Source organism: Prosthecobacter debontii, from assembly GCF_900167535.1.
GTDB lineage: Bacteria > Verrucomicrobiota > Verrucomicrobiia > Verrucomicrobiales > Verrucomicrobiaceae > Prosthecobacter > Prosthecobacter debontii.
In genome coordinates this window covers 345828-393701 of record NZ_FUYE01000005.1, presented here as the reverse complement: position 1 = coordinate 393701, position 47874 = coordinate 345828, and the positions used below count along the sequence as shown (strand labels likewise).

At 55.7% G+C, this 47874-nt stretch carries 41 protein-coding genes, 1 tRNA gene and 1 other RNA gene (1 of these 43 cut by a window edge); 17 read left to right on the top strand and 26 right to left on the bottom strand.

Translation table 11 applies throughout. The annotated features are described in order from the left end of the window. The 6 genes from B5D61_RS10340 to B5D61_RS25665 all read left to right on the top strand — a co-directional run. Nucleotides 1–300 (top strand): transposase (locus tag B5D61_RS10340; RefSeq protein WP_139373179.1); only part of this gene is annotated, 300 nt, incomplete at its 5' end. Between the two features lie 264 nt (nt 301–564). Next, nucleotides 565–1374, top strand: coding sequence for an RHS repeat-associated core domain-containing protein (locus tag B5D61_RS10330; RefSeq protein ID WP_245846521.1), 810 nt, complete (start codon nt 565–567; stop codon nt 1372–1374). Between the two features lies 1 nt (nt 1375). Further along, a complete protein-coding gene (locus B5D61_RS10325; protein WP_078813296.1) occupies nt 1376–1714 on the top strand; it encodes an ankyrin repeat domain-containing protein in 339 nt (112 codons plus the stop codon). A 193-nt stretch (nt 1715–1907) separates the two neighbouring features. Beyond that, nucleotides 1908–2066, top strand: a complete 159-nt coding sequence (locus tag B5D61_RS26230; protein ID WP_176159337.1) for a hypothetical protein — start codon at nt 1908–1910, stop codon at nt 2064–2066. Nucleotides 2067–2111: 45 nt separating this feature from the next. Then, on the top strand, nt 2112–2819 hold the full coding sequence (locus B5D61_RS10320; RefSeq protein WP_217698958.1) for an RHS repeat-associated core domain-containing protein: 708 nt from the start codon (nt 2112–2114) through the stop codon (nt 2817–2819). A gap of 260 nt (nt 2820–3079) precedes the next feature. Beyond that, on the top strand, nt 3080–3520 hold the full coding sequence (locus tag B5D61_RS25665; RefSeq protein WP_139373178.1) for an SEL1-like repeat protein: 441 nt from the start codon (nt 3080–3082) through the stop codon (nt 3518–3520). 43 nt (nt 3521–3563) lie between these two features. On the opposite strand, the gene B5D61_RS10310 is transcribed toward B5D61_RS25665, so the two are convergent. Next, a complete protein-coding gene (locus tag B5D61_RS10310; RefSeq protein ID WP_078813293.1) occupies nt 3564–3941 on the bottom strand; it encodes an IS66 family transposase in 378 nt (125 codons plus the stop codon). Between the two features lie 41 nt (nt 3942–3982). Between B5D61_RS10310 and B5D61_RS10305 the strand changes: the two genes are divergently transcribed. After that, a complete protein-coding gene (locus tag B5D61_RS10305) occupies nt 3983–4357 on the top strand; it encodes a hypothetical protein (RefSeq protein WP_078813292.1) in 375 nt (124 codons plus the stop codon). Between the two features lie 222 nt (nt 4358–4579). Here B5D61_RS10305 and B5D61_RS10300 read toward each other — a convergent pair. The 12 genes from B5D61_RS10300 to dusB form a co-directional block, all read right to left on the bottom strand. Then, nucleotides 4580–4649: transfer RNA gene (locus tag B5D61_RS10300), tRNA-Ala, on the bottom strand. Between the two features lie 656 nt (nt 4650–5305). After that, entirely contained in the window at nt 5306–5578 is a 273-nt protein-coding gene (locus B5D61_RS10290; protein WP_078813290.1) for an HPr family phosphocarrier protein, read from the bottom strand. A gap of 23 nt (nt 5579–5601) precedes the next feature. After that, nucleotides 5602–6552, bottom strand: coding sequence for an HPr(Ser) kinase/phosphatase (hprK, locus tag B5D61_RS10285; protein ID WP_245846520.1), 951 nt, complete (start codon nt 6550–6552; stop codon nt 5602–5604). A gap of 72 nt (nt 6553–6624) precedes the next feature. Beyond that, the gene (locus tag B5D61_RS10280) at nt 6625–8460 is read right to left on the bottom strand and encodes a sulfatase family protein (protein WP_078813288.1); all 1836 of its coding nucleotides are present in this window, start codon (nt 8458–8460) and stop codon (nt 6625–6627) included. Then, nucleotides 8457–10352, bottom strand: a complete 1896-nt coding sequence (locus tag B5D61_RS10275; protein WP_078813287.1) for a sulfatase — start codon at nt 10350–10352, stop codon at nt 8457–8459. Before B5D61_RS10275 ends, B5D61_RS10280 begins: the two co-directional genes overlap by 4 nt. 11 nt (nt 10353–10363) lie before the next feature. Then, on the bottom strand, nt 10364–11929 hold the full coding sequence (locus B5D61_RS10270) for a sulfatase (protein WP_078813286.1): 1566 nt from the start codon (nt 11927–11929) through the stop codon (nt 10364–10366). A gap of 20 nt (nt 11930–11949) precedes the next feature. Then, on the bottom strand, nt 11950–13419 hold the full coding sequence (locus B5D61_RS10265) for a sulfatase family protein (protein WP_139373177.1): 1470 nt from the start codon (nt 13417–13419) through the stop codon (nt 11950–11952). A gap of 5 nt (nt 13420–13424) precedes the next feature. Beyond that, nucleotides 13425–14822, bottom strand: a complete 1398-nt coding sequence (locus B5D61_RS10260; RefSeq protein ID WP_078813284.1) for a sulfatase family protein — start codon at nt 14820–14822, stop codon at nt 13425–13427. 25 nt (nt 14823–14847) lie between these two features. Further along, nucleotides 14848–16809 (bottom strand): sulfatase, encoded by a 1962-nt coding sequence (locus tag B5D61_RS10255; RefSeq protein ID WP_078813283.1) that lies wholly within the window; start codon nt 16807–16809, stop codon nt 14848–14850. A gap of 13 nt (nt 16810–16822) precedes the next feature. Continuing rightward, the gene (locus B5D61_RS10250) at nt 16823–18271 is read right to left on the bottom strand and encodes a DUF1501 domain-containing protein (protein WP_078813282.1); all 1449 of its coding nucleotides are present in this window, start codon (nt 18269–18271) and stop codon (nt 16823–16825) included. Nucleotides 18272–18288: 17 nt separating this feature from the next. Continuing rightward, entirely contained in the window at nt 18289–20706 is a 2418-nt protein-coding gene (locus tag B5D61_RS10245; protein ID WP_217698957.1) for a DUF1549 domain-containing protein, read from the bottom strand. A 258-nt stretch (nt 20707–20964) separates the two neighbouring features. After that, nucleotides 20965–21996 carry a tRNA dihydrouridine synthase DusB gene (dusB, locus tag B5D61_RS10240; RefSeq protein WP_078813280.1) on the bottom strand — a complete coding sequence of 344 codons (1032 nt, stop codon included), beginning with the start codon at nt 21994–21996 and terminating at the stop codon, nt 20965–20967. Nucleotides 21997–22081: 85 nt separating this feature from the next. On the opposite strand from dusB, the gene B5D61_RS10235 reads away from it, so the two are divergent. Further along, the gene (locus B5D61_RS10235; RefSeq protein ID WP_078813279.1) at nt 22082–23539 is read left to right on the top strand and encodes a hypothetical protein; all 1458 of its coding nucleotides are present in this window, start codon (nt 22082–22084) and stop codon (nt 23537–23539) included. Between the two features lie 86 nt (nt 23540–23625). Here B5D61_RS10235 and cobA read toward each other — a convergent pair whose 3' ends face one another. Both cobA and ffs read right to left on the bottom strand, forming a co-directional pair. Beyond that, the gene (cobA, locus tag B5D61_RS10230; RefSeq protein ID WP_078813278.1) at nt 23626–25155 is read right to left on the bottom strand and encodes a uroporphyrinogen-III C-methyltransferase; all 1530 of its coding nucleotides are present in this window, start codon (nt 25153–25155) and stop codon (nt 23626–23628) included. A 78-nt stretch (nt 25156–25233) separates the two neighbouring features. After that, an RNA gene (gene ffs, locus B5D61_RS10225) (signal recognition particle sRNA small type) lies at nt 25234–25328 on the bottom strand. Nucleotides 25329–25488: 160 nt separating this feature from the next. On the opposite strand from ffs, the gene B5D61_RS10220 reads away from it, so the two are divergent. The 8 genes from B5D61_RS10220 (at nt 25489) to B5D61_RS10185 (ending at nt 35248) form a co-directional block, all read left to right on the top strand. Then, complete coding sequence (locus tag B5D61_RS10220) at nt 25489–26586, top strand: coiled-coil domain-containing protein (protein WP_078813277.1); 1098 nt, start codon at nt 25489–25491, stop codon at nt 26584–26586. 53 nt (nt 26587–26639) lie between these two features. Further along, nucleotides 26640–27425 carry a hypothetical protein gene (locus B5D61_RS10215; protein WP_078813276.1) on the top strand — a complete coding sequence of 262 codons (786 nt, stop codon included), beginning with the start codon at nt 26640–26642 and terminating at the stop codon, nt 27423–27425. A gap of 27 nt (nt 27426–27452) precedes the next feature. Then, nucleotides 27453–27656, top strand: coding sequence for a hypothetical protein (locus B5D61_RS10210; protein WP_078813275.1), 204 nt, complete (start codon nt 27453–27455; stop codon nt 27654–27656). Nucleotides 27657–27828: 172 nt separating this feature from the next. After that, entirely contained in the window at nt 27829–29055 is a 1227-nt protein-coding gene (locus tag B5D61_RS10205; protein WP_078813274.1) for a radical SAM/SPASM domain-containing protein, read from the top strand. 56 nt (nt 29056–29111) lie between these two features. Beyond that, complete coding sequence (locus tag B5D61_RS10200) at nt 29112–29756, top strand: NAD(P)H-dependent oxidoreductase (protein WP_078813273.1); 645 nt, start codon at nt 29112–29114, stop codon at nt 29754–29756. A 373-nt stretch (nt 29757–30129) separates the two neighbouring features. Continuing rightward, the gene (locus B5D61_RS10195) at nt 30130–33492 is read left to right on the top strand and encodes a 3-keto-alpha-glucoside-1,2-lyase-like domain-containing protein (protein ID WP_078813272.1); all 3363 of its coding nucleotides are present in this window, start codon (nt 30130–30132) and stop codon (nt 33490–33492) included. Nucleotides 33493–33744: 252 nt separating this feature from the next. Then, entirely contained in the window at nt 33745–34569 is an 825-nt protein-coding gene (locus B5D61_RS10190; protein ID WP_078813271.1) for a GNAT family acetyltransferase, read from the top strand. Between the two features lie 97 nt (nt 34570–34666). Next, nucleotides 34667–35248: a hypothetical protein gene (locus B5D61_RS10185; RefSeq protein WP_078813270.1), complete on the top strand. Its 582-nt coding sequence runs from the start codon at nt 34667–34669 to the stop codon at nt 35246–35248. A 68-nt stretch (nt 35249–35316) separates the two neighbouring features. On the opposite strand, the gene fabV is transcribed toward B5D61_RS10185, so the two are convergent. Beyond that, complete coding sequence (fabV, locus tag B5D61_RS10180) at nt 35317–36507, bottom strand: enoyl-ACP reductase FabV (protein WP_078813269.1); 1191 nt, start codon at nt 36505–36507, stop codon at nt 35317–35319. A gap of 115 nt (nt 36508–36622) precedes the next feature. On the opposite strand from fabV, the gene B5D61_RS10175 reads away from it, so the two are divergent. Further along, nucleotides 36623–37390, top strand: coding sequence for a class I SAM-dependent methyltransferase (locus tag B5D61_RS10175; RefSeq protein ID WP_078813268.1), 768 nt, complete (start codon nt 36623–36625; stop codon nt 37388–37390). 26 nt (nt 37391–37416) lie between these two features. On the opposite strand, the gene B5D61_RS10170 is transcribed toward B5D61_RS10175, so the two are convergent. The 10 genes from B5D61_RS10170 to B5D61_RS10125 form a co-directional block, all read right to left on the bottom strand. Continuing rightward, complete coding sequence (locus B5D61_RS10170) at nt 37417–38421, bottom strand: ABC transporter substrate-binding protein (RefSeq protein WP_139373175.1); 1005 nt, start codon at nt 38419–38421, stop codon at nt 37417–37419. A gap of 65 nt (nt 38422–38486) precedes the next feature. Then, nucleotides 38487–38966 carry a glycine cleavage system H family protein gene (locus tag B5D61_RS10165; protein ID WP_078813266.1) on the bottom strand — a complete coding sequence of 160 codons (480 nt, stop codon included), beginning with the start codon at nt 38964–38966 and terminating at the stop codon, nt 38487–38489. Nucleotides 38967–38998: 32 nt separating this feature from the next. Then, on the bottom strand, nt 38999–40204 hold the full coding sequence (locus B5D61_RS10160; RefSeq protein ID WP_078813265.1) for a PQQ-binding-like beta-propeller repeat protein: 1206 nt from the start codon (nt 40202–40204) through the stop codon (nt 38999–39001). 68 nt (nt 40205–40272) lie between these two features. Further along, nucleotides 40273–41004: an FkbM family methyltransferase gene (locus B5D61_RS10155; protein WP_078813264.1), complete on the bottom strand. Its 732-nt coding sequence runs from the start codon at nt 41002–41004 to the stop codon at nt 40273–40275. Then, a complete protein-coding gene (locus tag B5D61_RS10150; protein WP_078813263.1) occupies nt 40967–42169 on the bottom strand; it encodes an alkaline phosphatase family protein in 1203 nt (400 codons plus the stop codon). Before B5D61_RS10150 ends, B5D61_RS10155 begins: the two co-directional genes overlap by 38 nt. After that, a complete protein-coding gene (locus B5D61_RS10145; protein ID WP_078813262.1) occupies nt 42169–42870 on the bottom strand; it encodes a response regulator in 702 nt (233 codons plus the stop codon). The genes B5D61_RS10150 and B5D61_RS10145 overlap by 1 nt, the downstream gene beginning before the upstream one ends. A gap of 2 nt (nt 42871–42872) precedes the next feature. Then, entirely contained in the window at nt 42873–44165 is a 1293-nt protein-coding gene (locus B5D61_RS10140) for a sugar transferase (protein ID WP_078813261.1), read from the bottom strand. Between the two features lie 24 nt (nt 44166–44189). Next, the gene (locus tag B5D61_RS10135; RefSeq protein ID WP_139373174.1) at nt 44190–44939 is read right to left on the bottom strand and encodes a sugar transferase; all 750 of its coding nucleotides are present in this window, start codon (nt 44937–44939) and stop codon (nt 44190–44192) included. Between the two features lie 78 nt (nt 44940–45017). Beyond that, nucleotides 45018–46211: a glycosyltransferase family 4 protein gene (locus tag B5D61_RS10130; protein ID WP_078813260.1), complete on the bottom strand. Its 1194-nt coding sequence runs from the start codon at nt 46209–46211 to the stop codon at nt 45018–45020. Then, on the bottom strand, nt 46208–47874 hold the 3' end of the coding sequence (locus B5D61_RS10125; RefSeq protein ID WP_078813259.1) for a PAS domain S-box protein. Its footprint extends 2125 nt past the window's final position; the window shows 1667 of its 3792 coding nt (coding positions 2126–3792); the start codon falls outside the window, past its right edge — the gene reads right to left on this strand; the stop codon is at nt 46208–46210. The genes B5D61_RS10130 and B5D61_RS10125 overlap by 4 nt, the downstream gene beginning before the upstream one ends.

Genomic DNA, 47874 nt, shown 5'->3' with positions numbered 1-47874 from the left:
ACCGGAGAGAAGGTGGAGTTGGCCTATGTGGATCAAGGTTACACAGGAGAGCAGCCCGCCGAAGCTGCCCAAACAGAGGGCATCAGGCTGGAAGTGGTGAAACTTCAAGAAGCCAAGAAGGGCTTTGTGCTACTGCCCAGGCGCTGGGTGGTAGAGCGCTCATTTGCTTGGTCAGCGCGGTTCCGGCGTCTGGCAAGAGACTATGAACGCTTGACGACCTCCCTGGCGGGCATCCACTGGCTGGCCTTTGCCGTGCTGATGCTTAGCTCCCTCTTCTCAAGAGTTCATAACACGCTCTAGGGAGGACATGGATGATGCGATTCAGCAGTTTGAATTGGGGAGGAGCGCTATATTCGTCGAGGTTTTAAACTTGCCTCACATTAGAAGTTTAATATTTAGCGCAAATCAGAAATTGCCAACTTTGAAGTCAACCGTGCGACGTTTAGAGGCGGACTTCAATCGCTATAAAAAGAAGATGAAAAAAAGTGACCCCCATTAAGCAGGAAACGCATCGCACGCGTCCTCCGCTCGGAGAGCTGTGACAGGGAAAGGCGAGACTCAGAATTGACCCTTTATAACCGTAACAGCAGCGGCAGAAGCCAAAGCGCCACGGTGACTCGCTCCACGGAAGTATGGAATGCCCCCAAATATGTCCTGGGCCGTTTGCTGGTGGAGGCCGGAGTGGGCGAAGGTTTCTTCAATGGCGACATCGCCGAGGTGGTGGTATGCATCGGTGCGGTCAGCAGTGACAAATGTCTGGCCGTAGAAAACTACCTGGCAGCCACTTATCTGGGACTGCTTTATCTTTACCCGCACAGTTCGGACTTCCGTTACACGGGTCACTATTACCATGAGAAAAGTGATCTCCACCTAGCTCCCTACCGTGCTTATGACTCGGTGACTGGCCGCTGGATCAGTGAGGATCCCATTCAGGAGGCTGGCGGAATTGATTTGTATGGGTATGTGCAAAACAAGCCTTTGGTTGCAATAGACGAGCTTGGACTACAAACAAGTGTACAGACGCCCGCTGGTACAGCTACGCTCACTACTCTGGCTCAGTACGGTATGCTTGATGAGGCGGCGGGCTTAGCAGCGGCCGCGACTATGGCTGCCGATATTGAACGTAAAAAAGCTCAAGCACAAGAAAGAGCAGCTTACAAAAAGAGGTGTACTGAGCCAAACCCGAAAAACCTTGATCCATGTGCAACAGCTAGATGGAAATTACAAAGAAATAAGGACTGCTTGCGAATGAGGCAAGAATACTCAAATAAATGGTATGATGCACCAGACCCGTCTCACCAAAAGGAAATTGATAACTTGAAGATAGCTATTCAGGCTCTAGAAGAATTCATCAAAATTAACTGCCCCAATTAAAATGAATGTGACTCAAGTTCTTTCTGACATGGATGATCTACCGGAGTTTTGTTACGCAAATAAACCCATAAACGTCAATAGCGTGGGCATCTTTGGCAATACTCCCTTGAATATTGCCGCAACGCAGGGAAATGTTGAATCCGTTCAAATGCTAATAGCCGCTGGTGCTAATATTAACTTTCAAGGGGAAGGCGGTTCCACTCCTCTCCATGATGCAATTGAGCAAAATAATCAAGCTGTAATAGATGTGTTAATAAAATATGGGGCTAACAAAAATATTAAAAATAATGATGGATTAACTGCAGAGTCATTAGCCTCTCTTTTGAATTTAAAACTTTAATTTAGACGACGTTGGGATAGGACCGATTTAACAGTGACAACCTATAGCAGGAACTTCCTCCCATGCCAGCTTCAACAAAAGTAAACGCCATTAACATGCACCCACCTCTATTGAGGACAAATACACCTGTGACAAGCTGCGGTTATCATCTTCTTGAGGTGCACCCCCCTGGAATTATTCCGCCTCGCTGACCTTGCACAGCCGTAACAGCAGCGGCAGAAGCCAAAGCGCCACGGTGACTCGCTCCACGGAAGTATGGAATGCCCCCAAATATGTCCTGGGCTGTTTGCTGGTGGAGGCTGGAGTGGGAGAAGGCTTCTTTCATGGAGACATTGCGGAGGTAGTGGTATGAATCGGTGCTCTGAGCACGGCCAACCGTCTGGCCGTAGAAAACTACTTGGCAGCCACCTATCTGGGACTGCCTTATCTTTACCCGCACAGTTCGGACTTCCGTTACACGGGTCACTATTACCATGAGAAAAGTGATCTCCACCTAGCTCCCTACCGTGCTTATGACTCGGTGACTGGCCGCTGGATCAGTGAGGATCCCATTCAGGAGGTTGGCGGAATTAATTTGTATGGGTATGCGGGGAACGGGCCGCTGGATGCAATTGATCCGCTAGGATTATATATAAATGTATATGGTCCAACAGCTGCTGATCGAGCAGAAATACTTGCGGCCATCCAAAGCTGGACAAAAGGAAAATTGTCATTGAAAGACGGATCCAAAGATTTAAAATGGAACTTACAACGAGAGCCATACCCAGATGATGGAGAGATAGAACGGACTCTTGATGCCCTAATTAAATCTGATAAACCGTATATTATTACTCGGACAGGTGAAATGGCTTTTAGTCAGGGCGGAACATTTCAGCCAGCAAACGGAGGTGGGGGGACAATCATGATTGAACCTTCGGATTTCTGGGGAACATACGAATCAGCGGTAGGGCCTCAAGCTCCCAATTTGGGAATGATTTTGGCGCATGAATTATTGGGTCGGGCTAAGGTCGACTTGGATGGTGGAAAACATAGTAATGAATTTGCATTCAAAAAAGCTAACGCCGCGTGCGAGAGGATGGGTATTCCATTAAGAATTAGATACTAATGAATAAATTACTAGCAGTCTTCTCGGTGGTTGTAATTATCTTGATTTTATCGATAGCTACGGCATACTATAAATCAAAACGAGCGTTAGGCGATTTTCAATCCTATTATAAGTTATATAGTGTCAATGTATCAAAGGTATCTTCAACGTACTGCTGGCGTTTCTCATATGTTGCAGAAGAGAACTCGACATTTTCAACACCTGTATATGTCTCTTTTTTTGGATCCGTAATGAATCCTAGGCCTATAGTTCCTTGAACTATGAAATGCGTCATTACATTATGCCTAGTGGGTCTGTCTTTAAGCTGCTCAGCTCCTAGTCGGGCGAGTCGAGCACGGAGCTATGATTACGCCATCAGTGATCAAACGGGGCAAATTGCTCCCGAGATTGTAAAAACAGTCGAACAGGCGGCTCTGTCAGGGGATCGTGAAGGCTCGATGCGGCTCTACCATCACTATGTCCATGAGAAGCGAGAGAAAGAGGCGCTCAAATGGATCAGGCTAGGTGCTGTGCAGGGGAATACGGCTGCGATGATTGGACTCGCTGGGCATCTCGAGGATGGGCATGCTGCCGAAAGAGCCGAAGCGCAATGCTGGCAACGGATCGCGTATTATCGCGGCGATCCCACGGCCAAAGAGTTATACAAACACCTTTTTGCCAAAGAACATCAGTCTAAGCACTCGATTCTGACCCAGGATTGAGAAGGTCTCCATGATCCGCAGTCGTTTTTTACTATCCTGGCTCTTATGAGCTCCCGTTGGTCTCGGTGGGCAGCCGTGTGAAGAGGTCGGTCAGATAGGCCTCCGCGGTGATGTCTTCGCGGTGACACTTGCCAATCAGCGTGTAGAATACGGCGGCGCGATCACCGCTTTTGGGATCTCCCATGAACAACCAGTTCTTTTTGCCGATGGCACTGGGGAGGATCGCATTTTCGATCCGGTTGTTGTCGATGCAAACACGACCGTCCCGCAGGTAAACACTGAGTTTATCCCACAGGTTCAGCACGTAGCTGATGGCCTTTGCCTGTGAGACTGCGAGGTAGATGTCTGCGTCTCTGCTGCAAGCTTTGCAACTTGTGGGAGAAGAAGCTACGATTTTTAAAGTGGATGCTCTGGGGCGCATCGCGGTGACTCGTTCTAAACTCCGATGTTGGATACTCTTTGATGAAAATTATTCTTTCAGTTTTTGCGGCTGTGATCTTGGTTGCTGTAGTGGTTCTCTTTGTCAGAGAGTCGCTTATTGATCCTAGTAACAACGCGACGGATATCCTCGTCGTCGATTCCTTGGCAAAATATGCCCAACTAAACCAAAAACTGCCTGCTGATTGGGAGGCGTTTCTTCGTTTCAATCATTCTCAGGGAGACCACTTAACTGTCACAACCGCCCAATTAAATGGTCGTTTAAAAATATCATGGGGCCTTGCGAGCAAAGATGCTGCGAAGGAACCCATACTCATTTGGACAATAGCGAATAGCGAATGGATTCCAGATCCAGACTTAACGGAGCGTCTCAAAGGCTTGCTCAAACCCTCTCCATGATTGATAGATGTGCCCCGGGGATCGAGGCGCGGTGTTTTCTCGTGAGAGATTGCGTGGCCTGCGATCATCTACACATCTTCCCACTCCAAATTCAGACCTTTGACTACCCCTACTTCGACCTCCGGGCTTCACCTCGCCGAATGATCCATTGCAGATGGTGGTCACCGCAGGGCGCTAACACCCACTACACGTGGATTTTCCTTGGAATGGCAGCCCCAGCAGTGGAGACACGGGGATTCGCCCCGGACCTTTTCATTGCGAACGATACGCTCTACCAACTGAGCTATGCCCCTGGGTGTTTCTTCGGCTTAACCCATACTACCAAAGTGAAATTTAAAGTGGTAAAACCTTTCATCTCGCTCCTCACCCCACGAATGTGAAGCGTTATTTCGTCAGGCGGGTATCAGAGGGCCTTGCGGTCCAAAGGATCGCCGGATTCAGCCCAGTGCGATGCGAAGCAAGCCCTGGGTGGGTGGGAAGAGACCCACCTCTCAAAGGTCGCGGCCTGAAGGGTCGCGGGAGAGGGAATGGGATGTGGAAACGTGCCTGCCGTTCCCGCGCTCCTTCAGAGCGCGACGTGGGTTGATCATCCCTGACCGCCGGGTTCACAGGCCTTGCGGCCTGGGCTGAATCCAGCGGCCCTCCAGGCCGCGCTGATGTCTGAGGCCCTCATGAAATGAGAGGATAGAAACAGGCCCCTCACGCCCCCCACCTCACCTTTCGCGCAGCGAAAGAGCTGGGGTGAGGAGCGGGCTCGATCTTGCCCATGAATTTGATTCATTATTTCATCAGGTGGGTCTAACGTCTCAGTAGAAAAAGAAAAGTTTCCCCCGACACTTCAGTACCCAAAAACTCGTCGTGCTTCGATTCTCACGAGACGATGAATGTCGCAAACAAGGACGAAAGCTCCACCCCATGACAAAAGGAGCGATCTAAAAAGAATTTTTCTTACTCCGTATCGCCAAAGCCCGTCGCGATCAGCTCCTCCAGATCGGCCATCGCGGCTTCGGCGTCCACGCCTTCGGTAGTGAGCTTGATGGTTTCTCCACGCCCTGCGGCCAGCATCATGAGGCCCATGATGCTCTTGCCGTTCACGGGTTCATCGTCTTTTTCCACCCAGATGTCGCATTTGTATTTGCTGGCCCGCTTGACGAACTGCGCCGCCGGACGGGCATGCATGCCCATCTTGTTTCGGATCGTGAGGTCTTTGGAGAGTGTCATGCGGGTGGGGTTGGCTGGCCGGGTTAACCTATCTGGTCGTCTGCCATTTTTTTCAACAACCTTTGATCAAACTCGACCGCACTATTGTAACCAAAAGTGCGCAACTTGTAGTTGAGGGCGGCCAATTCGATGAGGCCGGCCACATCTCGCCCAGGGGCGACAGGGATATCCACTTTAGCAATGGTTAGCCCCATGATCTCGGTGCTCTGACTGGCCATGCCCACGCGTTCCAGGTCATGGGACTCTGCTAAATGCACGAGATTTACCGCCAGATCCAGGCGCTTGCTCATGCGCACAGAGCCCACGCCGAACAAAGCGGCGACATTCAGGATACCCAAGCCGCGGATTTCGATCATGTTCCGGGTCATCTCGGGGGCGGAACCGACGATCTCCCGCTCCTCGACGAGGCGCAAACGCACCGCATCATCCGCCACGAGGCTACCGCCGCGCTGGAGCAGGCCGATGACGCTCTCGCTCTTACCGCAGCCGCTCTTCCCCTGAATGAGCACGCCGATGCCCTGCACGTCCACGAGGCAGCCATGCACCAGCATCGTGGGCGCGAAGGCCCACTCCAGCTTGATGGTGGCTGCATTCAGGAACTTCATGGTGATCATGCTGGTCTGAAAGACGGAAATGCCCGCTTCATTGGCAATCGCCACCAGATCCTCACTCAGCCGATGTCCGCGTGCCACAACGAGGCAGGGGATGTCCCAGGTGCAAAGTTGACTGAACCGAGCCGCACGCAGCTTGGGGTCTAGCCCTTCCAGAAAGGAAAACTCCGAGTTACCAATGATCTGCACCCGCTTGTAAGCGAAGTAGGTGAAAAAGCCCGACAAAGCCAGTCCAGGGCGATTGACGGAAGGCTCGGAGATTTTCCGCTTAAAACCCACATCGCTACCGATCAGACGCAGCTTGAGGGCCTTTTCGTTGGTCTTGAAAAACTCTTCCACCGTGATGGAGGAGGGGCGTTTCATCTTCGAAGAGGGGCTCATGCGCGCGCACTCTAGCAAAGGAAAACAGCAGCCCAAGAACAAAATACCCCAGATTCACGGCCCAAAATCCCAACGGGCTTTCATGGTGTCACGCGCCCGGATTTCCACCTGCTGAAGAGCCATCTCTTTCCCTTCTGCGGGTGGGGTGAGACGCAGATGGATGAGCCTATCCTGCGCCGTTACGGGCAGCGCCAGGGTGATTTCTGCCCACTCTTCCGAGGAAGGCCAAACAAAGGACTTGACCTGTTCTCGCGTAAAATCAGGGTCTTTCTGCGTGCGCCAACTTACTTGGCCGGAGCCGCCCTTTCCCGCTTTGACCTTCAACCTCAGTTCTACAGGTCCAGGCACGGCCAGCTTACTGTGAGTGAGAAAAGGCTTGGCCTGGGTGGAAGCCGGAGTCCAGGTCAGGCCCTCCTCTCCCAGCTTCAGGGTGCCGTTACGACAGAGCCAGCCTTGGATGGAGCCAGGAAGGTCGTCTGCTGATTTCACGGCTGCATTCGGTTCCTGCACATGCTTTACGAGAGCCCCGATATGGTCCTGATAAAACAGCAAGTCCTGGGCATTGAACGCCTCCGCCGCACCCGCAGGTTTGAGGCCCAGGCTCCAGGTCTGTAGACGCTGCTGCAGGCGGGCCACCATCTCTGGATGCAGTGCTGCGAGATCCCGGGTTTCACCGTCCGGCTGTGTTACGTCAAAAAGGAACGGTTTTTCCGCACCGAGCTGGATGAGCTTCCAAGGAAACTCCAGCACGGCGGCCTGACTGCGCCAGCGCCAGAACAGAGCCTCATGGGGAGCGCCGGACTTCTCCTGGGTGAGGTAAGGCATCAGATCCACGCCATCCAGGGCGGCATCATGGGGCAGCCCAGCGAGGGCCACCGCCGTCGCCGCTACATCCAGATTGACCACCGGCTGCGCATAGACCTTTCCACCCGGCAGTGTCTGCGGCCAGCAAACCAGGAAGGGGACCCGCACGCCGCCATCGGTAAGCATGCCTTTTTCTCCAATCAGCGGCCGATTCAGCGAGCCATTCCACGCCCCTTTTTTGGTGGGAGCGCCGTTGTCACCGATGAAGAAGATCAGCGTGTCCTTCTCCACCCCCATCGCCTTCAGCTTCGCCCGCAGTTGCCCCAGGCCGTCATCCATGGCGGCGATCATGGCCAGAGCCTGCCGACGTTCCTTGGGCAGGTATGTCGGAGTTTGAGAAAACCAGGGCTCGGGGGACTCCAATGGCACGTGTGGGGCATACCACGCGAGGTAGAGAAACCACGGTTGCTCAGGCTTTTGTGCCCGTCGATTGAGAAAGGAAAGTGCCGCTTCCGTCTGCACCACGACACGAAAACGGGGGTCTTGCACCAGCACCGGAGCCTTCGGCAAAGGATTCCCCGCCAGATCATGCGAGGCATAATACTGCCGCATCTCCCCACGCCAGTATTCATCGAAGCCGTGCGCCTGCGGCATGTGGGTGATCAGCGGCTCAGACTTTTGCCCACGCTTTTTCTCTCCGGCCAGATCCAGGTGCCACTTGCCACACATCCCGGTGATGTAGCCTGCGCCTTTGAGTCGCTCAGGCAGCGTCAGCACATCCAGCGGCAACGGGCCGAGGCGGTTATCCTCCACCCCGAATCGGTTCTGATGCGTGCCTGTAATCACTCCCGCACGGGAAGGCACACACTGGGGGGCACTGACGTAACCTCGACTGAACCGCACGCCATCCCGGGCTAGTTGGTCCAGGTTCGGAGTGCGTATATCCGGGTCCACCCCCTGAATGGCCAGATCTGCCCAGCCATGATCATCGCTGTAGATCAAAAGAATGTTAGGCGCTTTCGCCCATGCTGGTGTGAGGCTCAAAATCAAACCCACACCTAACTGGATCAATAACAATCGTTTCATGGAGCTTGCGGATTCTGGAGCAGGTCTCGGATCAAATGGCCCTGACCATCATGCAGGGTCAAGGACTGGATCTGCACGTTTCCCTTGCCATTGGCAGGGTCCAGCCGCAGGGCATGCAGTTCCTGCACGGGGATCTTCACCTCGTGCTTCTGCCAGTCTGAGCTGAGCGCAGCATACACGGGCAGGCTGCGCTCCTTCAGAAAAGGCTCTTGCGCCGTGCGGCGGTAATACAGCACGCCATTGCCCTTGGCATCGCCACGAAGAGTCAGGCGCAGGATGAAGGGGCCTTTCGTACCGGTAGGGAGCGCCGTCGTGGCCATCCATGGATCGCCCCCAAGGCTCTCCAGCGACAGCATTGCCGCCTCAGTCGCGGGTGGAAAACGGGTGTCCTGGCTATGGCTCCAGATGCCGACCTGCCGCTGGCCCACCGTGGCCTTGGGCCGATAACCCGGATTGGCCACCGGCACCACGGCTTCCGTCTTCTGGAGATAATCGGTGATCTGGCCATTGAGTTCCTGCACGAGTTCAAGATGGCTGCGACTCACGTCGTGCTGCTCACCCACATCGCTTTTGAGATCATACAGTTCCAAGCGATCTTTACCCAGCTCATCCGCCGCATAAAAGCGAATGAGTTTCCAATCTCCGCGCCGGACAGACGTGCTGGGGGCAAAGCCCTCGATATCACTGCGTCCACCATGCGGAAAATGGCAGAAAACCGGCTCACGTGGGCTGACGGCGCCCTTCAACGCTGAGGCGAAACTCACACCATCGAAACGCAGTTCGTTAGGCCAAGGCAGCGTTAAAAGTTCCAGCAGGGTCGGAAAGAAATCCGTGCTCTGCACCACCTGCTCCGTCGTAGCGCCTGCCGAGATGTGGCCTGGCCAGCGCATGATCAGCGGCACCCGCGTGCCACCTTCATAGATGCTGGCTTTGCCACTGCGAAAGGGAGCATTGCTGGTCACAGGTATCTTGCTGTAGCGGCCACTCTTGGTCGCTTCCTTGGGCACATTGTGCCAAGCCCCATTGTCACTGGTGAAGATGACCAGGGTGCGATCGGCAATGCCCAGCTCCTCCAAGCCATCGGTCAGCCTCCCCACGGCATCATCCAGGCTGCGAATCATGGCCGCATAGAGAGGATTGTGCTGGCCAGCCTCGGCATCGGCACGTGAGGCTGCTTCATCGATATACTCCTCCTTAGCCATCCAGGGTGAATGCACGCTGAAGGCCCAGTAATTAAGAAAGAATGGTTCATCCCGATGCGCTCGCATAAACTTCACGGCCTCCTCCGCCATACGATCCTCAATGTGATCTCCCGGCTGACCTTGTCCTTTCCAATAGGTCCAGGGGGCGAAGTAACCGTTGCCTCCGCCCGGCCCTGGCCCCGGTGTGTGAGGAAGATCCACCTCGAAGCCCTGCTGCAGCGGCGAGTAAGGCTCCGGCCCCAGGTGCCATTTGCCAAAATGTCCGGTGCGATAGCCTGCTGCCCGGAGCACCTCTGCCAAGGTCGGATACTCAGTCTTCAGCCGGGTGACAGAGTCCGCCACCCGTATCTTCGCGGTTGGATTGGCTTTCACCAACCGTTTCTCCAGGATCACCTCGGGCACATGGCAAACCGGTGCCGTGATGCCAAGCCGTGCCGGAGCCTGCCCCGTCAGAATACTGGCCCGCGTGGGTGAGCACAATGGACTGGCCGAATACGCCTGCGTGAACAGCAGACCTTTTTTCGCCAGAGCATCGATATGCGGTGTGGGATGAAAGGTGCTACCGTAACAACCCACATCATGCCCGCCCAGGTCATCGGCCAAAATGAATACAATGTTAGGCCGATCCCGTCCTTGTACGGTTAGGCCCCCGAAGAGGCTGAGAAGCCCGGTGAAAAGCAAACTGCGCATGACTCCGATGTTTACTCAATGATGGGATCGCTGCGTTTCACCGTCTTGCCTTCCCAGACGGCTTCATCGGTGGCCTTGTCATAAGTCAGCACCCGGCTGGCACTGTTGGGTGCGGGCGGCACATCGATCTTGGGTAGCCATTTTTTATGCTCTTCAATCACCTTCGCATACTCAGGCTTACCGGCTAGGTTTTCCCACTCATTCGGGTCCTTCTGCATGTCATAGAGCTCCTCGCTGCCATCGGCATAGTGGATGTAGCGCCAGTTTTCACTGCGCACGCCGTGGTTCCCCTGGTTGTGGCTGGTGACCGCAGGACGCTCACGTTTAGCTAGGGCATCTTTGAGCTGAGGGATGAGGCTGATGCCTTCCAGATCCGTTCGTGCAGGCAGGCCAGCCAACTCGATCAAGGTGGGATAGATATCCAGCAACTCCGCAGGCTGCTGGGTGCGTCCCCCCGCCGTCACGCCAGGACCGGCAAAGATGAGAGGTACCTTGGTGCCCCGATCCCACAAGGTGTTTTTACCGGTGATCTCTTTTTCACCCAGATGCCAGCCGTGATCTCCCCAGAGAACCACAATGGTGTTATCAAGCTGACCGCTTTCCTCCAATGCCTGGATCAGGCGCCCGACCTGAGCATCCATAAAACTGGTGCAGGCCAGATAGCTGCGCACCAGATTGCGCCACTGGTTGTTTTCCTTCACCCACTTCAAACGCGGCTCGGGCAATTCCCAATGCAGATACCAGGAAAAACGCGGTGTGTCTTTGCGATCTCCCTCCAGCACCGGAGGCAAAACACTGTCGTCATCAGGATAAAGATCGAACCACTTCTGCGTGGCATAGCAGGGCACATGCGGCAGAAAGAACCCCGCCGCAATGAAGAAGGGTTTGTCTTTGGGGGCCTTCTTGATCTGCTCCGCCGTCCAGGAAGCCACCTGATAGTCCCCTTTGGAGCTGTCATCGTTGTCCAGAGGCCACACGCCCCAATCCATCGCGGGATGATCCCCCATCGGAGTGGGGGGGATCAGCTTCTTGGGAGGCTTTGTGCCGACGCCGCCATAGGGTGCCGTGACCTGAAACTCGGGCGGCATTCCAGCATCTGCAGCAGCTTTCCCCTGCCCTTGTTTCTTCGCGGCTGCCTTGGCACCTTTTCCCCCACCGCCTCCACCGGTGCCGCCGTGATAAATCTTGCCTGTAGCAGCCGTCAGGTAGCCGTTATTGGCAAAGTGCTGGGGCAATGCCACACGATTTTTCCACTCAGGCAACGTGCGAAACCACGGAGCCAATCCATACACGCCGGTCGTCGTGGGACGCAGGCCTAACAACAAACTTGTTCTCGAAGGATTGCACAAAGGCGCATTGCAGTGCGCATTGAGAAAAACCGTACCGCGAGCTGCGAGCTTATCGATGTTCGGCGTTTTCGCCATCGGATGCCCGCCGAGCGTGCCGATCCAATCGTTCATGTCGTCAATGGCGATGAACAGCACGTTCGGTTTCTTGGCGGAGGCCTCAGCCGCGTGTGCTTGCCCGAGCCCAGCCCAGAGGCCACTGCTTAACAGGAGAAAAATGGAGAGTTTCATGGTTGGTAAAACAAAACGAGTCAGTTCAGCTTCTTCTTTTTCGGTGCATTCTTGCTGATCGCCGCAGGGTTCTTAGCATGCCGCCGCTCGATCGGCAGGAGCGCCCCTCCTCGCGCATTCATTTCACGATCACAGAGCGCTCGCATTTCTTTGAGCACTTCCCCCTGAGCAGGATCATTCGCCAGATTCTTCAATTCATCACGATCCGTCTTCAGATCGTGAAGGAACTCGAAGGGCGGTTGTTGATCAAAGTATCTCGCATACACATACCGATCCCCCCGGACACCTTCCCAGGTCAGCGTGGGTGCGAGGTCCAGATGCTCACAAAAGAAGTGTGTGCGCCAATCTGGAACCTCCTTGCCTTCGACAATCGGCACCAGACTGCTGCCTTCATAAGCCGTGGGTTTCTTCACCCCAGCCCAATCCACCAGGGTCGCCGGAAGATCCACATTCAAAGCCATCGGGGAAACCACTCTTCCGCGCTTTTCCCGAGGCAAGCGCGGATCATAGATCACCAACGGCACTCGCAGAGATTCCTCATAGTGGGACCACTTGCCCTGAAAGCCCCGGTCCCCCAAGTAGTAACCATTGTCCGCGCTATAAACGATGATGGTATTGTCAGCGAGCCCTGCTTCTTCCAATGCCTTCAACACTCGGGCTACCGCCTTATCGATGCCGCTAATCATGCGGTAATAGGCCCGCACATTGATCTCATATTTCTCCGGGGTGTCATACCCCCAAAAGAATCGCTCACGATTAAGGCTGTCTTTAAGGAACTGCGGATGCCGTTCAAAGATCTCGGGAGTTCCCAAGGGCGGCGGCGGAATGGAGCGATCGTCATAGAGTCCATCCGTGGACTGAGGCCAAGGATACAGACCAATGCCCGGACGGTGATCGCTATCCTCGGCATGGGCCGCATTGAACCACAAGTTAAGGGCAAAGGGTTTGTCCTTCGGCTGTGACTTGAGAAACTCGATGCCTTTATCCGCAACGATGTCGGTCTCATGGCGCTTGCTGCCATCCGGCATCGTTTTGAAATACGGGTTTCGCCCGATCATCTCGTATTCATCATACTGAGCGGCGGGATCGAAGCCTGCGGGTCCCTTGAAGTGCCATTTGCCGAAATGACCTGTGCGGTAACCCGCCGATCGGAGGACTAAAGGCAAGAGAGTGGGTAACGAACTCGGTTTCACCGTGGGCACCGCATCGGGTTGCGAATGCGTGCGTGCCCATTGGCCCGTTAAGACGATGGCTCGACTCACCCAGCAGATCGGTGTGGTGACAAAGGCGTTTTCAAAGCGCACCCCTTGAGACGCCAGACGGTCAATCGTCGGTGTCTGCACAATCGGGTGCCCTGAACAACTCAAGGTGTCATAGCGCTGATCATCTGCAAAGAAGAACAAGATGTTAGGCTGCTTAACCGCTGCTAGGGAGGGCAGTGCCTGCAAGGCCAGCGTCCCAACGAGAAGAGCGAGATGAAATCGTGACATGGGTTTCATTCTGCGGCTGACCACTCCTTCGGTTCGTCGCTCCATTCGGTGAATACCTTCCTCTCCGTCACCGGCCACCACGCAGCGATCTTGTCTGCCAAGCGCTTGACGATCTCGGGATGTTCTTTGGCGACATTGTGATTTTCTTCAGGATCGGCCTTCAAGTCATAGAGCTGTGGGCGTTTCTCTTCCCGAGGATGGCTCTTGGCATAACGGCGGCTCAACTCGCCATCATAGGTGAGCAGGAGCTTCCACTGTCCTTCGATGGCCCAGCGATACAGAAGACTCTGTTCGGGTTTATCCACGTTCGCGACGTCGTGATCGAAGCCTTCACCATACAAGGTGTCCCTCTCCAGCTTCTTCCCTTCCGTCATCAGAGGCATAAGATCCAGACCGGGAAGATTCTCCGGCACACGAGCACCGGCCACCTTGAGCAGAGTCGGCACCAAATCGATGCTGCTCACGAGATCGTCATACTTACCGGGTTTGATCTTCCCCGGCCAACTGATCAAGATTGGCTGGCGGATGCCACCTTCATTGGGAGATTGCTTTGACCGTGGTGCATAGTTCTTGCTATGGGGGTCCTGTATCCAGCCGTTGTCACAGATGTAATAAACCAAGGTGTTTTCGGTCAGGCCTTTCTTATCCAGGTAGTCCAGAAGCTGTCCGCAGGTTTCATCAAACCACTCACACATGGCGTAGTATTTGGCCACTTCGAGCGAGTCCACCTTGTCGCGATACTTGGCCAGAAAACGCTCCGGCGGATTGTGCGGTGTGTGTGGCATGAAGGGGGAATACCACAGGTAAAAAGGTTTCTGTTCCTTCTGAGCGAGGTCCACAAAGTCAAATACGGGCTGCAGCCCTTCCCGGCCGATCTTCAGACCATCATCACCATGACGGCCGCCTTTTTCAGGAAAGCCACGCGTCATGCCATGGGTGAAACCACCCCGCTTGTAGGACCCCTCCCACCACTTGCCTGACTGATGCGCCAGATAGCCGCGCTCGACCAAGAGCTTGGGCAGATTAGGCAGCGCATCCATGTGCTGAATCAGGCGATTCCGAAGATCGTTATACTCGGGCGAATCAGGCTTCGCCAGTGAGGGTGCCGGATCATTGCCCGAAATCTTATGCTGATGAGCATACAACCCCGTAGCCAACGTGGCTAGGGAGGGGCGGCACAATGCCGTGGGCACATACCCCCGAGTGAATAGAGCACCGCTGGCGGCCAGCTTGTCCAAATTCGGTGTCTTGATCAGCGAATGCCCCATGAAACCGTAATCGGTATAGGCTTGATCATCCGAAAGGATGAATACAATGTTAGGCGGAGCCTCAGCAGCACGAGCGAGGCCAGCCCACAGAGAGAGGCTCACGAGAGCGAATTGAAAAAGGGATTTGAGCATCATGGTTGGAAAACTGGGGGGGAGAAAATTAAGGTTGAATGGCGAAGTTCCAAGACGCGGTGGCTTGTCCGCTGGCTTGGGATTCGAGAGCGAGTGATTCAATCTCCACAGGCTCCTTTTCAGCAGGCAGGTAGAGCCGAAACGCGACCAATTTACCTTTCACAGGGATGTTCACTTTGATGTCTTGCCAGGCTTCACCCGCAGGTAATTCATAGTCCACAGACTGGATGCCTTCTTCATAGGTCGCCTGTCCGGCGGTGCGCCAGTGGAGACGCCCCTGGCCGCCTACCGCACTGCGCGCCCGCAAATGCAGCACCGAGGGACCCGACACCTTGGATTGCACCGAGGCGTGCCCCAAGAAAGGCTTTTTCCCCTGCCCTTCGATAAGCACATAGCCCTTCTTTAGCGTAGCTTTACTCGCCTTCGGCACGAGACCTCGCATGGGATCAGCCGCTATCTTCGCATTGACTCGCGGTGTGTAAGCCGGGTTGGGTTTCGGGATCAGTGCTCCAGTATCAGCGAGATAACCCTCCAGCAGAGCCTCCAGTTCAGCCACTTTGCCCGGCATCTGAGCCGCGAGGTTGTTGGTTTCTCCGAGATCTTCCTTCAGGTTATACAGTTCCCGAGGTACTCCTTCGCCGAACCACCGAATCAGCTTAAAATCGCCATGGCAGACGGTGGCCCCTCCCTCATTCGGGCGATAGGGGAAATAATTGAAAAAGGCGGTTCGCTCAAGCATACCCTGCCCCGTCAACACAGGAGCTAAGCTCACGCCGTCCAGCTTCTGCTCTGGAGGTCGAGCCACGCCCGTTAATTCCAGGATGGTGGGATAGATATCAATGTGTCCGACAAGGCTGTCTTCATTCACCGTGGGAGCGAACCGCTTGCCCCATGACCAGATCATGGGCACGCGAGTCCCCCCCTCATACAGAGAGCTTTTCCCTTCACGCAGCGGCGTGTTATCCGTCGGAGGACGGTCCCCGGCCCATTTGCGCCAATCGGCCAAGAACTCGCTTTTGAACTTCTCGGCTTTCTCCGTCTTCGCCGTGGAAGGAACATTGCTGTGTGTATTACCGCCGTTATCGGAATAGAAAATGACAATCGTGTTTTCTGTTAAACCCAACTGATCCAGCTCATCCATGATCTTGCCAAAACACTCGTCCACGCTTCTCAGCATGGAAGCCATGATGGGATTCCCCTGAACCCCCCGAGGATCGGTCTTTTTGGCAAACTCCTCTGTATATTCTTTTTTATGTCCCCATGGACCATGCACGCCATAGCACCAGAGATTTAGGAAAAAGGGTTGATCCTTACTTTCACGAATGAACTTCACCGCTTCTGCGGCCTGACGATCCACGATGTATTCGCCCTCGGGTCCATCCGTAATAGTGCCCACCTTGATCTTGGCATTGGGGTTCCCCTCAGGAATCACCCCATACGGTGAAAAGTATTCCCCCGGGGGCCCGGGATCCGGCGCACAATGAAAAGCCACATCGAACCCCTGCTTCTCAGGCCGATGTTCAGCCATCAGACCCAGATGCCATTTACCAATGTGCGCGGTGCGATAGCCTGCGCCGTGAAGAGCCTCTGCGAGAGTCACCTCGGAGAGGTCCAGGTAGTTCTTACTCTCAGGAACCAGCATCGGCTGATTCGGCGCTGCCGTCTCTGGCATGAATTGATGTCCAGGCGGTTGAGGTGGCCGATGCCCACTGGCGGTCAAAATCCCATGTCGAGGGGTATGTTTGCCCGAGAGAATCGAGGCCCGTGTCGGTGAACAGAGAGGCTGTGCATAGGCTCGAGTGAAACGCACCCCACGTGTGGCAAAACGGTCGATGTTCGGCGTTTCATAATACTTGGAGCCATAGACGCCACTATCCATCCAGCCCATGTCATCTGCGAGGAACAGAACGACATTCGGTTTCTCTGCGGTAGCCGCCGACACTAGGCTCAGGCCAAAGAACCAAGAAAGACAAAAGAGAATCTGTTTCATAAGCGATTGATCGTTAGGCGAAGAGTTCAGCAACGGCCTTTCCTTGACCGTCTTCGGTGACGTAAAAGGGGCGACCTTCAATGGTGTATTCCGTCTTGGGACTGATCCCCATGGCCGTCATGATCGTGGCGTGGAGGTCCATGACGGTGACCGGATTCTTTACAGCGATGAGAGGTCGCTCATCGGCGGTTTCTCCATACACAAAACCTTTCTTCGTGCCGCCACCAAACATCACGACGCTGGTGCCTCCGGTGAAGTGACGATGTAAACCATAGTGCTTCATCTCCTCCAACCGATCGACCTTGAACGTGGCCTGATCACCCGCATTCGAACCAGGCTTCCCTTCCATAATGGCATCCCGACTAAACTCACTGGCCACGATGACCAGGGTGCGCTCCAGAAGCCCCCGATCCTCCAGATCACGCACTAACGTAGCAATGGGCAGATCGATCTCTTTATGCAAAGCATCCACGGTGGTGTGACCATCCTTATGCGTATCCCACTGAAAGAAGGGCACGTATTCCGTGGTCACTTCGACAAAACGCACCCCAGCCTCCACCAAACGGCGCGCTAGCAGGCATCCACGCCCAAAACGACCGGTATCATAGTTAGCATAGCTCTCCTTCGGCTCTAAGCTGATATCGAAAGCCTCGCGCTCCTTCGAACTCAAAAGGCGATAAGCGTTATCCATGCTACGAATCATGGACTGCTGCTGATAATCACTCATGAAGTCTCGCTCAGGAGCTTGATCCAAAAGCTTGCGAAACAACTTATCCCGATTGCTAAAGCGACCTCCGTCCATGCCCTTGGGAGGTTTCACCGAAGCCGCTGCTTCCTCTGGATAGGGAAGGTTCATCGGCCCATATTCACTGCCAAAGAAACCCGCCGTGGTGAAGGCCTTCAACTCCTCACTCTCTCCGACTCCCTCCAGCCTTTGGCCAACGTTCACGAACGCGGGCATCACCGAGTTGCGCGGGCCGAGGACCTTGGCCATCCACGATCCGATATGCGGACAGGCCACCGTTTGCGGCGGCACATAACCCGTATGCCAATGATACTGATGGCGGCTGTGCAAGATGCTGCCGAGATCCGGCTGCACAGCACTGCGAATTAACGTGGCTCGGTCCATCACCTGCGCGATGTTTTCCAAGCCCTGACAGATTTTTAGACCATCGACTGGGGTATCAATCGCCGGAAAAGTGCTAAGCATCTTCGACACCTCCAGCCCTTTTTCAAAAGGCACGTAGCGTTTGGGATCGAAAGTCTCCGGCGCAGCCATACCGCCCGCCATCCAAAGCAGGATACAAGCATCGGCCTTGGCTTGAGGATGCTGCAGGGGCGAGGCCCGCAGCATGCGTGGCTCACCAGTCATCCAGGCAGCTGTCGCTGCCGCAGCAAGCTGCTTGATAAAATCTCGCCTCACGATGAATTCGGGAGCCTTGATATCGAATATCGTTTTCATAAACCAGACGATGAGGGTTAACGCACAAACATGAATTCAGGCTGCATGACGACAGCCCACAACAAGTCCTGGACCGCAGCGGGCTCCAACGAGGTTCCGATGACTTCCAACGCCACCTGCTGTTCCTCAGGAGAAGGATCACGGGACAAGGCTTGGCGGTAGATCCAACGGACCAGGTCCTCAGGCACATTCCAGTCTCGCTCAGTCAAAGTTTGTGCCCCCGAGGCCAGAGCCGCAGTTAAAGAGTCCCCATTCGAAAGATCGAGAGCCTCTAAGGTCGTGATGCCATTGGGCCGCATGGAGACGATTTGGTCTCGATTGGGTCGCCCGAGTGAACGCATCAAAAAGTCACTCTTCAGCAAACTGGCGCGCACCATCAAATGCCCGCTACGAGCTCCTTGTGAGAGCAAGCCGGGGCCCTGGGCTTGCAGAGCTTTTTGCCAACTTCCTACCGCTTTCACCGGCACTGCGGGCTTCCAGCCCTTTGGCGCTACCGCACCTAGACGCCCCTCCTTGCCTTCGGGCACTTTGGGATTCCACTCCCAGGTTTCATCACTCTGGATGATTTGCTCTTGTCCATCGGCCAGCTTCAGCCTTGCCTCAAAATATAGCCCGGCCGGATTGGGTCCCTTTCCAGCATTCGACGCCACCACTACGATGTTGTTTTGCCCAACCACGAGTTTGTCATGGAGAGGAATCGCCACGATCTGCTCCCAATTTTCACTGGCCGTGACCTTACGACCATTCACATAGAGGGTGAAGCCGTTGTCGCAGGTCATGATGGTGGGAGCGGCAGCCACGGTCTGATCCAATGTCACGATCTTACGCAGGAGAATCCTTTCTCCTGCCGGAGGAGCTTGCCCATTGAGGGCGGAATCTCCCCAAATCCACATCCCTTGGAGTCTCACCTTCCGCGCCAATTCAGGGTCCGGCTTCCCACGAAAAACAGCCGCGTCCATCTTGTTGGGAGCGGCACCAGTCAGCCGCCACACTCCATCCATGAACTGCTCCGCCGTGAGCCTCTTCGGTCTCACACCTCTGAAGATGTAAGGGGCATCTTCAGCCGCCGCCGTCACTGCTTCGGCCTGAGATTGATAAAGCTCCGAGCTGGCGATCAATTCCAGAGTCTTCTTCACATCATAGCCATTCTCTTGAAAATGGTGGGCTAGATAATCCAGCAGATCGGCATTCCAGGGAGCAGTCTCCATCGCATCCAAAGGATGCACGATGCCGCGCCCCATCAATCGATGCCACAAACGATTCACCAACGTGCGAGTGAAGCGACCATTCTCTGGATGAGTCATGAGTCTAGCCAGTTGTTTGAGACGCTCAGGGCGGTCAGCAGCCGCGTCCACCTGCCCCAGTTCAGGGAAGAGCCAAGCCGCCTTGGCCTGCCGTCCCACTGGTTTGTCGCAGCGGTGGATCTCCAGCGGCTTCTCCGCATAGATGGCGGCAAGCCCATAGGCCTCATCCAGCTTCCATCGGTCAATGAAGCTGTCATGACAGGAAGCGCACTTCAGATTGATGCCCAGAAAGGATTGCCCCAGGCTTTGCGCAAACTGAATCTCCACCGTCTGCCCGGCACTGACTTCCCCGCGCCATTTGATGCCATCAATGAATCCGCGGCTCTCATCGGTAGGCGGCGCAATCAGCTCTTGCACAAACTGGTCATACTTCTTGTTACTCACCAGAGCCTCATAGAGCCACTTGCTGATCTGTTTACGTCCGCCCGTGATGAAACCCGTGCCGCCGTAGTCATTACGCAACAGATCATTCCAAAAGGTCAGCCAATGCTCGGCATAATCCACATCTCTGTCGAGGAGACGCTGGATCAACTTTTCTCGTTTATCCGGTGCCGTATCAGCTAGAAAATCGCCTACCTCGTCCGGAGTCGGCAGCAGACCAATCAGATCCAAACTGGCCCGACGAAGAAAAGCTCCATCATCCAATAAAGCGGGGCGTGGAACCTCGTGTTGGTGCCAGTAAGCCTGCACCAGTCGGTCCACCGGGTTTTCCGTACCTTCCTGAGCTGGAGGCAGCATGACCTTGCGTGGCTTCAGAGGAGGTTCATAAGCCGGTTTTTTGAAGGCAAAGCCCGCTTCCCATGGAAGTCCTTCCGCAACCCACTGTTTTAAAATGGCCACTTCTTCACGGTCAAGCCCCGGCCCTTTGGGTGGCATGCGAAGATCTTCATCCTGGGTCTCGACCGCCCGCAAAAGCGCGCTGGCCTGAGGCTTTTCCAGATCCACCACCGCTCCGTTTTCGCCCCCGGCTAGAAGAGCTTCTCGATCATTCATGGAGAAGCCTCCCTTTTTCTTCTCCCCTGCATGGCACTCGGCACAATGCTTGCGCAACAACGGCACCACCTGATGGGCAAAGTCTACCCCTGCCAGTGCGGGACTAGCCAATAAAACATAAATGCACAGAGATCTCATCAGGAGAACACAGGTTGCGGTATTGGACGGTCTGATGGGCAATACGGATGGAGACAGGCCAATCACTCCTGCGAAACGAAGCCTCATCAAAAATGCATCAGCAAAAACTGTGTCGGATTTGGCAATCCATGGCCTACACAGAATTTTAAGAGACGAGAAGGCTTACGCCCGGCAAACGCCTGTCCCAAGTTTCTGCTCAAGGCATGAAACTAAAGCTTCGCCTTTTACGCCTCGCCCGGCATTAGGAATGCCTTCGCCTCAGTTGGCCTCAGTGACCACATCATCCGCATCGGATTCCTGGGAAACCAAGCCTCGCTGCTGATGCGTCTGGTAGTCCGCCAGGATATCATCCATCTCCATGAGGCTGGCGATTTGGCCGAAGCGGCCGCGCAGGTATTTCCCGCCCGGGATGCTGCGGGTGTAACTCATGAGGCGAGAGCGCATGGAGCGGATCACCTCAAACTCCCCCCCACGCTTGCTGCGGGAGATCGCCAGCTCACAATGACGGCGCATGAGGGCGAAGCGCTGCTCCACCGTGGCTGGGGTGGCATGCTGCCCTGTGGTGAGGTAGTGGCGAGCTTCTTGAAAGACCCAGGGATTGGCCATGGCGGCCCGACCAATCATGATGCCGCGAACATTGGTCTGTGCCCGACGCACCTCGACATCCAGACCGCTGGCTACATCGCCGTTCCCGATCACGGGTATCTTGACTGCATCCGCCACCTGACCAATGACTTCCCAGTCCGCCAGACCGGTATAACCCTGCGCACGAGTGCGGCCATGCACGGTGATGGCCTGAATGCCGCAGTCCTCCAGAATACGGGCCACCTCCACGGCGTTGATGTTCTGAGCATCCCAGCCGATGCGCATCTTCGCCGTTACCGGGATGGGCACTGCCTTAGCCACTTCACGGGCCACACTGGCTAGGAGAGGGCAGTTTTTTAGCAAGGAGGAGCCGCCGTTTTTCGACACCACTTTATTCACGGGGCAGCCAAAGTTGATGTCGATGAAGTCGGGCTGCTTCCAATCGATGATCTTACGCGCCGCCTCGCCCATGCGCACGCCATCGGCGCCAAAGAGCTGCACACCGAGCGGGCGCTGGCCATCGTCAAAGTCGGTGTAATGCCGGGTGCGGTCATCCCTTTGGAGGATACCTTCGGCACTGACAAACTCAGTCACGAGCACATCCGCGCCCAACTCCTTGCAGATACCCCGGAAAGTCACGTCGGTGACACCGGCCATGGGGGCGAGATAGAGAGGAAAGTGTTCGCTGTGCAGCCAGGAGAGCATCAGGCAAAATACGCCCTCTTGGGCATGTGGGCAAGGTTCGTGCTTGCTCTTCTGATATTTATGGTTTGAAATGATATCTAAGAAAATGGATTGTAGCCTGCCACTTTACATTGATACTTCCGATCCCCCTCCCATTCAGGTGGGTCGGCCGGAGAAGGTCGTTTGGAGCAACAAGATTCCCGATGCTGAGATGGAGAAAGTGGCTGCCGATGAAGAAATTAGGCGATTCTGCGAGCAGGCCTTCGTCTCGCCTGAGTCCGCGCGGTCAGGCGCAAAAGCCTTGCTCGAAGTTTTTAATGATACAGATCTATGGCTGGCGAATCTGGTGCAGCCTTCCTACCTCGTCGCCGAGCTTCGCCAGCAGTGTGACATCCTAACCCAGGCCCTGATCACGCAGTGGACCCGTGAGGGGGATCTGACGAAGCTCACTCATCTGGCCAATGCCCTCATGGCGGCTGATCCGCCGGTTCTGTCCCATGTGGCGGGCCAGACGATGGCCGCCCTCGCAGGCTTGCTTGGCATCAAATGCCCCGCCCAGGCCCCGACGTGGTTGAAAGCCTCCCTTCCTCTGCTCAGTGATTCGACTGATCAGGCCTTATTACGAGAATCGACGCTGTGGGTGCGTGTGGGTCAGCTTTTAGCCGATGCCTTGCCTGAAGATCAGCGGCTATGGAACCGCAGGCTGCGTGAGCCAAATGAAGCCTGGGACTGGACCACCCCCGAGTCCTTGGATGCGCTGGAGCGTCTCATGCCAGTGTTGGAGAAAGCGGGAGATCTTTTACCCGTGTTCAAAGCCGTCATCCCCGTCTGCTGGTGGGAGATGTGGCTGATGCAGCGGCAGAGCCATGACATCAAACCTGCGTCGACAAAGCGGAGCCCAAGAGAATGGCTGAAATTCGGTAGCGGCATCGTCTTCACCATCCTCGCGATTGGGTGGTTGGGCAGGGAGCCTGCGGAGTTGATCATCGCCGAGGATAAAGCGGAACCTCCCCTCTCTTTTTATCAAGTCAATCGAGAGGAAGTGCCTGTTACCGAAGCAAGGTCCTCTGCCAGTTCAGTTCTTACAGCCTCGCCCTCAACCTCATCCGATCCGGCCTCACGGTCCGTCAGCCCCCTGCCAGTGCCGGATGTAAGGGAGTCCCGGACGAAGGCGGCGGAAAAAATCGCTGCTCAAATGCCCGAAATCACACGGCTGCACAAGCTGGTGAAAATGGCCACCCTGCGTGAGTCCGTCCCTCTGGTGCAGGGGCAGAACACCATGGCCGCAGCGGGCACTCGGCAGTATCGGGCCTTGCTACGCTGGCTGATGCTGGACCCACCGACTGACCCCGCCGTGCAGGACGCCGTGTCCAGAGCCAGCGCCCGCGTGCTGAGCACTCAGGAGCTCTATGAGACCCTGCGGCTCTGCCTGGCACCCGATTCGCCCAATTTAGCGCCGGCTCGCAAATGTGCCTCTCTGCTGCTGGAGTTGGGAGCCGAGAATCTCAACGCCCGGCAGAGGTCTGAAATCACGGCCATGATGGATGCCAGTGCGGCTCGATAGGTCGCAGGTCGCAACCCGCCGGAGCGGGCACACAGGCCTAACGGAATGAGTGACAGCCTAGGCACATCCCCTCCCGAGGTTACGGCTTACGCCAGCGCCTTCTGCACTGCTTCCACGAGCCCCGGAATGGTGCTGGTTTCGGCTTCGAGATCCACTTTCAGGCCGTGCTTACGGACGGCATCGGAAGTGATAGGACCGATGCTGGCAATCTGGATGCCTTCGGGTAGAGCCACTTTCAGATCCATGAAACAATCCACCGTGCTGGCGCTGGTGAAGGTGATGAGGTCCGCCCCTTCATTCACCAGTCGGGCGATGGCTTCCAGGTTATCATCCTTTTCAGGCACCGTGCGGTAAGCGATGGCTTCATCCACAATCGCGCCCAGGCCGGTCAATTCATTGGCGATCACCTCACGGGTCTCTTCACCGCGCACCCACAGAACACTGACGTTTTCCAGGCTTTGATAATCCTTCAGGGCTGCCACCAGTCCTTCGGCGACGAAGTTTTTCTCCGGCATCATATCCACAGCTAGATGCTGCTCCTTCACCTTTTCCGCAGTGCCGGGTCCGATGACGGCGATGCGTGCGCCACCGATGCTGCGGATGTCTTTGTAAAGCTTGTAAAACATCTTGAAGAATGCATCGACGCCGTTGGGACTGGTGAAGACGATCCATTCGTAATTGTGGCAATCCTGCACCAGTTCCCCGAAGGCCATGAGGTTCTGGGGTTCCTCAATGCGGATGGTGGGCAACTCAATCACGTCGGCTCCGAGTTGACGCAGTTGTTTGCTCAGTCCGCCTACCTGTTGGCGAGTGCGGGTGACGACGATGCGTTTGCCAAACAAGGGGCGACTTTCAAACCAGTTGATGTTTTTGCGTTCAGTCACCACATCTCCGACCACGGCCACAGCGGGAGCTTTAAAGCCAGTCTCTTTGACCCGCTCGGCCATGGTGCCCAGCGTGGCGATGAGTGTCTGCTGACGGCCATGCGTAGCCCAGCGCACGAGAGCCATCGGGGTGTCAGGACTGGCACCATTTTCGATGAATTTCCCGGTGATTTCCCCCATGCGCTCCACGCCCATGAGAAACACCTTAGTGCCATCGGCCTTGGCTAGCTTGGCGTAATCGAGGCTGGTTTCCTCTTTCGTGGGGTCTTCGTGGCCGGTGAAAATGGTAAGCTGGCTGCAGTGATCCCGATGTGTGACCGGAATGCCCGCATAGGCGGGGCCGGCAATGGCACTGGTGATGCCTGGAACGATCTCAAAGGCGACACCTGCCTCAGCGAGCTCTGTGGCTTCCTCGGCACCCCGGCCAAACAGAACGGGATCACCACCTTTCAGTCGAGTGACCACCTTGCCCTCGCGGGTGAGTTTCACGATCAGTTCATTGATCTTGTCCTGAGTCAGGGTGTGGTCCTTGGCCTTTTTACCCACATAGATTTTTTCCGTGCCAGGCTTGGCATGGCGAAGCAACTCGGGATTGCACAGATAATCATACACCAGCACGTCTGCGGCTTCAATGCACTCCTTACCCTTCAGAGTCAGCAAACCAGGATCGCCGGGACCGGCACCAACAAGGTAACAGATGCCTGGGGAGGAAGGAGCAGAGGACTTGGACATGAGCGTGTGAGCCGCTTATTGTGGCGAGTCCGCCGCGTCTCGCAACCTTCCGCTCAAATCGTGGAGCAGAGAAAGTGTAAGTGTCAGGGAGCCGCAGCATGGACAGGCATGCTGCCGTTGCTTCCGTCAGGACCTGGCGGGGTTCACAAGCTGGACATCCACGGCCCCTGACATGGTCTGCTTAAATCACAGATGCCAAGACCTCAAGCGGCAAAACCATTCTATCGAAGATAAAAATCATGCGAAATGAGGGCTTATGAAAAATGGTGTTGTCGAAAAAGCGCGGATTCGGTAGAAGACGGTGCTTAATTCATATTTCCCACCTTCAAAATCATGCTCTGGAAGATCCTCTCAGCCATCTCAGCAGCCTGCCTCGCAGGAGCCGCCTACTTCGCGTGGTCGAATCAGGCTGCGCTTGAACATGAGCGCACCCGTTTCGCTGCGGCCAATGCAAACATGAAGGCTGCTCAAGAGCGCAAAGTCGATGGCGAAGCTGCTCTTAAAGACAAGCAGGAGCTCCTGGCAACGACCCAAAAGGAACTGGATGCCTCCAAGGAAGAAGTGGTGAAATTTGCTGCTGAAGCCCAGGAAAAAGAAGCCTCTCTGGCAGTGATCAAAGGCAATCTGGATCAGGTGACCGCCCAGGTGACCTCGGTGGAAAAGCAGATCGAAGATGCTGGCGATATCGAGAACCTCGTGGCTCAGATCGAAAAACTGAAAAAAGATCAGCTCGATGCTCAAGGTTCTGTGGCCAATCAAAACCAGCGCGTGGCCGCTGCTAAGGAGCAGCTCGAATACGTGAACACTCAAATCACCAAGCTACGCGAAGCTGAAGCTCTGGGCCGTCGCGGTATCGTGGCTCCAGACTTCACCGCCCGTGTGGCCCAGTATTTCCCCGAGTGGGACTTCGCCATTCTGAACAAGGGTAACTCCCAAGGCGTGTTTGCCAATGCCGACCTGGAAGTGAAGCGTGGCCAGCAGGTGATCGCCAAGCTGAAGGTGCGTAATGTGGAGCAATTCGGCTCCATCGCTGATCTCGTTCCAGGCTCCCTGGAAGAAGGCAATGCCATCCGCTCCGGCGACCTTGTCGTCGCTGCCGCCAAACAGAGCGTGGAAGATGAGAAGAAAACTTCCTCCACCTCCTCCGCTCCAGCGACGACTCCTGATGCAACTGCCCCCGGTGCCCCTGCAGGTGGCATGAGCGATCCTTTCGGTGGAACTCCTGCTCCAGCCCCCATGACTTCCGATCCCTTCGGTGCTCCCGCAGCGCCAGCCGCTCCTGCGGGTGGCATGAGTGATCCGTTTGGCGCTCCAGCCGCCCCTGCGGGTGGTGCCCCGATGACTGAAGATCCTTTCGGCTCGGCTCCCGCGCCAGCTCCAGCGCCTGCCGGTGGTGCCTCGATGACTTCCGATCCCTTCGGTTCCAACTGAGATCTGTTGAGCTTTCAGATCTACCCGACTCTTAATTTCTTTCCTGTTTCCCAATGACCAAAGTTCTTTTCATCCTCAGCGCCGTGGTGATGCTCGTGGCTACGTTCTTCGCTTATCAGAACGGGCGTTCCTTCGCGCAGATTCGTGATTCCGTCACGGCGACCAACGTCAAGGTGCAAAGCGAGTTGAACGCGGCGAATGCCATCGTCGCTCAAGTGACCAAAACCGCCAACGATGCCGACGCTGTCAAACAAGAAGTCGATATCGAAAACGAGAAGATCAAATCCCAGAAGCTGAAAATCGCTCAGGCTGACAACGACGCCAAACGCGCTCAGGAAGAGCTGGATGATCGCAACAAGAAGCTGGCCGAGCTGAAGGTCAAACTCGACAAGCTGCCCAAAGGTGTGAAGCCTGAGACGCTGGTCGAAGACATCAACAACATCAAGAAGACCATCGCGGAATCTCAGGCTGAAACGGAAGCCAAGAAAAAAGAGGTGGAATCCGAAGAGGGTAAAGTGGCTGATGCCCGCAAGGGTTTGGATGATCTGGTGCGTAAGATCGAAGACCGCAAGAAGTCCTTCGACCGCAACAGTCTGATGGCCCAAGTCGTGGCGGTAAATCCAGATTGGGGTTTTGTCATCGTGAATGCTGGTCAGAGCAAAGGCATCACCGAGGCCACCAAGCTCCTCGTTGTCCGTGGCACGCAGACGGTGGGTAAGCTGAGCATCGTCTCCGTGCAGGGTGAGCGCACTATCGCTAATATCCTCCCTGACACCCTGGGTTCGGGCATGCAGATCGCTCCTGGTGATCGCGTGATCCTGGAAAATCTGTATCAGTAAGCCTAAAACGAGCGTAGAATGAGCGTTATGTCCCCCCGTCTCCTTCTCCAGACCCTCCTTGCCCTTTTGACCGCTCAGGTCCTCATCTCCTGTGCTTCTGACGATGGTCACCGTAAACGTCGCGAGCGCGTGCCGCCTCCCACCGTGGGTGACAGCAGCCTGCCATGGAACCGTCCGCCGAAGTGGGAAGGTAACGCCAAGTATGGCTCCATGATGCCCGGCAGCCGCTGAGGTCGAGTGGACTCGACTGGTTCGATGAATCTTTAGAAAACAAAAGGCAGTCTGAAAAAGGCTGCCTTTTGTTTTGCACAGATGCGTGAGATTCTGGAGGCTCCCGCCACGTTCCTTTCGTTCTTCTTTCTGGCTCTGCCCTTTCTTGGTCCGCTCGTAAGTAAGCTATCTCATGATTTTTTCTCTGACCTCTCGCATGCTGCGCACGGTGGATCCTGGCTGTCTGGCCAAGATCGCCTGGAATTTTGGCTATAAGGGGGCTCGCTCCGTGTTGCTCTTCAAAAAACGCATGGAGCAAGGCGTGTATTTCCCGCCCTTCCTCTACATTTCCATCCTCAATTCCTGCAACCTCCGCTGCCAAGGCTGCTGGGTGGATGTGGATAAACCGAGAGAGGCCATCAATCTCGATGAGTTGAATAAGATCGTGAACGATGCCAAGCGGCATGGGAATGCCTTCTTTGGATTGTTGGGTGGAGAGCCCTTCATGCATCCCGAGCTGCTGGACCTGCTGGCCATGCACCCGGATTGTTATTTCCAGGTCTTCACCAATGGGCAGCTCATCACCGCCAAGACCGCCGAGGCCCTGCGTAAAATCGGCAATGCCACCCCGCTCGTCAGCGTGGAAGGGAACAGTACGGTCAGCGACCAACGCCGAGGGAATAAAGATGTGCTGAATCGCACCCTGCGCGGCCTGCAAAACTGCCTGGATGCCAAGCTCATGACGGGCGTGGCTACCAGCCTCTGCCAGACGAATATCAACGATCTGCTGACCCGTGAGTGGCTCCAGAAGCTCATTGATATGGGCGTGCACTACACGTGGTATCATACCTACCGTCCCGTGGGGCCGAAGATCAACGAACAGCTCGCTCTGACACCGGAGCAGATCACGGAGGTGCGCCGCTTCGTCACAAGCATGCGTGCCGAGATGCCGATCGCGATTGTGGATGCCTATTACGATCATCAAGGCAAGGCCCTGTGCCCGATGGCCACAGGCATCAGCCACCACATCGGGCCGACAGGTGGGCTGGAGCCTTGTCCGATCATCCAATTCGCTACGGAAAACGTGCGCACAGATCGTGACATCTACGACGTCTTCACAGGCTCCGGTTTCCTCAAAGACTTCCGCGAAACAGCCGCCAAACATACCCGTGGCTGCATCGTTCTGGAGCGGCCAGATCTGGTGAAGGAGTTGGCCCTCAAACATGGTGCCAAAGACACCACCATTCGCCAGACCGCCCTCGCTGAAGTCGAAGCCATGAAACCGCGCACCAGCCAATGGCGTGAAGAGGAGGAGATCCCTGAAAAGCACTGGATGTATAAGCTGGCGAAACGCTTCTTTTACCATGACTTCGGCGTCTATCAGCAGCTTGATCCCCAAGCGCATTCGCCGAAGGCTTGAACGGCTCAATGGATTGCTCCATTGACCTCTGACATAGGATTGACCTGATATTATCCATGACCACTCCCTCTGATCTGATCTCGGCTTTGAATTGGCGCTATGCGTGCAAGGTTTTTGACCCCTCCAAAAAGATCCCTGCGGAGACTTGGGCTGCCTTGGAGGAATCTCTGGTGCTCACGCCTTCCAGTTTCGGCATGCAGCCTTGGAAGTTCCTCGTCATTCAGGACCCTGAATTGCGGGAGCAACTTGTGCCTCACGCTTGGCGGCAGAGGCAGGTCGCAGATGCCTCGCACTTGGTTGTGATGGCCGTGCCTACCGCGATGTCGGAAGCTCACATTGATGCTAACATCCTGCGCATGACGGAAGTGCGTGGAGGGACAGCTGACGCGCTGATGGGATTCCGTAAAATGGTCGCTGGATTTCGTGAGGGCCTGGAGGCTAAGGGCGAGTTGCAACAGTGGGCGAAGTTACAGGCCTACATCGCCCTCGGTCAGTTCATGCTCGCCGCCGCCATGCTCGGCATCGATACCTGTCCGATGGAGGGATTTGTGCCCGAGAAGTTCGATGAAGTGTTGGGGCTTTCCGCCCAGGGTTTGACGGCTGCGGTGTTGTGCCCGGCAGGGTACCGCCACGAAGATGATCGCTACGCGGTGCTGCCGAAGGTGCGCTTCACGGCAGCAGATGTCATCGTGCATCGTTGAAGATACGTTGTTGGTTAGGTTGAGATGTCGCTTGGCGGTGATGTTAGAGGGGTCAAATCCCCTGCGTGCCTGCCGAAAAGTGATGCGGGCACTCCTGCCCGCATGGGCGTTGAAGTCCGAGCGAGGTGTCGGTTGAGGAAACGTCTCTAAGGAAAGAGTCTTGGAGGCCTTCGGCGTGGAGCGCGTGAAGGGGGTCTCTTGGCCTTCGATTGCGGCCAGGAGTGGCCGCATCACTTGGGCTTCTGGGGCCTTCGAATGATCGATTGCGAGATCCGACACATCTTTTGCTGTCTTATTTCGTGAAAGAAACGCGTTTTCATGTGCTCGCAGTTTCGGCTGCGTGCCCCCCCCGACTCGACCACCCGGATTCGCCATGAAATTCACTTTGTTATTCGCCACCCTCCTTTCGACTGCCTGGCTCACCGCCGCGCAGGCTGAGGAGGGTTTTCGTTCTCTCTTCAATGGAAAAGACCTCTCAGGATGGGATGGAAATCCCGAACTCTGGAGGGTGGAAGAGGGATGCATCACCGGTGAGACGACCGGTCCTGAGCAGCTTAGCTACAATCAGTTCCTGGTCTGGCGTGGAGGCGAAGTGAAAAACTTTGAGTTGCGGATCAAGGCCAAGGTCACCGGCAATAACACAGGCATTCAATACCGGAGCAAAGCGCTGCCAGAAGTCGGCAAATGGTCCATTGGGGGGTATCAGTGCGATATCCACCCAGCCGCGCCTAACAATGCCATGGTGTATGAGGAGCGCGGGCGTGGCATCATCTGCCAAAACGGTCAGAGCGTGGTCATCGATGAACAAGGCGGCAAGTGGCTGGTGGCGGAGCGTGATCCGGTGGCGGCGGATGTGGCGGAGTGGAATGAATACACCGTCATCGCTCAAGGAAATCATCTGATCCACAAACTGAATGGCAAGGTGACGATTGATCTGGTGGATCATGAGCCTAAGGCCATGGCGCTTTCGGGTTTGCTGGCGTTCCAGATCCACCGGGGCCCAGCAATGAGGGTGCAGATCAAGGAGGTGATGTTCAAAGAGCTGCCCGAGGGAGGCTTAATCCCGTTTGCGAAAACCGACATTCCTAACGATGCGCAGAAGATCGAGAAACCTGCCCCTGCTAAGAAGGCACCTGCAGGACCCAAAGCAGCGAAGGGGAAACCCGCTCCTGCGAAGGGAACTCCAGCCAAGGCCAAAGCCGCCGCGAAAGCGAAGCGACCCGATTCAGTGGGACCCGCCATTGGAGAGAATAAGGCGACACCCGTGGACCGTATTAAAGCGCCCAAAGACTTTAAGGTGGAATTGCTCTACTCGGTTCCAGGGGGTGAGCAGGGCTCCTGGGTGGCCCTGTGTGCGGATGATAAAGGCCGCATCTACGCCAGCGATCAGTATGGCGATCTTTACCGGTTTTCCCCTCCGGCTGCAGGTCAGCCCTTGAAGGAGCAGGACATTGTTAAAGTGCCGGTCAACGTGCGGGCGATCAACGGCATGGTCTTTGCCTTCGGAGCCCTGTATGCCGGTGTGAATGACTACGAGCAAAAGATGCAGAGCGGTCTCTACCGCATCAGCGACACGAATGCGGACGATCTGCTCGACAAGGTGGAGTTGTTACGCGCGTTTGATTCCAAGAGCGATCACGGCGTACACGCCGTGGTGCCATCTCCCGATGGCAAGTCACTCTTCTTAATCACTGGGAACAACGCGGTGCTGGCCGAAGGTCCTGAAGCGGGCACCCCGGATACATCTCCGGTGCGCAAAGTCTGGGGTGATGATCATTTGCTTCCACGCATGCCAGATGGCCGTGGGCACAATCGCCACGTCTTAGCTCCCGGTGGCATCGTCTATCGTGTCACACCCGATGGTCAAACCTTCGAAATCTTCGCCTCAGGCTTCCGCAACATCTATGACGGGGCCTTCAATCAGGATGGTGAACTCTTCACCTACGATGCGGACATGGAGTATGATTTTAATACCCCGTGGTATCGCCCGACTCGCGTGAATCATGTCGTCAGCGGCGGTGAGTATGGTTGGCGTAACGGTGCGGGTAAGTATCCCGAGTTTTATGCGGATAGCCTTCCTGCCACTTTGAATATCGGCCCCGGTTCTCCTACGGGCGTGGCCTTTGGATACGGGGCGAAGTTTCCCGCCAAATACCAAGAGGCTTTTTACATCATGGACTGGAGCTGGGGGAAACTCTATGCCGTGCATCTCCAGCCGGATGGCGCCAGCTATAAAGCCACGAAGGAGGACTTCATCACAGGGGCTCCACTGCCTCTGACGGATATGGTGGTGAATCCACAAGATGGAGCCCTGTATTTCGCGATTGGGGGGCGACGCGTGCAATCGGGTCTTTATCGAGTCACCTATGTGGGGACTGAAGACACCAGCCCTGTCGTTAGAGCTGCGATGGTTTCCAATGAACGTGAACTGCGTCATGAACTAGAGGCTTTCCATGGCAAATCGGATCCTAAAGCCGTTGATTTTGCTTGGCCGCATTTGAACCACGCCGATCGCTTCATCCGCAGCGCAGCCCGAGTGGCGATCGAGCATCAACCTGTGGCTAAGTGGAAGGACAAAGCGTTGGAAGAAACGGATGCAGGGCGTCAGCTCGAAGCTCTGTTAGCCCTGGCTCGTCTGACGGGCCTCTGCCCAAGTCACCGTGCCGAAAATGCCTCCGTGGATGCCACGATGCGTGATGCTCTGCTGGCTGCCCTGCTGAAGCTCGACTGGGCCAAGCTGACTCCTGATCAGCGTCTCACCTACGTTCGGGTGACTCAGATCGTGCTTCACCGATTTGGCAATCCAGACGACGCGACCGTCCAGGCTCTAATCGCTAAACTCGATCCCGCTTTCCCTGCACCTAACTTTGAGTTGAACTGGCTGCTGTGTGAGACTCTTTGCTATCTTCAGGCACCTCATGCAGCGGCTAAAGGCATGGCTCTCATTGCTCAGGCTGAAAGCCAAGAGCCGCAGATGGAATATGCTCGCAGCCTGCGCATGCTGAAGGCCGGCTGGACACCAGAACTGCGGAAGGTTCAGTTGGAGTGGTTCTTGAAAGCTGCCAATTACAAAGGAGGAGCGAGCTTTGACAAATTCATCGAGTTCATCCGCAATGATAGCCTTGCCACCTTCACGGAGGCGGAGAAAACCGAGCATGCGGAGCTGATCGCGAAGAAACCCGAGCGTAAGTCGGCGATTGAAAACGTCGGTGCCATGTTCCTGGGGCGCACACCGACGATGTGGACGCTGGACGAATTGAGCAAAGCGGCTGAAACCGGCATGACCGGACGCAGCTTCGACAATGGTCGTAAGATGTTCGGTGCGGCAGGTTGCTTCGCCTGCCACCGTTTTGGCAATGCCGGAGGGATGACGGGCCCGGATTTGACGGGTTCTGGAGGTCGCTACAGCCCGCATGATCTGCTGGATCAGATCATCAATCCGAGCAAGGAAATCAATGAGCAGTTCGCTCCGATCTTGGTGACCAAAAATAATGGAGAGATCCTCACCGGCGTGGTGGTGAATCTCAGCGGCGATGGCGTTACTCTCAACACCGATGCCAGCGATCCGAATCAGCGCGTGAATGTGGATCGTAAAGAGGTGAAAAGCATTGAACTCAGCAAGGTGTCTCCTATGCCGCCGATGCTGCTGGCCATGCTGAAGAAGGAGGAAATCCTCGATCTCCTCGCCTATGTGCTCAGTGGCGGCGACTCTGGCAACGCGATGTTTAAAAAATAAAGATGCTGAGTCATCGATAATCTGACCTGAAGCGTCCGACACTCCATCCCAGGTAAACCTGGATGTTCCACACCCTAGGAACTCCAGGTTTTCTGCTTGTAGAAGCTAGAGTATTTTAAATGCTAACCGCGCTTTTGCTCATTACGGTAGGCATCAATGCAGTGTCCCGACTCCTTACGGCTAGCTACGGCGGCATAGCCTTGCACCCATCTTCTACAATACCCAATTCAATCCTATCGATTCGGCTAAGCCATGAGTGCGACCACCATCCACCGGTTTGATCCCACCCTCCATCGAGAAGGTATCATTCGCCTATGGCAGTCCGTTTTGGGTTATCAGAGCGCCCACAACGAGCCCAATCTCGTCATCGACCAGAAGCTAGCGCTCAACGATGGCTTGTTCTTCGCGGCCACCTGTGAAGGCCAGGTCATTGGCAGCATCATGGCCGGCTACGACGGCCATCGCGGCTGGCTTTATTCGCTCGCGGTCGCTCCTGAGCATCGACATCGTCGTCTCGGCACCGAGCTTGTTCTCGCCGCCGAGAAGGCCTTGATCCAGCGCGGTTGCTTGAAGATCAATCTCCAGATCCAAGAAGGTAACGAAAGCGTCCAAGCGTTCTATGCTAGCCTCGGCTATGACGTCGAAGTGCGTGTGAGTATGGGGAAAAGGATCCCCCCGGCGGCTTCGCGGCACAGAGCCCTAGCTGACATCGGTGGCCTGATTGAAGTCACCCCCGCCGACGAGATTTGGATCAAGACATCCGACCAATCGACCACCTACCTCAACGACCTCACCCCGTTTATTCTCCAGGTCACACAGTGGCTTCAAGACGGACAGCTCTTCTACGGGCTATGCGGTCCTGTCGTCAGTGGCCCCGAGAGGTATCAGGGACTCTTGTGCAGTCTAATCGTTCGGATTGATGGGTGCGACTGGAGACAGGAAAGCCGGAGTGCTGCCAACTTCAAAGTCGGCCCGAAACCTGCCCATCGAAATCATAGTTTTGCTTTGGGCCACCCGGGAGGAACCCTGATCGATGGATATCCCGTGATTGGAAGATACGGCAGTACAAGAGACTAAACCGGGGGTGAGTAACGCTAAGTCTCTCTAATCAAGGCACCCAGAAGTCTTTGCAGGACATTGCTCTTTTTAGATTTTCGAGCTATCTGCTCGTTAGATGATTCGTCCCAAAGTCACCCCCACCTGGAAGCTGGAACGTTTCGGGCGCCGCCTTCTTATAAGCATCGGGCTGATCGTTCTCGGGCTCATTTTAACCGTTGCTGGCTTACACATTTCGCTCTTACGCAGGACACCACCGAGTCCTGTGATGACGGATACTCAGATAGAGTTTCTCAAGTTAAGCCCGTGGCCGCTCTTTTGTGCGGCCCGCCGTTATGAAGAACTGCCCCAGACGCATATCCTGCGTCAACTCCCCCGCTATCAGGCGATTGCACTTCTGAGCTTTCACTTCCGCCTCGCTCCCGAAGCGTATGCAAAGACCCTAGCTCGACATGTGCCCTTCAGGATCAAGCACGGACATTCCGACTGTGCCGCAGGTTTGGAGAAAGCCGCCCAACTCCATTTCAAATCCTCCGTCGCTGACATCCCCATGGACGGGTTCAAACGACTAATCCGATATGCAGAAAAGCCCATGAAGTTTCCACTCGTAACGAGTTCCCACACGACCTTGTCCGAAGATGAAAAACGGGAGATGAGGAGGAATGATGACGCTTTAACCGAAGCTGCATTTGATCCGTAGTGCCCAAAAACAAAACCCCAAGCTCGAGACAACGCTCAAGCTTGGGGTCAAATCAGTGAGGGCAACGATTAACCCAAGGAAGGGATCGCCACGACAGGGTTGGTATCAGCAGCGTAATCAACGCCTTCCAGACCGAAGCCGAAGAGGCGCAGGAAGCTGGCTTGATAGCCGGCAAAGTCACCGTATTCGCTGAGATTGTCGGTATTCACTTCCGTCCAGCGCTGGCCCACCAGGGATTGCACACCGGCTTCCATTTCCCAGTCATCCACGCGGATACGACCGGCTTCATCGGGCTGCGGATTGCCATTGTAGAGGCGGTCGCGGAAAAGGCGATCCATCTGCTCAATGGTGTCCTCGTGCGTGCCCTGAGCCTTCATCACCTTGTAAAGGAGGGAGATGTAAAGGGGCACCACAGGGATGGCGGAGCTGGCTTGGGTCACCAGAGCCTTGTTCACAGACACCCAGGCTTTGCCATTCAGCGGAGCCAGCTTGGCATCCAGGGCCCGCTGCACACGCTCCAGGTCTTCCTTAGCCTTGCCAATGGTGCCGTTCTTATAGATCGGCCAAGTCACTTCAGGCCCGATGTAGGAGTAGGAGACCGTCTGCACACCTGGGGCCAGCACATTGGCCGCCTGCAGGGCATCCATCCACATTTCCCAGTCCTCCCCACCCATCACGGCGACGGTCTGCGGGATGTCATCGCCTTGAGCAGGCTCGATGGACACCTCGTTGACCACACCCGTGGTGGTGTTGAGGTTTTTGTTCGTGTAGGTCTCGCCGATCGGCTTGAGCACAGATTTATAAACTTCGCCGGTTTTCGGATCGGTGCGGCGTGGGGACGCCAAGCTGTAGATCACGCAATCCACTTGGCCCAGGTCAGCCTTGATCGCTTCGATCACTTCCGCCTTCACTGCATCGGAGAAAGCATCGCCATTGAAGGAACGGGCATACAGCCCCTCCGCCTGAGCGGCTTTTTCAAAAGCAGCGGTGTTATACCAGCCTGCTGTGGCGGTGCGGTCTTCCTCACCAGCACGCTCAAAGAACACGCCCATCGTCGAAGCGCCAGCGCCGAAAGCGGCGGCAATACGAGAGGAGAGGCCGTAACCGGTGGAGGAACCGATGACCAAGACCTTCTTTGGGCCATTGGGGATGAGGCCACGGCTTTTCACCACGGCGATTTGTTCTGCCACGTGCTTGGCGCAGCCTTCAGGGTGGGCAGTGGTGCAGATGAATCCTCGGATCTTGGGTGCTACGATCATAGTCGGTCTCATGCGGTAATGTGGGTGGGGCCGCTGGCAACTGATTTCATTCGCTCAATTCGCCCATCCCACGCATCTATTCCCTCGCCATCACCACCCCTCTTTTCTAGATTTTATGGTCACTAGCCCCTCTCCCAGCCCCGAATCTCGGTTCTCCAGCCGAGTGGAAAATTACATCCGCTACCGCCCCAGCTATCCACCGCAGGTGATTCAACTGCTCCTAAGCGAAGCCTCCCTAGATCGGTCCAGCCGCGTGGCCGACATCGGCTCCGGCACGGGCATCTTCACCCAGATGCTGCTTGCTGCTGGCTGCACCGTCTTCGGTGTGGAGCCCAATGCTGACATGCGAGCTGCTGCCGAGCGATTGCTCGGAAGAAACCCGCGCTTCATCAGCATCGGTGCCCCCGCGCAGGCCACGACTCTGGAGGATCACACTGTGGACCTCATCACCGCCGCCCAAGCCTTTCATTGGTTTGATACCCCAGAGACTCGGCAGGAATTTCCCCGCATCCTCTCCCCTCAAGGACATATCGCCCTTATCTGGAACAAGCGCGAGCTGGACACCACGCCCTTTCTCCGTGCCTATGAGCAACTCCTGCTCACCTACGGCACTGACTACGCCCGTGTCCGGCACGAGAACATCGATGATGCCCGCTTGGCGCAATTTTTCCCGGAGGGGTATTCCACGCACGAGTTTGCCAATGCGCAAATCTTCGATTTCGATGGCCTCCGAGGGCGCTTGCTTTCCTCATCGTATGCGCCGGAGGCTGGGCATCCTCACTATCCGGCCATGTTGACCGCTCTACGAGAGCTCTTTGACACCCATCAGGCGAATGGGACCGTCACCTTCGCTTACACGACCCGTGTGTATCTGGGGAGTTGAAGACAGCTCCCCTTGCCCTCCCGAATCTAGCCTTTCACGGCATCCCAGACCTTGGTGTATTTGGCTAAATCAGCCCCGAGGTCCTGAATGGTTTCACACTTGGCTTTGATCTCGTCGGGGATGGTGACGGCAGGATTGTGGAGAAATTCGGGACTGACTTTTTTCAGGGCTTCGGTGTTGGGGCAGAGATACCCCATCCACTCCATGTTCTCTGCGGCGATCTCGGGATCGAGCAGAAAATCGATCCAGGCATGGGCCAACGCTGGTTGTTTGGCCGTCTTGGGAATCACCATTTCATCACAACTCATGGTCACCCCTTCTTGAGGGATCATCAGGGCCACTTTGTCATTCTCCTGAGCGACCTGGAAAAGATCTCCGCTGTAACCGTGCACGAGGAGGAACTCGCCTGAGTCCAGGCCGGCCTTGTAGCCTTCATTGTCAAACTTAGCCACATTCTTCTTCCACTTCAGTAGCACAGCTTGAGCTTCGGCGAGTTCCTTTTCATTCCGGGTATTGATGCTATAACCGAGGCTCTTCAGCGCTGCGCCGATAGTCTCGCGCATATCATCCAGCAATGTCATACGCCCTGCCAGGGCTGCGTTTTCAAAGACCGCCCAAGTGGCTGCAGAGGGAGACTTGTCCTTGCGGCTGGCGATGATGGCATAACCAACTGTATAGGGAACACTGCGCTTCATGCTGCGGTCATGGATTTTCTCCAAGACACCGGAATCAATATTCTTCAGATGAGGTATCTGTGCTGCATCCAGATCCAGAAGCATGCCCTCGGCATCCATGACCTCAATCATGTAACTGGTGGGATAAATCACATCATAGCCTGAGGCTCCGGCCTTCAGCTTGGCAAACATCGCCTCATTGGAATCGAAGGTATCGATGACCACCTTACAGTCATGCTTGGCCTCAAATTTCTCGACAACATCCGGGGAGACGTAGTCCGCCCACGTGTAAACATGCAGTGTCTCAGCCGCAGGGAGAGGGAAAACGGAAATCAGAAGCAGGAGCAGTGCCTTCATGCCAGGGAGAAAAGGGGAGGATCGACTCTCCAGCAAGCTCAAGATGTGCCGAGATCATGCCTCATTCAGTCTTCTGGCGCACCTTCTTCACCGTGCCCCTCCTCGGCCATGCGGTGAATGATGCCGGAGAGGTATTCGATGTAGCCATGCACATCCAGATGATCGGCCTCGGGCTCCCCGCGTGCTGCATAGAGCCAGCCCACTTCATAGGGGTCCGTCCGCACCACACAGGCGTCTTGCTTGAGGTAGGGATTCCCCCCGGCGAAGTGGCCGTTCATCACGGAATACACGTCAGAGGCGGCTTTGAAACCTTCGACCCAACCGATGTTCTTCCCGGGTTCGATGGGGTCGCCTTCCTTCGTGGGCCACTCGCAGTCCACCAACTCACCCAGCATGCGGGTGGCAAATTTCGTAAAGCCTACCCGCCAGAGACCTTCCTGCCCTTCCACGGGAGCCATCCAGTAGTGCGACCGTGAGTAACGATAGGCCTCTGGGAAGCGAGCTGAAAAACGTGAATGCTTGAAACGGACGGTAGGAAGAGCCATGCAGGAGGAGGCAAAAGAATGCTCGGAGGGTCTTATTTTTTCGTCAGATCCAGACAGACCACGTGTCCTTCGGAATTGCGGGCATAGAGCAGGCCATTGGCTAACACAGGCACGCTCCAGCACTTGCCACTGAGGATCTGTGCGCGGCTGGTTTCATCAAACTTCTCCGAGTTGGCTTTTGCCACGATGAGTTCTCCCTTGGAGCTGAGGACGATCAGACGCCCATCCGCAGCCATCAGGGAGCCAAAGCCCACACTCCCCTCAGCCCACATCTCCTCGCCATCGCTCAGGCGCACGCACTTCAGCGCACAACGGCTGTTTTGGTCCCCGTCGATGCCGTAGAGGTAACCGTCGATAAGGATACTGGAGTTAAACTGGTTTTTCAGCACCTTGTTCTCCCACACTTTTTTCGGCGGGCCTTCGCCGAGCTTAAGCAAGGTGCACCCCTTATTGTAACCGCTGGAAAGAAAAAGCTGATCCCCTGCCAAGATAGGGTCTGCCGCATTCACTCCGTAGCGGGTGTTCCAACGATGCGACCACACCTGCTGACCGGTCTTTACGTCCACGGCGAGATAAGCATCTCCGGTGCCGATGACGGCCAGCGTCTTGCCCTGCCAGGTGATGGGATAGGGCGTGGAATAACCCGCGTTATCCACCTCACTTTTCCACACGATCTTGCCGGTGGCTTTTTCGACAGCCATGCCCGCCTTACCCACATTCAGGATGAGCAGATCCCCCTGCACCAGAGGTGCCCCAGCAAACCCCCAGTCCGGCACATTGGCTTCGGTTTCTTTCTGGACATTTTTCTCCCACACGACCTTGCCCGTGGCGGCCTCGAAGCAAAAAAGATCCCCCCAGCGACTGAGGTGATAGGCTCTATCGCCATCAAAGGTGGGCGTCGCGGAAGTGCCGCCTTCATAATACTTGTCTCCTAGGTCTGCACTGTAGCTGTGCTTCCACAGGGTCTTGCCGGTTTTGGCATCCAGGCAGAACAGGGTGTCCTTTTCATCTTCATGCCCCGTGGTCAGGACTTTCCCCTCCGAGACGACGAAGGATGAGAAACCCAGGCCCACCTCGGCCTCCCAGAGGACGGTCGGGTCAGACCCGAGCTGCCAGTCCTTTTCCGCCGAGATCCCGTTATAAGCGGGCCCACGCCAGATGGGCCAATCCGCAGCGGCCGCCGATGACACGCCGGCAAGGAATACAAACAGACTGTGGAGGAGGGGTTGGGCATTCATGCGGGACTACATACGCCCGAGGCATGAAGTCTGGCAACTTCCGTGTCACTCCGAAAGCATGGAGAATCTCAGCGCCACCAGCAGACCACGTCGCCATCCCGGCAGGACTCACAGAAACCACAGTCGGTCAGCTTCTGAAGCACGGCCTGAGTCGCCTCTTCACCGATAGCTCCTGGGTGCAGTTCCATGATGATCTTATCCACTGACTCGGGCAGTTGGGAGAAATCCAGGTATTGCTCTGCGCCTTCGATATCGCAGATCAGGGCCGTCGGGGACACTGGCATGCGCCGGATCAAAGTCGCCAGGCTACAGGCGGGCACGCGCACCGTATTCTCGGAGGTTCCTGTGAGGGTGTTTTCCCAAAACTCACCACCAATGTTGAGGTCCAGATGTCCATCCTGAGCCGCCGCGGCAGCATGGATCACCGAGGGCTCCAGACCATTGAGTTCATAGTTCTGACGGAGCATCTTCAGGGTGTTCGGATTGGCCTCGACACTGGTCACATGCTTCACCCCGACGATTTTCCGGCAATACAGGCCGATGAAGCCAATGGCCCCCCCGAGCTCCAGCACGACATCTCCTGTCGAAAGAAACATGGAGGCAAAACGGCGCTCCTGAAACTCATAACGCCCCGTCAGAATGACGTTCTTCATCAGAGGTGACAAATCTGCGATATGCAGTTTGACGCCTTCCAACTTGGCCTGACGCAGACGTGGTAAAACGAACTTGAAGCGGACTTTCGTCCAAAAATGATTCCAGGAATCAAGCAGCGAGCGTGAAGGCAGAGCGATGGCAGACATGGCTTTCGTAGGATGAAGATTGCTGTTCGATGGAGTCTTCCATCAGACGGTGGATGTGGGGGATGTGAGTGACTTCGGAGGTGAGTTCAGGCCGGTTGGTCAGCAGGGAGGCATAGCTGTGGGCATCGTGTGGATGGTAGCCGTGCATGGCTCGGATAGGCCGCTCACCCATATGGCTAGGCACGATGAGCACGCCTTCTTGAACCAGAAAGATGAGTTCACCAAACTGATGATCCTCAAAGTGGACACGCAGTTCCTTCAACTCGGCCTCGGGCATGATCCTGCCCTGAGGCACGGTCTGAAGAGCTGCCGTGATTTTCTGGCGAACTTCATCATTGAAGAACCAAAAACGAGCCATGGTACTGTCATACACGACCGCATAATCTTTCCCGAACGTCAGCGGCAGAGTTTCGATCACAGATTTAAGATCCAAATGCACATCGCAATTGGCCATGCCGTGATCGCTGAAGACATAGAGATTCACTTCTTCATAGCTCTTGCTGGCCAGATCATAGAGATAGTGAATCCACTCTTCATAGACACGCAGCTTGGCTGGCACTTCCGGCGAGTCATTACCCACACGATGCAGCAGGCCATCCAGGCCTGCCCAATACATGAAGGCAAAGTCGATATCACTGGCCTCGATGTGGGCGGCGAGCGCATCCCGATTCGCTTCCTCGGATTGGTTCGGATCGCTGACGAAATGAGGAACTTCCTTCTCCTGCAAGGTATCGAAGATGTTCGTGCCGCGATTCATACCCTTAGGCTGAAGCGGGCTTTTCTTCTCGGTGAAATCAAATCGGTCGATGTGTTCGAACGGGATGTTGTAAAGATCGAAGTAACCTTTAAAGCCTAACTTCTTCTTCGCCAGCTTCGTCAGCCAGCGGCGAAAGATGCGGCGGCTCGTCACCGCCTTGGGCAGCCATTTCAGCCAGCTTAAAAACTTGAAGGGGGAAGTCTCCGGGCTGTGAACAAAGTAGCACCAGTTCCGGTGCTCATCGGGCCAATGACCGCTGACGATGCTGGGCACGCAGGTAGAGCTGTAGCCGAAAACGCTTTCCAGCTTGTGCCGATGTGGGGCGATCTCCTGAAGGAAGGGATCGTTTTTAATGATCTCCCATCCGCAGGCATCCACCATGATAAAGAGTGACAAGGAAGGTTTCATTAAGCAGCCAGGGGGAGGTGGGTTTGGATCAAGCGATGCACTTCACCACGAAGGGCTGCAGGGCTGAAAGGTTTGGTGATGAAGAGGGAGGCTCCCTCGAAGCTGTCGTGCTGAGAGCCAGCCAGGGTCTCAGTGGCGCTCATCAGGATCACGGGGATGTGCTTGGTAGCCTCGTCCGCTTTCAGACGGCGCAGGGTCTGGCGGCCATCCATGAGCGGCATCACGTAGTCGAGAATGATCACCGAGGGGTTTTCCCGGCGGGCGATGTTGATGGCGTCTTGACCATTGGAAGCACTGAGAACGCGGCGGCCTAAGGGCTTCATGCTCAGCTCACAGACCGTGCGAATATGAGGCTCATCTTCCACGACCAGAATCGGGCGGAGCGACTCAGGTGCAGGCTGCGTGACCCCAAAACCGAACTGGAACAGGCGATGCATGCGGGTCAATTCCAGAAGCTGCATGACCTGCGGAGCCGGATTAACCAAGCGGACATTGCCTCCGCGCTTACTCACCACCTCCCGCAACGCGAGAAGCGCGGCGATCCCTGAGCTATCCAAACTGCGCGTATTGGACATATCCAGCTCAGCATGGATATGAGAAGGCTTTAACAAGCTGGCGGCTGTCTTGCGCCACACATCCGCCGCACGGCGTTCGAGATCGCAGGGAGTGCTCAAAGTCAGGGTTTGTTCAGACGCATTCATAGTTAGGAAAAAGAGAGGGAAGTGTGATCGGACGGGGTTGAAAAAGAGCTTTGAAAAGAGATCAGGCGGACGAGGCAGCGAACCAGGATTTGCAGACGAAGGAACAGGCTGCGCTGCACACTGAAGAAGGCAGCGTGGGCCAGTGCCTCGGGCATCTGCTCGGGATCAGCCCCCTGTGCATCGGCAAGGGAGAAAACCCCCGCGGGATCTGCCAGCCAGAGCTGCCCCACCTCGCCTCGCAGCGCAGTCGCCGCCTCAGGAGACAGCGGGCGATTTCCCACCAACGCCATCTCCCCGCGCAACACCCGCCAAAGCTCTGGCCAGCGCTGAAAAAGAGAATCCGTTGCGGTGAACTGCAGCAGACGGAAAGTGCGGCTGAAGCCATCCACGCATCCCAGAGGTGGCAGCATGACTCGGCGCTCAGCAAACACCGGCTTCCGCAGAACTAAGCTCTTCACCACCACCCAGAGATAACCGGGCAGGCCCAACACCAGCAGAATCAAAGCCAGGACACGCTCCCACCAGGCCGCACGACTCTCGCTGCCAAGACGCTGACCGATGTCTTGAAGGAAAAAGCCATCCTGCACCTCCAGAAACGAGCCCTTCTCCCAGTCTTGCAGCCCGTTTCCCCAAGCCATCGAGTGATCGAGGCTCATTCCAGCCCCCACATAGGTGTGAGGTCCTACCCAGGTATTTTCCAGCACCACGCCGTCATCGACGTAAGCTCCGGTTTCCAGAATCGCGCCAGGGCCGATCTTCGCATCCGCACGCACAGTCACATGAGGCCCTACCCAAGCGGGCGCAGTTAAATTCACCGTCGCTGCGAGTCGTGCCTTGGTGCTCACCCAGACCCCGGGGCTCAGTTCCCGCATGGTGAGCGTGGCATTCACCGCCGGGTCAGCCACCCCATCGAGGAAAGACTTGAACTGCAAGTAATGGCTGCGCCAGAAAACAAAATTCAGTTTCCCAGGAATCGCATCCGCCACCAGAACACGCACCGGGCCGGAGCATTGGCTGCCATGGGCGGTTTGAGCTTCTTCAATGGAGAGTTCGTGGGCTGTGGCAGTGACCTCGATCTTCAGGCCTAGAGCCGCTCCACGGCCCACCGCATCGCGGATCAGCTCAGGCCGGTCTGCTGCCAGCAACAGAACGTCTTTCACCCCTTCTGCCGCCAGGTAAGTCAGCACGTGATCCAGCAGCGTGCGTCCGAGCACCGGCATCAGCACCAGAGGTGCCATGCGGTGGAATACGCCCGCAGCAGGGCGGTATTCAGGACAGATCACGATTGCTTGCATGACAGGACAGTTTCTCGGTTAGACTTACTTACCCAGCAGCATGGCTGGGGGCGTCTTCAGCATGATCCACAGATCACGAGCCACGGTTTGGTCCTCGATGTAGCGGACATCCAGGCGGACCTGTTCATCGAAGTCGATGGCATTGCGGTCACCGATCTCAAAGGTGCCACCTTCCCGCTCACCCACCTGCCAGAGGCCCGTGATACCAGGGATGGCCAAGAGGCGGCGGCGATCATCCAAAGAATAAAGAGCCACCTCACGAGGCAGCGGCGGGCGTGGCCCCACGATGGACATCTCACCTGCCAGAACATTGAAAAGCTGGGGCAGCTCATCCAGCGAAGCGCGGCGGATAAAACGTCCTACGCGGGTGATGCGAGGATCGTTCTCCATTTTAAAAGTCACCCCACCGGCTTTTTCATTCTGCGCCAGCAGAGCAGCCAGCTTAGCCTCAGCATCCACACACATGGAGCGGAACTTCCACATGCCAAATTCACGCCCCAGATAGCCCACGCGACGCTGGCGGAAAAAAACCGGACCTCCGTCGGACTTGATCATCAAAGCCACCGCCAAAAGCACAGGCGACGCTAACAGCAGAACGATCACGGAAATCACGATGTCCAGCGTGCGCTTCATCACCCGAGTTCCGTGGACCAGGGCCAGCCAAGAGCCACGCTTCAGGAGCATGGAGATCTGCCAAAACCAGCGGCCGGAGCGAGTCTGCGCTTGCAGCAGGCGGCGGGCGATCAAATTGGAATGGAAGGCGTTGGGTTTCATCACAAGGCCATCCTAGAAGAGGCCTGTCACCTTGTAATCCCCCCCAAACGGGTGAAAAATCCCCCCACTGTCTGAGGTTCAAGCGCTTCCCCGGCTCCGCCTCACCCTCTCGAACATTTTCTCTAGATCCTCAATGTAAGTGGGGAAATCGTAGCGCTCGCTCACAAACTTCAGGCCGTTTTCACCCATTTGGCGTGCTTTCGTTTTGTCTTGAAGCAATTCATCCAAGCGCTGCGCAAAGACCTCCCGATCCATCCAGGGAATCAGATAGCCGTTTTGACCATCCTTGAGCCAATCTTTGATCCCACCCGCATCGAAACCGACGACAGGTAACGCGTAACGCATCACTTCCAGACCAATCGTTGCGATAGGCTCCGGCCACACACTGCTGAGAGCCACGACGCTACACTCCTGATAGTAGGACTTCAGTTCCTCCTGCGGGATGAAGCCTTTGAAGTGAACACGATCCGCCAGCCCCAGCTTCTTCGACAGTTCCTCGCAGTAAGACTTATGGTTACCGTCACCGAGAATGATGCATTCAAACTTGCTTTTCACCTTGGCTAGAGCTTCCAGCAAGACATCGACTCCTTTGCCGCGAATGATCTGACCGGCATAGAGGATGAGGTTTCGATCACTGAAGGAACTGCGCAGATTGGGATCTCCCATGCGCGGCACCGGAGCATGAATTTCGATCCGAGAGGGATCGAAGCCGTTGTTGAGCAGCTCATCCCGCATGTATTCTGTGACCACGACCATGCGATCAAACTTCTGGTTAAGCTGAATCTCCCGCTTTTTCTCACGATAACTCACCCACTTGAGAGGAAACCCACCGCCATTGTTTTTCACCAAACAAGCTCCGCAGGGAAAGACGCATCTCCAAGAGGCTGCACGCGTGCAGATCTCCCGAGTGAAGTAGTTATACTTGTAACTGCGCATGCAGTAGATGTCGTGATCATGCACCATCCGTAAGAGCGGGCGTCCGCTCCCGACCAGTGCCTGAATAACCCTCAAATCCGCCATCTTATGCACATAAATGGCATCCGGATCAAAGGACGTTAAAGCTGCCCGTGCAGCCGCCGCCGTATCTACGCCTTCCAGGGGAAAGCGGCTGGTGAACACACCCTTCCAACCTTCTTCATTCTTACCGGTCGTTGGACCATGAAGAATGCCCATGTGATGCCCCCGCTGTCCAAGTTCTTGCGCGGTGATAAAGGCATTGGCCTCAGCACCGGCCAGGGCACCGAAACGCTCGTGAACGTAGAGGAGTTTCATGACGAAGGAGTCTGCTGAAGCCGGGTCAATTCAGATCGCAGCAAGGGCACGGCTGCATCAAAGGCCTGATGCAAGGCACTGGCTAAAAGAGGTTGCCCTGGAGTCAGATCTCTTTCTGCAAGCAGCTCAATGTCACGGCATAGATTGCGGATGCCATTGAGCCCAAAAAGCGCACTGCTACCTTTCAAAGAATGAGCCGCACGTTTGAGTTTGGTCTGGTCTCCACCGCCCGCCAATTCACTGATCTCCCCCAGTCGATCCGGTGTATCTTTGAGCCAGTTTTCGATCAATTGAGCCGCCGCTTCCGCACTCAATTCCTCCGCCAATTGATCGATGGACGAGATGACTTCATGAACATCCTGCGCGTCCAGAGGCATTTCGGTTTCCTTCTCAGGAGGAATATCATCCAGCCGCTGCACATGACTCAGGGCTTGGAGCAGGATGGCCGCCCTTAGGGGTTTGGCCAAGTAATCATCCATACCCGCTTCCATACACCGCTCGCGTTCGCCGGACATGGCGTTGGCGGTCATCGCGATGATGCGCACCCGAGGGCGATGCCATTCAGGTGAGGCCTCAATCTCGCGGATACGCCGAGTCGCCTCATACCCATCCATCACAGGCATGTGGCAGTCCATCAGGATGCCGTCATAGATGCCTTTTTCAAAAAGCTCGACAGCCTCCGCCCCATCACGCGCCACATCTCGGGTAAAGCCTAGTTTATCTAAATGTAAAATCGCCAGTCTGGCATTCACCTCATTGTCTTCGACAATCAGGAAATGAGGCATGGCTTTTTCATGGGTTACGGCAGGTTTGGACACCATTTCGGTCGGGGAATCTTTAACTTCTAAAGCCTCTCTTAAGCCTTGGCGCAACTGCATGCGACGGACGGGCTTGAGCAAATACACATCCACTCCACCCAGCGCACTGCGCTCTCGTGCGCTATCGGTCAATTGGCCCAGGATAATGACTTTGGGCCGCCGTTTTTCTTTTTCTAGAATCTTGAGTGTATCCATGGAGCGATCACCGAACAATCGCCGATCGATCACCAGCAGGTCCCACACGCTCTGTGGATCCAGCAAAGCGGCCACCGCAGCGGCTTCATTATCCACGATCAAGGCAGGCTGACTCAAGCCTTTCAAAGCCAACTCCGCTGCACGGCGAGATAACAAGACATCATCCGCCACAAGAACGCGAAGGTCCTTCTCGCGGTCGGACCATTGCATTGGCGGCTCGGCCCCTGAAGCGATGCTCACCGGGATGCGAAATGAGAACTGAGAGCCATATTGGAGCGTGCTTTCGACGACAATGCAGCCGCCCATCATTTCTACGAGGCGCTTGCTGATGACCAGGCCTAATCCGGTGCCACCGAAACGGCGCGTCGAAGACCCGTCCACCTGAGTGAACGGCGTGAACAGCCGACTCATTTGTTCAGGGGTCATGCCGATACCAGTATCGTCCACCACGAACTCAATGAATTCCTGAGCAACTTCCTTTTCATGCACACGCCTGACGAAGACATTGACCTCGCCTTCGTCGGTAAATTTGATCGCGTTGCCGACCAGATTCAAAATCACCTGCCGCAGTCGGCCAGGATCTCCATTCAGACTCGCAGGCACATCGGGATCGATGAGCACGCTCATCTCCAGCCCCTTTTGATGAACTT

Coding starts and splice junctions, on each gene's coding strand:
- B5D61_RS10145 (WP_078813262.1), bottom strand. CDS start 42,870: ATGAATGCGTCTGAACAAACCCTGACTTTGAGCACTCCCTGCGATCTC.
- B5D61_RS10305 (WP_078813292.1), top strand. CDS start 3,983: ATGAAAATTATTCTTTCAGTTTTTGCGGCTGTGATCTTGGTTGCTGTA.
- B5D61_RS10290 (WP_078813290.1), bottom strand. CDS start 5,578: ATGACACTCTCCAAAGACCTCACGATCCGAAACAAGATGGGCATGCAT.
- B5D61_RS10195 (WP_078813272.1), top strand. CDS start 30,130: ATGAAATTCACTTTGTTATTCGCCACCCTCCTTTCGACTGCCTGGCTC.
- B5D61_RS10235 (WP_078813279.1), top strand. CDS start 22,082: ATGGATTGTAGCCTGCCACTTTACATTGATACTTCCGATCCCCCTCCC.
- B5D61_RS10170 (WP_139373175.1), bottom strand. CDS start 38,421: ATGAAGGCACTGCTCCTGCTTCTGATTTCCGTTTTCCCTCTCCCTGCG.
- B5D61_RS10270 (WP_078813286.1), bottom strand. CDS start 11,929: ATGAAACTCTCCATTTTTCTCCTGTTAAGCAGTGGCCTCTGGGCTGGG.
- B5D61_RS10280 (WP_078813288.1), bottom strand. CDS start 8,460: ATGAAACGATTGTTATTGATCCAGTTAGGTGTGGGTTTGATTTTGAGC.
- B5D61_RS10265 (WP_139373177.1), bottom strand. CDS start 13,419: ATGTCACGATTTCATCTCGCTCTTCTCGTTGGGACGCTGGCCTTGCAG.
- B5D61_RS10255 (WP_078813283.1), bottom strand. CDS start 16,809: ATGAAACAGATTCTCTTTTGTCTTTCTTGGTTCTTTGGCCTGAGCCTA.
- B5D61_RS10190 (WP_078813271.1), top strand. CDS start 33,745: ATGAGTGCGACCACCATCCACCGGTTTGATCCCACCCTCCATCGAGAA.
- cobA (WP_078813278.1), bottom strand. CDS start 25,155: ATGTCCAAGTCCTCTGCTCCTTCCTCCCCAGGCATCTGTTACCTTGTT.
- B5D61_RS10140 (WP_078813261.1), bottom strand. CDS start 44,165: ATGCAAGCAATCGTGATCTGTCCTGAATACCGCCCTGCTGCGGGCGTA.
- B5D61_RS10275 (WP_078813287.1), bottom strand. CDS start 10,352: ATGCGCAGTTTGCTTTTCACCGGGCTTCTCAGCCTCTTCGGGGGCCTA.
- hprK (WP_245846520.1), bottom strand. CDS start 6,552: ATGAAACGCCCCTCCTCCATCACGGTGGAAGAGTTTTTCAAGACCAAC.
- B5D61_RS10215 (WP_078813276.1), top strand. CDS start 26,640: ATGACCAAAGTTCTTTTCATCCTCAGCGCCGTGGTGATGCTCGTGGCT.
- B5D61_RS10130 (WP_078813260.1), bottom strand. CDS start 46,211: ATGAAACTCCTCTACGTTCACGAGCGTTTCGGTGCCCTGGCCGGTGCT.
- B5D61_RS10135 (WP_139373174.1), bottom strand. CDS start 44,939: ATGAAACCCAACGCCTTCCATTCCAATTTGATCGCCCGCCGCCTGCTG.
- B5D61_RS10150 (WP_078813263.1), bottom strand. CDS start 42,169: ATGAAACCTTCCTTGTCACTCTTTATCATGGTGGATGCCTGCGGATGG.
- B5D61_RS10175 (WP_078813268.1), top strand. CDS start 36,623: ATGGTCACTAGCCCCTCTCCCAGCCCCGAATCTCGGTTCTCCAGCCGA.
- B5D61_RS10210 (WP_078813275.1), top strand. CDS start 27,453: ATGTCCCCCCGTCTCCTTCTCCAGACCCTCCTTGCCCTTTTGACCGCT.
- B5D61_RS10310 (WP_078813293.1), bottom strand. CDS start 3,941: ATGCGCCCCAGAGCATCCACTTTAAAAATCGTAGCTTCTTCTCCCACA.
- B5D61_RS10250 (WP_078813282.1), bottom strand. CDS start 18,271: ATGAAAACGATATTCGATATCAAGGCTCCCGAATTCATCGTGAGGCGA.
- B5D61_RS25665 (WP_139373178.1), top strand. CDS start 3,080: ATGAAATGCGTCATTACATTATGCCTAGTGGGTCTGTCTTTAAGCTGC.
- B5D61_RS10260 (WP_078813284.1), bottom strand. CDS start 14,822: ATGATGCTCAAATCCCTTTTTCAATTCGCTCTCGTGAGCCTCTCTCTG.
- dusB (WP_078813280.1), bottom strand. CDS start 21,996: ATGCTCTCCTGGCTGCACAGCGAACACTTTCCTCTCTATCTCGCCCCC.
- B5D61_RS10200 (WP_078813273.1), top strand. CDS start 29,112: ATGACCACTCCCTCTGATCTGATCTCGGCTTTGAATTGGCGCTATGCG.
- B5D61_RS10220 (WP_078813277.1), top strand. CDS start 25,489: ATGCTCTGGAAGATCCTCTCAGCCATCTCAGCAGCCTGCCTCGCAGGA.
- B5D61_RS10205 (WP_078813274.1), top strand. CDS start 27,829: ATGATTTTTTCTCTGACCTCTCGCATGCTGCGCACGGTGGATCCTGGC.
- B5D61_RS10185 (WP_078813270.1), top strand. CDS start 34,667: ATGATTCGTCCCAAAGTCACCCCCACCTGGAAGCTGGAACGTTTCGGG.
- B5D61_RS10245 (WP_217698957.1), bottom strand. CDS start 20,706: ATGAGATCTCTGTGCATTTATGTTTTATTGGCTAGTCCCGCACTGGCA.
- B5D61_RS10165 (WP_078813266.1), bottom strand. CDS start 38,966: ATGGCTCTTCCTACCGTCCGTTTCAAGCATTCACGTTTTTCAGCTCGC.
- B5D61_RS10155 (WP_078813264.1), bottom strand. CDS start 41,004: ATGTCTGCCATCGCTCTGCCTTCACGCTCGCTGCTTGATTCCTGGAAT.
- B5D61_RS10325 (WP_078813296.1), top strand. CDS start 1,376: ATGAATGTGACTCAAGTTCTTTCTGACATGGATGATCTACCGGAGTTT.
- B5D61_RS10160 (WP_078813265.1), bottom strand. CDS start 40,204: ATGAATGCCCAACCCCTCCTCCACAGTCTGTTTGTATTCCTTGCCGGC.
- fabV (WP_078813269.1), bottom strand. CDS start 36,507: ATGATCGTAGCACCCAAGATCCGAGGATTCATCTGCACCACTGCCCAC.